This is a genomic window from Actinoplanes sp. GCM10030250 (assembly GCF_042666575.1).
Taxonomy (GTDB): Bacteria; Actinomycetota; Actinomycetes; order Mycobacteriales; family Micromonosporaceae; genus Actinoplanes.
In genome coordinates, this window is record NZ_JBHTDO010000021.1 from 1 (window position 1) to 56,254 (window position 56,254).

Annotated in this window: 49 protein-coding genes (1 of these 49 cut by a window edge); 22 read left to right on the forward strand and 27 right to left on the reverse strand. The window is 69.9% G+C overall.

What is annotated here, in order from left to right; all coding sequences use genetic code 11:
- Positions 1–42 precede the first annotated feature (42 nt).
- From ACFQV6_RS24945 to ACFQV6_RS24955, 3 genes are all read right to left on the reverse strand, one after another.
- Entirely contained in the window at positions 43–2,799 is a 2,757-nt protein-coding gene (locus ACFQV6_RS24945) for an alpha-amylase family glycosyl hydrolase (RefSeq protein WP_378030000.1), read from the reverse strand.
- A gap of 49 nt (positions 2,800–2,848) precedes the next feature.
- A complete protein-coding gene (locus tag ACFQV6_RS24950) occupies positions 2,849–3,409 on the reverse strand; it encodes a pyridoxamine 5'-phosphate oxidase family protein (protein WP_378030001.1) in 561 nt (186 codons plus the stop codon).
- Positions 3,410–3,655: 246 nt separating this feature from the next.
- A complete protein-coding gene (locus ACFQV6_RS24955; RefSeq protein WP_378030002.1) occupies positions 3,656–4,765 on the reverse strand; it encodes an epoxide hydrolase family protein in 1,110 nt (369 codons plus the stop codon).
- A 261-nt stretch (positions 4,766–5,026) separates the two neighbouring features.
- Here ACFQV6_RS24955 and ACFQV6_RS24960 point away from each other — a divergent pair, with 261 nt between their 5' ends.
- The 6 genes from ACFQV6_RS24960 to ACFQV6_RS24985 all read left to right on the forward strand — a co-directional run bounded on the left by ACFQV6_RS24960 (position 5,027) and on the right by ACFQV6_RS24985 (position 9,536).
- Positions 5,027–5,398, forward strand: coding sequence for a YciI family protein (locus tag ACFQV6_RS24960; RefSeq protein WP_378030003.1), 372 nt, complete (start codon positions 5,027–5,029; stop codon positions 5,396–5,398).
- Positions 5,395–6,606 carry an RNA polymerase sigma factor gene (locus ACFQV6_RS24965; protein ID WP_378030004.1) on the forward strand — a complete coding sequence of 404 codons (1,212 nt, stop codon included), beginning with the start codon at positions 5,395–5,397 and terminating at the stop codon, positions 6,604–6,606. Before ACFQV6_RS24960 ends, ACFQV6_RS24965 begins: the two co-directional genes overlap by 4 nt.
- Before the next feature lie 27 nt (positions 6,607–6,633).
- Positions 6,634–7,302, forward strand: a complete 669-nt coding sequence (locus ACFQV6_RS24970) for a cyclase family protein (RefSeq protein WP_378030005.1) — start codon at positions 6,634–6,636, stop codon at positions 7,300–7,302.
- A gap of 100 nt (positions 7,303–7,402) precedes the next feature.
- A complete protein-coding gene (locus ACFQV6_RS24975; protein ID WP_378030006.1) occupies positions 7,403–8,101 on the forward strand; it encodes a PilZ domain-containing protein in 699 nt (232 codons plus the stop codon).
- 101 nt (positions 8,102–8,202) lie between these two features.
- Positions 8,203–9,150 (forward strand): RNA polymerase sigma-70 factor, encoded by a 948-nt coding sequence (locus ACFQV6_RS24980; protein WP_378030133.1) that lies wholly within the window; start codon positions 8,203–8,205, stop codon positions 9,148–9,150.
- Positions 9,147–9,536: a DoxX family protein gene (locus tag ACFQV6_RS24985; RefSeq protein ID WP_378030007.1), complete on the forward strand. Its 390-nt coding sequence runs from the start codon at positions 9,147–9,149 to the stop codon at positions 9,534–9,536. Before ACFQV6_RS24980 ends, ACFQV6_RS24985 begins: the two co-directional genes overlap by 4 nt.
- Positions 9,537–9,646: 110 nt before the next feature.
- On the opposite strand, the gene ACFQV6_RS24990 is transcribed toward ACFQV6_RS24985, so the two are convergent.
- The 3 genes from ACFQV6_RS24990 to ACFQV6_RS25000 all read right to left on the reverse strand — a co-directional run bounded on the left by ACFQV6_RS24990 (position 9,647) and on the right by ACFQV6_RS25000 (position 13,421).
- Entirely contained in the window at positions 9,647–11,113 is a 1,467-nt protein-coding gene (locus tag ACFQV6_RS24990) for an MFS transporter (protein ID WP_378030008.1), read from the reverse strand.
- A 72-nt stretch (positions 11,114–11,185) separates the two neighbouring features.
- Positions 11,186–11,674: a MarR family winged helix-turn-helix transcriptional regulator gene (locus tag ACFQV6_RS24995; protein WP_378030009.1), complete on the reverse strand. Its 489-nt coding sequence runs from the start codon at positions 11,672–11,674 to the stop codon at positions 11,186–11,188.
- Positions 11,675–11,792: 118 nt separating this feature from the next.
- Positions 11,793–13,421, reverse strand: coding sequence for a methyl-accepting chemotaxis protein (locus tag ACFQV6_RS25000; protein WP_378030010.1), 1,629 nt, complete (start codon positions 13,419–13,421; stop codon positions 11,793–11,795).
- 156 nt (positions 13,422–13,577) lie between these two features.
- On the opposite strand from ACFQV6_RS25000, the gene ACFQV6_RS25005 reads away from it, so the two are divergent.
- The 3 genes from ACFQV6_RS25005 to ACFQV6_RS25015 all read left to right on the forward strand — a co-directional run bounded on the left by ACFQV6_RS25005 (position 13,578) and on the right by ACFQV6_RS25015 (position 17,807).
- Positions 13,578–15,257, forward strand: coding sequence for a Na+/H+ antiporter (locus ACFQV6_RS25005; RefSeq protein WP_378030011.1), 1,680 nt, complete (start codon positions 13,578–13,580; stop codon positions 15,255–15,257).
- Between the two features lie 134 nt (positions 15,258–15,391).
- Positions 15,392–17,452 (forward strand): transglycosylase domain-containing protein, encoded by a 2,061-nt coding sequence (locus ACFQV6_RS25010; RefSeq protein ID WP_378030134.1) that lies wholly within the window; start codon positions 15,392–15,394, stop codon positions 17,450–17,452.
- Positions 17,453–17,474: 22 nt separating this feature from the next.
- Positions 17,475–17,807 (forward strand): TfoX/Sxy family protein, encoded by a 333-nt coding sequence (locus ACFQV6_RS25015; protein ID WP_378030012.1) that lies wholly within the window; start codon positions 17,475–17,477, stop codon positions 17,805–17,807.
- A gap of 15 nt (positions 17,808–17,822) precedes the next feature.
- On the opposite strand, the gene ACFQV6_RS25020 is transcribed toward ACFQV6_RS25015, so the two are convergent.
- From ACFQV6_RS25020 to ACFQV6_RS25030, 3 genes are read right to left on the reverse strand one after another with little or no spacing between them, the layout of a single operon-like run.
- The gene (locus tag ACFQV6_RS25020; RefSeq protein ID WP_378030013.1) at positions 17,823–19,331 is read right to left on the reverse strand and encodes a tripartite tricarboxylate transporter permease; all 1,509 of its coding nucleotides are present in this window, start codon (positions 19,329–19,331) and stop codon (positions 17,823–17,825) included.
- Positions 19,328–19,849: a tripartite tricarboxylate transporter TctB family protein gene (locus tag ACFQV6_RS25025; RefSeq protein WP_378030014.1), complete on the reverse strand. Its 522-nt coding sequence runs from the start codon at positions 19,847–19,849 to the stop codon at positions 19,328–19,330. Before ACFQV6_RS25025 ends, ACFQV6_RS25020 begins: the two co-directional genes overlap by 4 nt.
- Complete coding sequence (locus tag ACFQV6_RS25030) at positions 19,846–20,847, reverse strand: Bug family tripartite tricarboxylate transporter substrate binding protein (protein WP_378030015.1); 1,002 nt, start codon at positions 20,845–20,847, stop codon at positions 19,846–19,848. Before ACFQV6_RS25030 ends, ACFQV6_RS25025 begins: the two co-directional genes overlap by 4 nt.
- A 106-nt stretch (positions 20,848–20,953) precedes the next feature.
- On the opposite strand from ACFQV6_RS25030, the gene ACFQV6_RS25035 reads away from it, so the two are divergent.
- A complete protein-coding gene (locus ACFQV6_RS25035) occupies positions 20,954–22,594 on the forward strand; it encodes an ATP-binding protein (RefSeq protein ID WP_378030016.1) in 1,641 nt (546 codons plus the stop codon).
- The gene (locus tag ACFQV6_RS25040; protein ID WP_378030017.1) at positions 22,591–23,268 is read left to right on the forward strand and encodes a response regulator; all 678 of its coding nucleotides are present in this window, start codon (positions 22,591–22,593) and stop codon (positions 23,266–23,268) included. The genes ACFQV6_RS25035 and ACFQV6_RS25040 overlap by 4 nt, the downstream gene beginning before the upstream one ends.
- Positions 23,269–23,372: 104 nt before the next feature.
- Here the strand turns inward: ACFQV6_RS25040 and ACFQV6_RS25045 are convergent, their stop codons facing one another.
- Positions 23,373–25,136, reverse strand: a complete 1,764-nt coding sequence (locus ACFQV6_RS25045; RefSeq protein ID WP_378030018.1) for a serine/threonine-protein kinase — start codon at positions 25,134–25,136, stop codon at positions 23,373–23,375.
- A gap of 281 nt (positions 25,137–25,417) precedes the next feature.
- Here ACFQV6_RS25045 and ACFQV6_RS25050 point away from each other — a divergent pair, with 281 nt between their 5' ends.
- Positions 25,418–26,251: a formate/nitrite transporter family protein gene (locus ACFQV6_RS25050; protein ID WP_378030019.1), complete on the forward strand. Its 834-nt coding sequence runs from the start codon at positions 25,418–25,420 to the stop codon at positions 26,249–26,251.
- Here ACFQV6_RS25050 and ACFQV6_RS25055 read toward each other — a convergent pair.
- From ACFQV6_RS25055 to ACFQV6_RS25085, 7 genes are all read right to left on the reverse strand, one after another.
- A complete protein-coding gene (locus tag ACFQV6_RS25055; RefSeq protein ID WP_378030020.1) occupies positions 26,228–29,287 on the reverse strand; it encodes a diguanylate cyclase domain-containing protein in 3,060 nt (1,019 codons plus the stop codon). The two genes, ACFQV6_RS25050 and ACFQV6_RS25055, sit on opposite strands and share 24 nt — an antisense overlap.
- A 14-nt stretch (positions 29,288–29,301) precedes the next feature.
- Complete coding sequence (locus tag ACFQV6_RS25060) at positions 29,302–31,356, reverse strand: ATP-binding protein (RefSeq protein ID WP_378030135.1); 2,055 nt, start codon at positions 31,354–31,356, stop codon at positions 29,302–29,304.
- Between the two features lie 47 nt (positions 31,357–31,403).
- Positions 31,404–31,802: a response regulator gene (locus ACFQV6_RS25065; RefSeq protein ID WP_378030021.1), complete on the reverse strand. Its 399-nt coding sequence runs from the start codon at positions 31,800–31,802 to the stop codon at positions 31,404–31,406.
- A gap of 349 nt (positions 31,803–32,151) precedes the next feature.
- Positions 32,152–33,291 (reverse strand): cellulose binding domain-containing protein, encoded by a 1,140-nt coding sequence (locus ACFQV6_RS25070; protein ID WP_378030022.1) that lies wholly within the window; start codon positions 33,289–33,291, stop codon positions 32,152–32,154.
- 96 nt (positions 33,292–33,387) lie between these two features.
- Positions 33,388–33,588 (reverse strand): hypothetical protein, encoded by a 201-nt coding sequence (locus ACFQV6_RS25075; RefSeq protein ID WP_378030023.1) that lies wholly within the window; start codon positions 33,586–33,588, stop codon positions 33,388–33,390.
- Positions 33,589–33,658: 70 nt separating this feature from the next.
- The gene (locus ACFQV6_RS25080; protein WP_378030024.1) at positions 33,659–33,862 is read right to left on the reverse strand and encodes a cold-shock protein; all 204 of its coding nucleotides are present in this window, start codon (positions 33,860–33,862) and stop codon (positions 33,659–33,661) included.
- 237 nt (positions 33,863–34,099) lie between these two features.
- Entirely contained in the window at positions 34,100–34,282 is a 183-nt protein-coding gene (locus tag ACFQV6_RS25085) for an antitoxin (RefSeq protein WP_378030025.1), read from the reverse strand.
- A 115-nt stretch (positions 34,283–34,397) separates the two neighbouring features.
- Here ACFQV6_RS25085 and ACFQV6_RS25090 point away from each other — a divergent pair, with 115 nt between their 5' ends.
- Positions 34,398–35,237 (forward strand): patatin-like phospholipase family protein, encoded by an 840-nt coding sequence (locus tag ACFQV6_RS25090; protein ID WP_378030026.1) that lies wholly within the window; start codon positions 34,398–34,400, stop codon positions 35,235–35,237.
- A 204-nt stretch (positions 35,238–35,441) separates the two neighbouring features.
- On the opposite strand, the gene ACFQV6_RS25095 is transcribed toward ACFQV6_RS25090, so the two are convergent.
- On the reverse strand, positions 35,442–36,206 hold the full coding sequence (locus ACFQV6_RS25095; protein WP_378030027.1) for a class I SAM-dependent methyltransferase: 765 nt from the start codon (positions 36,204–36,206) through the stop codon (positions 35,442–35,444).
- 34 nt (positions 36,207–36,240) lie between these two features.
- A complete protein-coding gene (locus ACFQV6_RS25100; protein WP_378030028.1) occupies positions 36,241–37,449 on the reverse strand; it encodes an MFS transporter in 1,209 nt (402 codons plus the stop codon).
- Between the two features lie 212 nt (positions 37,450–37,661).
- Here ACFQV6_RS25100 and ACFQV6_RS25105 point away from each other — a divergent pair, with 212 nt between their 5' ends.
- Positions 37,662–38,849, forward strand: coding sequence for an endonuclease (locus tag ACFQV6_RS25105; protein ID WP_378030029.1), 1,188 nt, complete (start codon positions 37,662–37,664; stop codon positions 38,847–38,849).
- 66 nt (positions 38,850–38,915) lie between these two features.
- Positions 38,916–39,995, forward strand: coding sequence for a DUF2855 family protein (locus tag ACFQV6_RS25110; protein WP_378030030.1), 1,080 nt, complete (start codon positions 38,916–38,918; stop codon positions 39,993–39,995).
- 1,012 nt (positions 39,996–41,007) lie between these two features.
- Here the strand turns inward: ACFQV6_RS25110 and ACFQV6_RS25115 are convergent.
- The gene (locus ACFQV6_RS25115) at positions 41,008–41,730 is read right to left on the reverse strand and encodes an FKBP-type peptidyl-prolyl cis-trans isomerase (protein WP_378030031.1); all 723 of its coding nucleotides are present in this window, start codon (positions 41,728–41,730) and stop codon (positions 41,008–41,010) included.
- A gap of 194 nt (positions 41,731–41,924) precedes the next feature.
- Positions 41,925–42,728, reverse strand: coding sequence for an MBL fold metallo-hydrolase (locus tag ACFQV6_RS25120; RefSeq protein WP_378030032.1), 804 nt, complete (start codon positions 42,726–42,728; stop codon positions 41,925–41,927).
- Positions 42,729–43,044: 316 nt separating this feature from the next.
- Here ACFQV6_RS25120 and ACFQV6_RS25125 point away from each other — a divergent pair, with 316 nt between their 5' ends.
- From ACFQV6_RS25125 to ACFQV6_RS25135, 3 genes are read left to right on the forward strand one after another with little or no spacing between them, the layout of a single operon-like run.
- Positions 43,045–44,400 carry an ABC transporter substrate-binding protein gene (locus ACFQV6_RS25125; RefSeq protein WP_378030033.1) on the forward strand — a complete coding sequence of 452 codons (1,356 nt, stop codon included), beginning with the start codon at positions 43,045–43,047 and terminating at the stop codon, positions 44,398–44,400.
- Positions 44,397–45,293 (forward strand): carbohydrate ABC transporter permease, encoded by an 897-nt coding sequence (locus ACFQV6_RS25130; protein ID WP_378030034.1) that lies wholly within the window; start codon positions 44,397–44,399, stop codon positions 45,291–45,293. The genes ACFQV6_RS25125 and ACFQV6_RS25130 overlap by 4 nt, the downstream gene beginning before the upstream one ends.
- Positions 45,290–46,108, forward strand: a complete 819-nt coding sequence (locus ACFQV6_RS25135; RefSeq protein ID WP_378030035.1) for a carbohydrate ABC transporter permease — start codon at positions 45,290–45,292, stop codon at positions 46,106–46,108. The genes ACFQV6_RS25130 and ACFQV6_RS25135 overlap by 4 nt, the downstream gene beginning before the upstream one ends.
- A gap of 10 nt (positions 46,109–46,118) precedes the next feature.
- Here ACFQV6_RS25135 and ACFQV6_RS25140 read toward each other — a convergent pair whose 3' ends face one another.
- Positions 46,119–47,639, reverse strand: a complete 1,521-nt coding sequence (locus ACFQV6_RS25140) for an FAD-dependent oxidoreductase (RefSeq protein WP_378030036.1) — start codon at positions 47,637–47,639, stop codon at positions 46,119–46,121.
- Between the two features lie 64 nt (positions 47,640–47,703).
- Between ACFQV6_RS25140 and ACFQV6_RS25145 the strand changes: the two genes are divergently transcribed.
- On the forward strand, positions 47,704–48,219 hold the full coding sequence (locus ACFQV6_RS25145) for a DUF1932 domain-containing protein (RefSeq protein WP_378030037.1): 516 nt from the start codon (positions 47,704–47,706) through the stop codon (positions 48,217–48,219).
- Here ACFQV6_RS25145 and ACFQV6_RS25150 read toward each other — a convergent pair.
- From ACFQV6_RS25150 to ACFQV6_RS25170, 5 genes are all read right to left on the reverse strand, one after another.
- Positions 48,209–48,604 carry an STAS domain-containing protein gene (locus ACFQV6_RS25150; RefSeq protein WP_378030038.1) on the reverse strand — a complete coding sequence of 132 codons (396 nt, stop codon included), beginning with the start codon at positions 48,602–48,604 and terminating at the stop codon, positions 48,209–48,211. The two genes, ACFQV6_RS25145 and ACFQV6_RS25150, sit on opposite strands and share 11 nt — an antisense overlap.
- 94 nt (positions 48,605–48,698) lie before the next feature.
- A complete protein-coding gene (locus tag ACFQV6_RS25155; protein ID WP_378030039.1) occupies positions 48,699–48,875 on the reverse strand; it encodes a hypothetical protein in 177 nt (58 codons plus the stop codon).
- A 342-nt stretch (positions 48,876–49,217) separates the two neighbouring features.
- Complete coding sequence (locus ACFQV6_RS25160; RefSeq protein ID WP_378030040.1) at positions 49,218–49,610, reverse strand: hypothetical protein; 393 nt, start codon at positions 49,608–49,610, stop codon at positions 49,218–49,220.
- A gap of 85 nt (positions 49,611–49,695) precedes the next feature.
- On the reverse strand, positions 49,696–51,708 hold the full coding sequence (locus ACFQV6_RS25165) for a glycerophosphodiester phosphodiesterase family protein (RefSeq protein ID WP_378030041.1): 2,013 nt from the start codon (positions 51,706–51,708) through the stop codon (positions 49,696–49,698).
- A 204-nt stretch (positions 51,709–51,912) separates the two neighbouring features.
- Positions 51,913–53,400 (reverse strand): MFS transporter, encoded by a 1,488-nt coding sequence (locus ACFQV6_RS25170; RefSeq protein WP_378030042.1) that lies wholly within the window; start codon positions 53,398–53,400, stop codon positions 51,913–51,915.
- A 131-nt stretch (positions 53,401–53,531) separates the two neighbouring features.
- Between ACFQV6_RS25170 and ACFQV6_RS25175 the strand changes: the two genes are divergently transcribed.
- The 3 genes from ACFQV6_RS25175 to ACFQV6_RS25185 form a co-directional block, all read left to right on the forward strand.
- Positions 53,532–54,125 (forward strand): TetR family transcriptional regulator, encoded by a 594-nt coding sequence (locus ACFQV6_RS25175; RefSeq protein ID WP_378030043.1) that lies wholly within the window; start codon positions 53,532–53,534, stop codon positions 54,123–54,125.
- 45 nt (positions 54,126–54,170) lie between these two features.
- Positions 54,171–55,265: a glycosyltransferase gene (locus tag ACFQV6_RS25180; protein ID WP_378030044.1), complete on the forward strand. Its 1,095-nt coding sequence runs from the start codon at positions 54,171–54,173 to the stop codon at positions 55,263–55,265.
- Positions 55,266–55,378: 113 nt separating this feature from the next.
- Positions 55,379–56,254: the 5' portion of an RCC1 domain-containing protein gene (locus tag ACFQV6_RS25185; RefSeq protein WP_378030045.1), read on the forward strand. 288 nt of this gene lie beyond the right edge of the window; the window shows 876 of its 1,164 coding nt (coding positions 1–876); the start codon lies at positions 55,379–55,381; its stop codon lies off the right edge, out of view.

Genomic DNA, 56,254 nt, shown 5'->3' on the forward strand with positions numbered 1-56,254 from the left:
CGGCTGGCTCTGAGGGGTGCTTTTCGGCCCGGGGGCGGGGCTTCAGGGGGTGGGTGGGGTGGTGTGGACGGTGGGGTCGCCCTGATTCAGCCAGATTTCTGGGGTGTTTATGGGGAGGAAGGAGCGGTCGCCGCCTGGTTCGCGGGTGGTGGGGACGGTGTCGCCGCTGGGGAGGTGGACGATGAAGTTGACCGGCTTGGTGTCGTCGGTGAGGGCTATGTCGAACTCGGCCCAGCCGTTCGCGATGCGGGTGGGCGGCAAGGGCTTGTCCCAGGCGATCGTGGCGAGCTGGGCCGGGTCGATGCCGTCGCCCCACAGGTGCAGGCCCCAGCCGGTGTAGTCGCCGGCCGGGCGCTGGTAGCGCACGGTGGCGGAGGTGCGCGGCGGGCCGGCGTAGTGGACGGTTCGGACGGCGCTGGTCGCGGTGGTGCCGCCGGGGCCGGTCAGGACGGCGCGGTAGCGGATCTCGGTGCCGGGGGCCGGGTTCAGCGCCGTGAGGTCGTCGAAGGCGGTGTAGGCGGGTGACGAACTGTCCGAGCCGATCGGGGTCCAGGCGCCGCCGGCGAGGCTGCGCTCGAAGCGGACCACGTGCGTGGCGCGTTCGGGGTCGGCGACGGCCCGGACCTCCAGGCGGCCACGGACGTTGCTGCCCTCGGCGGGGGTCTCGATGGTGAGCTGCGGCGCGGGGACCCGGGCGCTGCGCGACGGGCTCGTGGCGGTGTGCCGGGCGTTGTCGAGCACCACCGCGCGGTACTGCACCGGGGTGCCGGCCCGCTGTGAGCTGACGTCGTGGAACACCCGGTAGGGAGCGGTGTCGTCGGTGCCGATCGGGGTCCAGGCGCCGTTGCCGGTGCGGGCGTAGAAGGTGACCTCGTAGAACGAGGAGCCGGCCACGGTGGCTTCGACCCGCATGCGGCCGCGTGACTCGGTGGCGGGAGCGGGCGCCGCGAGCGTGACGGCCGGGGCCGCCTTCGAGGGGGGAATGCGGCCGTCCGAGGCGTACACGATGGCGGAGAGTGGGGGAACGCTCAGGGTGAGACGGCGGTCGGTGCCGGTGGTGACGCGGCCCTGGCCGCTGCCGTAGACGCGCTCGAAGGTGCGTTTGGCGGCGTAGGTGGGGATGGCTGCGGTCTGCGGTTGTTCGCTGTTGTTGAGTGCTACCACGTATTCGCGCTGCTGACCGCGGTCGATGCGGGAGAACGCGTAGACGCCCGCGCTGTCGGCGGCGTAACGATGCTGGTGGGCGCCGTCGCGCAGGGCCGGGTGCTGCCGGGTGATGGCGGCCAGTCCGCTGATGCTGCGGTAGAGCGGGTGGGAGGACACGAAGTTGCTCTGCGCGTGGGTGGCGCCGGTGCCGAGGAGATCGTCGTCGAGATATTCCGGTACGCGGCTGGCGAACATCGTCTGCCGGGCGTCCTGGTCGCCGCCGGGGCCGGTGAAGCCCTGCTCGTCGCCGTAGTAGACGACCGGGTTGCCGCGGGAGAAGTACATCAGCTCGTGGGCGAGACGGTCGCGGGCCAGCCACTCGGTGTCGCCGGCGCCCGGGTTGTCGGTCACCACGAAGTTGCCGATCCGGCCCATGTCGTGGTTACCGAGGAACGTCGGCAGCTGGTAGACGTTCGAGTCGGCGTCGGTGTACCAGTCGTCGCCGGCGAAGAACTGGCCGAGCTCACCCGCCGGGCGGCCGCGGGAGGCGAAGTTGCGGGCCGCGTCCTGGAACGGGAAGTCGATGACCGCCTGCATCCGGTTGCGGGTGGTGTACTGCGAGGTGAAGCTGCGGCTGGTGTCGAAGACCTCGCCGAACATGAAGAACTCGCGCTTGCCGTGCGCCCGGGCGAAGCTGAGCACCTCGGGGCCGAACCGCTGCCAGAACTGGTCGTCGACGTGCTTCATCGTGTCGATCCGGAAGCCGTCGACGCCGAAGTCGGCGATCCAGGTCTTGTAGATGTCGATCATGCCGCGGACGACGCGGGGGTGCTCGGTGAACAGGTCGTCGAGACCGAAGAAGTCGCCGTAGTACGAGTTCTCGCCGGTGAACGTCGTGTCGCCGCGGTTGTGGTAGAGCGTGACGTCGTTGAGCCAGGCCGGCACCTTCAGGTCGCGCTCGGCGGGGTCCAGCACCGGCGTGTACGGGAAGGAGACGGCCGGGTCGAGAGCCGGGAAGCGGCCGGTGCCCGCGTAGTCACGATCGTCGAAAGGCGCGCCGGCAGCCGTACGATAAGGAGCTTGATCTTTGCTGATGTAGGGCTGCCGGGCTCCCTCGGCGTAACCCACGACGTCGGCCGTGTGGTTGGTGATGATGTCGAAGTAGACCTTCATGCCGCGGGCGTGCGCGGCGTCGACGAGCGCACGCAGATCGTCGTTGCTGCCCAGGTGCGGGTCGATGCGGGTGAAGTCGGTGATCCAGTAACCGTGGTAGCCGGCGGACGGGCCGTCCTCCGGCTGCACCGGCTTGTTCTTGAAGCTGGGCGTCAGCCAGATCGACGTCGTGCCCAGCCCCTGGACGTAATCCATGCGCTGCAACAGCCCGCGCAGGTCACCCCCGTTGTAGAAGCCCTTGCGCGTGGGATCGAAACCGGACACGAGCGGGTCGGCGGGCAGCCCGCCGGTGTCGTTGCCGGTGTCGCCGTTCTCGAAGCGGTCGGCCATGACGAAGTAGAAGTTCTCGTCGGTGACCGGCGAGCGCAGCGCATGCCGGCCCGGTAGAGCGCCGCCCGAGGTGGCCTGAGCGGGCGTGACGGACAGGGCCCCCGCGAGAACCGAGGTCAGGACAACCGCGATCGAGCGACGCATCGACATGCGTACCGATGGTAATCACGCGCCGATCACCCGGTGGGCGCATGTCGGATTAGCCGCGAACCTCGGATTCGGCAGGTACGAAGTAATCGCTCTTCTTCAACTGGGTCTCGCCGGCCGGCCGCTGGCGCGGGGTCCTCACCATGCGCGGGATGTGCTTCGCGCAGTGGATGTACGCCTCGTGCACCCGGGCGACGACCCAGAGCCGGGCGCGCTGACCCGGCGGGGTGTCGGGCCCCTCGTCGGGGTCTTCCACGATTTCGGCCGTACCGTTGACGTGCAGCCCGATGACCTCGCCGAAGTCGACGAAGAGCAGCCCGACGCCGGCGTTCTCGGTGATGTTGCCGAGGCTCGCCATGACGCCGTTGCCGCGATATTCCGGCCAGCTGATGTGCTCGGTGTCGAGCACCCGGACGAACCCGGGCGGACCGGCCCGGAAGGTGTTGTCGCAGGAACCGGTCCCGTCCGCGGTGGCGAGGAACATCATCTGCTGGCGACCGATGAAGTGGCGCATCGCGTCGTTGAGGTGGTGCAGGGTCTGTCGCGATTCGAAGGCGTCGGCCCGTTCCCGGGTGCCGAGCCGATCCTGCAGTTCCCGTTCACCGTGGTTCATGATGACCCTTCTTGCCGGCGGACTGGTCCTCCCCGCTGGGCCACAGTTTCGTACCGTAGTCGGTTGATTGCACAGAGTTGCAAGTTGCAGGGTTTGGTTTGGTGGGAGCGTCTTTGCAGGCCGGCGGGCTCGTGTTGATCCAGGAGGCTTGTCAAGGTCGGCACCGCAGGGCCAGATATCACTCGATGTGTGCGCCTGTACACGCTGGTTCGGCGGTCACGGCGGCGTTTGTGTCGGTGGTGAGGGCTAGCGTTCGGCGTGAGGTAGGACTTCGGAAGGCCGCCGGTTCAGGAAGAAGGTGCGGATGTCGGCGGCCAGCAGGTCGGGGACCTCCATCGCGGCGAAGTGGCCGCCGCGGTCGAACTCGGACCAGTGGCGGATGTCGTAGAGGCGTTCGGCGAGGGGGCGGACGGACTGGGTGATGTCGTGGGCGAACACCGCCACGCCGAGCGGCACCGGGCACGGTGCGGTGCCGCGCGGGGTCTCGCGGTGCAGGCGGGCGGAGGAGGCCGCGGTGGCGGTCAGCCAGTACAGGGAGACGTCGGTGAGCATGCGGTCGTCGCTGATCGGGGAGCGCGGGTCGGTCCACTGGGCGAACCGTTCGGCGATCCAGGCGAGCTGGCCGACCGGGGAGTCGGTCAGCGCGTACCCGATGGTCTGTGGTGTCTGGGCCTGGAGGGCCTGGTAGGGCGGGCGGTTGGCGATCAGTTGGCGGATCTTGGCGAGGCGGGCCTCGTCGGTGGCGGAGAGCTCGATGTCGGCGTCCGGTGCGGGGCGGGTGGGCAGGTAGTTGACGTGGACGCCGACCACTCGCTCGGGTGCCACCGAGCCGAGGGCGATCGAGATGCCGGAGCCGAAGTCGCCGCCGTGGGCGCCGTAGCGGTCGTAGCCGAGGCGGTCCATCAGCTCGGCCCAGGCCCGGGCGACGCGGACGATGTCCCAGCCGCGCTCGGAGGTGGGGCCGGAGAAGCCGTAGCCGGGGATGGACGGGATGACCAGGTGGAAGTCGCGGGAAAGGGGCTCGATCACGTCGAGGAACTCGAGGAACGAGCCGGGCCAGCCGTGGGTCAGCACCAGGGGGAGTGCGTCCGGCTTCGTCGACCGTACGGAAATGAAGTGGATCTTTTGGTTGTCGATCTCGGTGGTGAAGTGGGGGAGTTTGTTGAGCTCGGTCTCGTGGGTGCGCCAGTCGTAGCCGGTGCGCCAGTGTTCGGCCAGTTCCCTGAGCCTTGCGAGCGGGAAGCCGTAGTCCCAGCCGGCGTCGGTGATCTCGTTGGGCCAGCGGGTGCGGGAGAGGCGGTCGGACAGGTCGTCGAGGTCGGCTTGCGGGATGGTGATGCGGAACGGTGCGATCACTGTCGGCTCCTGGTGTTAGCGTGACTAACGTTTGGAACACTAACGGTATCGCGTTTGTTGGTGGTGCTAACGGTTCGTAAGGCTTGTCACAAAGGACCCTGGGCGGAACCGCCACGGGCCTCCACCCTGACGGGTGCCTGGAGCAGCAGGCGCGCGGGACGTTCATGACACGGGATCCGGTGGAAGAATTTTCGGCGGCGATGTCAAGACGGCGGCGGTGGCTCCGACCAACCGGCGAAACGTCGAGCAGAGGAGCACATCATGCAGTTTTTGATCAGCTTGCACATCAACCCGGCCGTGCTGGAAGCGCTCACCGCCGAGGAGCAGGCGGCGATCGGCGAGGGCCACGGCAAGTTGATGGAGGCGATCAAGGAGTCCGGCGAGCTGATCACCACGCTGGCGCTCGCGGACCCCTCCCAGGCTGCGGTCGTGTCGGTGCGCAACAGCCAGCCGGTCGTCACGGACGGCCCGTTCCTGGAGGCCAAGGAGTTCCTCGGCGGCTTCTACCTGATCGACTGCGAGAGCCGGGAGCGGGCGATCGAGCTGGCCGCGCAGATCCCGGACGCGGCCATTGAGGGCCTGGGCGTCGAGATCCGGCCGGTGATGTTCTCCGACGGAAACCTCGAAGCGTGACCGATCCGGCCATCGAGGACCTGCTGCGTGAGTGCACGCCGCAGGTCCTCGGCGCGCTGGTGCGCCGGCACGGCCAGTTCGACGGGTGTGAGGACGCCGTGCAGGAGGCGGTTCTCGCCGCGACCGTGCAATGGCCGGCCGAGGGAGTGCCCGCCAACCCCCGTGGCTGGCTGACGGCCGTCGCCTCCCGGCGCCTGATCGACCACATGCGCAGCGACCTGGCCCGCCGCGAACGCGAGACGGCGCTGGCCGCCGAGGTCGGGCCGGCCGGCGTGCCGGACACGGACGACACCCTCGTGCTGCTGTTCCTGTGCTGTCACCCCACGCTGACCCCGGCCTCGCAGACGGCGCTGACGCTGCGGGCCGTCGGTGGGCTGACCACCGCGGAGATCGCGCGAGCGTTCCTGGTGCCGGAAGCCACGATGGCGGCCCGGATCAGCCGCGCCAAGCAGCGGATCAGGGCGGCCGGCAGCTCGTTCCGCCTGCCGGCCGGTGCCGAGCTCGAGGAACGGCTGCGGGTGGTGCTCCAGGTGCTCTATCTGATCTTCAACGAGGGGTATACGGCGTCGTCCGGCGACTCGCTGCATCGCGCTGACCTGGCGCGGGAGGCGATCCGGCTGGTCCGGATGGTGCACGCGCAGCTGCCCGAGGACAGCGAGGTGGCGGGACTTCTCGCGCTGATGCTGCTGACCGATGCCCGGCGCGGGACCCGGACCACGGCCGCGGGGGACCTGGTGCCGCTCGAGGAGCAGGACCGTTCGCTGTGGGATCGGCGGCTGATCGACGAGGGCATGGAACTGGCGAAGGCGTCGCTGGGCGGGACCTCGCTGGGGCCGTACCAGCTGCAGGCGGCGATCGCGGCGACACACGCGGACGCCGCCACGGCAGGGGAGACGAACTGGCGGCAGGTGCACGCGCTGTACCTGATCCTGGAGCGGGTCGCGCCCAATCCGATGGTGACGCTGAACCGGGCCATCGCGCTGGCGGAGATCGAGGGGCCGGCCGCCGGGCTGGATCTGCTGTCGGCGCTGGACGGTGACGAGCGGATGGCGGACCACTACCGGCTGGTGTCGGTGCGGGCCCACCTGCTGGAGAAGGCGGGTGACACCGCGGCGGCGTACGAGAGTTACCGGCGGGCGGCGAGGATGACGGCGAGCCTCGCCGAGCGGCGCTACCTGGAGACACGGGCTCGTTTGGTCTCACCCTGAGTGAGCACCATCCAGGAGGATAAGGGCATGCGTGTACGCAGAATCGTGGACCTTTCCGTACCGATCGGCCCCGGGACCCAGGTCTATCCGGGCGACCCGGTTCCGCGGTTCACCGAGCACTCGACTGTGCGCCGCGACGGGTTCAACCTGCTCCACCTGGAACTCGGCTCGCAGACCGGGACGCACGTCGACGCGCCCTACCACTTCCGGGACGGCGCACCCCGCATCAACGAACTCGACCTCGGTCTGTTCGCGGGGCCCGCGGTGCTCATCGACGTGCGTGGTGCCGGTTCCCGCGTACCCGTCACCTGGGACCGCATCGCCCCCGCCGCCTCCCGCCTCGGCCCCGGTGTCATCGCCCTGATCTGCACCGGCTGGTCCGCCCACTACGGCACACCGGCCTACTTCGACCACCCCTACCTCGCCGCCGACGCCTGCCGGCGGATGCTCGACCTGGGCGTGCGGACCTTCTGCGTCGACACCATCAGCCTCGACGAGACTCCCGGCGAACAGCACCCGGGCGACGGCTATCCGGTGCACCACCTGATCGCGGCGGCCGGCGGGGTGATCGGCGAGAACTTCCGCAACCTGGAGCTCGTCGACTTCCCGGACCCGCTGGTGACCTGCCTGCCGATCGCCCTGGAGGACGCGGACGGAGCGCCGGTCCGCGCGGTCGCCCTGCAACTGGACGTGTGACCGGCGAAACCGGCCCGCTCCGAAGGCTCACCTGCGCGCGGCCGGTGCCGAACTGAGGGTCACTGGAACTCCGGCCACAGAATTCGCGCAAGGGTGAATGATGATCAACGCAACAATTGCTCCGGAACCGGCGACCGCTCTCGAGCTGCCCGAGACCGGCACCGCGATCTTCCTGGTGCTGGGTGAGGGCGTGAACGTCCGATCGCGGCTGGAGTCCATCGGCGACGGCGTCTTCGAGGTGGCCGCCCCGCTGGAGACGACCGGCCCGTCGGTGCTCAAGACCGGTGACGAGTTCGAGGTGTTCTGGGCGCCGCCGCGTACCCGCGTGGTCGTGCCCTGCCGGCTGGTCGCCATCTCGGACAGCACCCCGTTCCGGTGGACGCTCGAGCCCCTGGCGAAGCCGCAGCAGAGCAACCGGCGCGAGTTCGTCCGCGGCGGCGGCGGCGCGGCGGTCCGGCTCGGCGTCGGCTTCGAGCCTGACGGTGACGGCGCTGACGGCGCTGACGGCGTGACGGTCGAGGGCGCTCTCCTGGACATCAGTGAGGGCGGGTTGCGCTGCTGGATCGACGAGCCGGTGTCGCTGGCGCCCGGCGACCAGACGCGGGCCACGGTGTGGCTCGGTGACGAGCAGGTGGAGCTGACCGGCACGGTCCATACGGTGCGTGAGGCTCCCCACGGCGACCCCGGCCGCCACGTCATCCTCACCTTCGAGACCATGGAGGACACGGCCCGGATGATCCGCCTCCACATCCTCGCCTGGGAGATCAACGAACGCCGTTTGAGCCGCCAGAACGACTGACACGCCGATCGCGCCGCTCACCCGTGTCACAGACGGCCGCGCTGTCTTGACTCAGGTCCTGGAATCACACTTCGGATTCAGGATGTGATGCGGTGACGGTCATGGGAGTGGACAGGGTGAGCCGGGCTGAGGACTTCGAGGAACTGCGGCCGCTGCTGTTCTCGATCGCCTATCGGATCCTGGGCAGCGTCAGCGAGGCTGAGGACGCTGTCCAGGAGACGTGGCTGGGGTACGAGGGGTACCGCGAGCGGCCGGATTCGCCCAAGGCGTTCCTGTCGACGGTGGTCACCCGGATTTCGATAAACGTGCTGCGCTCGGCTCGGGTGCGGCGCGAGGCGTACGTCGGGCCGTGGTTTCCGGAACCGTTGCTCGCCGACCCGTACGAGGATCCGGAGCGGTCGGCGGAACTGGCAGACTCGGTCTCGATGGCGGCCCTGCTGCTGCTGGAGCGGCTCAGCCCGCTCGAGCGCGCGGTCTTCGTGCTGCGGGAGGTGTTCGGGTTCGGCTTCACCGAGATCGCCTCAGCGGTGGGCCGGTCCGAGGCCGCGTGCCGGCAGCTGGCCGTCCGGGCGCGCCGGCACATGGACGCCGGCCGGCCCCGCTTCGAGGCCGACCGGCGGGAGCGGGAGCAGCTCGCCGACCGGTTCTTCGAGGCGTTCCGGGAGGGTGATCTCGACGCGCTGCGGCACCTGCTCGCCGCCGACGTGCAGATGACCGGCGACGGCGGTGGCAAGGCCCCGCAACTGCCGAAGCCCCTTCTCGGACCCGAGAACGTGGCCCGAGTGCTTGCCGCGGTCGCCGCGCCGCTGGCCGGGATCGGTGTCTTCGTGGAGGCGCGCCCGGTGAACGGGCAGCCGGGTGCGATCCTGCGTGACCGGGACGCCAAGGCCCTGAACGCTCTGACGCTCGACATCCTCGACGGCCGGATCCAGACGATCCGCATCGTGTCCAACCCCGACAAACTGGCGCACCTGGGGCCGGTGGCGGATGCGTGGGCGCTGTCCCGTGAGTTCAACCGGCTCCGCCGGGGCGAGGGGGGACGACGATGAACCTCGACGTCTGGCTCTGGATCGCCGCCGGCCTGCTGGCCGCTGTACTGCTCGTCAGCACCTCCAAGATGTTCGTGCCGCGGGAGAGGATCGCCGCCCTGGGTCACGCGGGGGAGTGGGTGATGGACTTCAGCCCGCGTGCCCTCCGGATCATCGGATCCCTCGAGATCCTGGCGGCGGCGGGGCTGATCCTGCCCGCTCTGCTGGACATCGCCCCTGTTCTGGTGCCGGTGACGGCGGTCTGTGTGGCGCTGCTGTTCGCCTGCGCGGCCACCATGCGCCTGCGCCGCGGCGAGCGCGCGACCATCACGGCCGACCTGATCTACCTCGCCATAGCCGTTTTCGTGGCCTGGGGCCGCTTCGGCCCACAACCCTTCCCCACGTAAAGCCCCAGCCCGATCCCGCGCCCCCGCCCCCGCCCCCGCCCGTCAGGCTCGCCCGCGACGGTGCAAGCCAGCTGGCTCTGAGGGGTGCGTTACGCGCGAGTAGCCCCCGCTCACGGCCAGCTGGTTGGTTCGGCTGGCTTTGAGGGGTGCGTTACGGGTGAGTAACCCCCGCTGGCGGCCAGCTGGGTGGGGGTGGGGCGGCGGAGGACGGTTACGCCGATCAGGAAGGCGGTCAGAAGGAGGGCGGCGGAGAGGGTGAAGGCGAGGCGGTAACCGCTGGTCAGGGCGGTGGCCTGGTCGGCGCCTGCGGTTAGGAGACCGTCGGTGCGGGAGGCGGCGAGGGTGGAGAGGACCGCTACGCCGAGGGCCATGCCTACCTGCTGGGTGGTGTTGAACAGGCCGGACGCCAGGCCGGCGTCGCTCTCCCGGGCGCCGGACATGCCCAGCGTGGCGAGGGCGGGGAGGACAAGGCCGCCGCCGGAGATCAGGAGCATGGGCGGGAGGAGGTGGGTGACGTAGTCGGCGCGTACCGGGATCTGGCTCAGGAGGGCCATCGCTGAGATCAGCATGGTCAGGCCGGCCAGCAGGACGGTGCGGGCGCCGAAGCGGGAGGTCAGGCGGGCGGAGGCGAACAGGGAGATCGCGCCGATGCCGACGGCCGCGGGGAGCATGGCCAGGCCGGTCTGCAGGGCGGTGTAGCCGAGGACCTTCTGCATGTGGAGCGCCACCAGGACCTGGAAGGCGAACATGCCGGAGAGTGCCAGCATCTGGGCGAGGTTGGCGCCGGTGACGTTGCGGGAGCGCAGGATGCGCAGCGGCATGAGCGGGGTTCGGGCGGTGGCCTGGCGGGCGGCGAAACCGGCGAGCAGGGCCAGCGACACGGCGCCCAGGCCGAGGGTGTGTGTGGCCGTCCAGCCGTACTGCTCGACCTTGACCACGGTGTAGATGCCGAGCATCAGTCCGGAAGTGACCAGCACGGCGCCCAGCACGTCGGCGCCGGCGGCCAGGCCGGCTCCGCGGTCGCGGGGGAGGGTGATCGCGCCCAGGGTGATGGTGGCGATCCCGATCGGCACGTTGATGAAGAAGATCCAGGGCCAGCTGAGGGTATCGGTGAGGACGCCGCCGAGTACCTGGCCGATGGAGGCGCCGGCGGCTCCGGTGAAGCTGAAGACCGCGATGGCTGTGGCGCGTCCGGCCGGGTCGGTGAAGAGGGTGACCAGGATGCCGAGGACGACGGCTGCTGCCATGGCGCTGCCGGCGCCCTGCAGGAAGCGGGCGGCGATCAGCGTCCCGGGGCTGGAGGCGGCTCCGGCGAGCAGGGACGCGAGGGTGAAGACGGCGTTGCCGGTGAGGAACATGGTGCGGCGGCCGAGGAGGTCGCCGAGCCGGCCGGCCAGCAGGAGCAGGCCGCCGAAGGGGATCAGGTAGGCGTTGACCATCCAGCTGAGGCCGGCTGGTGAGAAGCCGACGTCGTGCTGGATGGCGGGCATCGCGACGGTGACGATGCTGCCGTCGAGCACGGTCATCAGGCCGGCGGCCGAGAGCACGGCGAGCGCGGTCCAGCGGGAGTGCGGCATGGTTCCTCCTCAGGAATGTACCCAAGGAAGGACGCTAGCAGATAGTCCCGTTGAAGACGATCCTCGACGGACCTACTTTGCCCGCTCCCGTGCCCGGCGGGCCGGTTGTGCGGTCTCCCCGGCAGTGGCCAGATGGCCGGTGGCCAGGCGGTTCAGGGCGCGCACCAGTACGTCACGTTCGTCGCCGGGTAGTGAGGCCAGCGCGTCGCGGTGCACGCCGTCGACGATCTCCTGGCTGCGCCTTGCGATCTCGGCGCCGGGAGCGGTCACCGCGATGATCCGGGCACGGCGATCGGTGCTGGATTGGCGCCGTTCCGCGTACCCCGCCTTCTCGAGGGCATCCACGGTGACCACCATCGTGGTCTTGTCCATGTCGCCCAGCTCGGCCAGCTGGATCTGGGTGCGCTCGGCCTCCAGGGCGTGCACGAGCACGCAGTGCATGCGCGAGGTGAGGCCGATCTCGGCGAGGGCGGCCGTCATCCTCGAGCGCAGGACGTGGCTGGTGTGATCCAGCAGGAACGACAGGTCGGACTCGGTGCGAGCGGGTGCCATCGCGGTCATGGGTCCAGCGTAGTTCCGCTGCGGATGATCTGCGATCGACTGTGTTGCAAACGGAAAGGCCGCCGCCCGGCGGTTGCGGATCACCACAACCGGGCCGGACGGCGGCCGGTCTGTTCGCTCAGACGCGGAAGCGGGCGACAACCGACTGCAGATCGGAGGACATGCGGGCGAGTTCCTGGGCCGACTGCTGTGTCTGACCCACCGTGACCGTGGTCGTCTTCGCGGCCGCGGCGACGCTGGCGATGTTGTCGGTGATGCTGCTGCTGCCCTGGGACGCCTCGATGATCGACCGGCTCATCTCGGCGGTGGTCGCGGTCTGCTCCTCGACGGCGGAGGCGATCGTCATCTGGTAGTCGTTGATCTGCGAGATGATCGTCGAGATCTCGGTGATGGCGGCGACCGCGTTGTTGGTGTCCGCCTGGATGGCCTCCACCCGGCGGGAGATGTCCTCAGTGGCCTTCGCGGTCTCCTGAGCCAGTTCCTTCACCTCGCCCGCGACAACGGCGAAGCCCTTACCGGTCTCACCCGCGCGGGCCGCCTCGATCGTGGCGTTGAGAGCGAGCAGGTTCGTCTGCTCGGCGATCGACGTGATCACCTTGACCACGTTGCCGATCTCGGCCGACGAGTCGCCCAGTTTGGACACGGTGGTCTGCGCCGTGGCGGCCGCGGTCACCGCCTGCGAGGCAACCCCCGCGGCGTCACTGGCCGACTGGGAGATCTCCCGGATCGCGGAACCCATCTCCTCGGCGCCGGCAGCGACGGCCTGCACGCTGTGTGAGACGTCCTCCGAGGCCGAGGCGAGCAGGGTCGTCTGGTTGGAGGTGTCGTTGGCGGTGCCGGCGATCGCCTCGGCGGAGGCGGAGAATTGATGCGACGAGTCGGCCAGCATCCGCGACGAGTCGGCGAGCGCGCTCACGGTCACCCGGATCGAGTCGGTGGCCCGGTTGACCGCCTGCGCCATCTGGCCGACCTCGTCGGCGCCGGTGGCCCGGGCGGTCTGGGTGAGGTCACCGTCGGCGACGGCGTCGAGCACCGTGCGTACGCTCGCGAGGCGCCGCGAGACGCTGCGGCCGATCACCAGGGCCAGGGCGATGGAGAGCAGCACGCCCACCGTGACGAGCACGATGATCAGGGTCCGCGCGTTGCTGACCTGCTGGTGTGCGTCGGTGCCGGCCTGTGCGGTCTGTGCGCGCTCGAGGGTCATGAGCTCGTCGACCGCCGTGTTCATGGTGTTCTCGGCCTCGCCCCAGAGGGCGTACTGGTCGGGGAGAGCGGTGGGCAGTTCGACACCGGCGGGTACGGGGTCGCGGAACAGCAGAAGGTTGACCAGCGCCCGATACTGCTTCCAGGCCCCGTCAAACGCCTTGACCTGCGTCGACCAGGTTGCCGAGTCCTCGGGGACGGAGGCGTACTGGGCGCTCGCGGTGTCCACGGCCTGCTGCGCGTCCTTGACCTCCTTCTCGAAGTTCGTCTTCTCCGCCTCGCTCTGGGCGCCTTGATGCAGGAACAGGCCGCGATACATGTCGGCCATGCCGTTCTGGAGGACGACCAGGGAGTCCAGCCTGGTGATGTTGCCGGCCTGCAGCCGTTGCACCCCGGAGTCCAGTGATCCCATCCGGGACCAGGCGACCCCAGCGGTCACCACGGCGACGATCGCGACAACCGCCACCGCCACCACGATCTTCGTACCCACCCGCAGGTTGTTGAGCCTGCTCCACGGTGTTCGCGGCGAACCGGCCTGCTCCATCAGCGCTCCCAGTGAGAGGATCCCCGCCCGGTCCGGGCAGAGCACACATTCCTGATCGGCCGGGACGCGACCACCCTGAGGCGACATTTATGGCGCGGCGGACAGCAGCCGCCCGCAGTCGCCCGCCCGGACGGCACGATCCGGGAGGATGGAGTGGTGACCGTCGAATCGTCCCTGGCTTTTGTCCTCGCCGCTGTCGCGGTGATCGTCGTGGTGCGGTGGGTGGCCGATCGAACCGGGCTTCCGGCGGCTGCGCTGCTGCCGATCGTCGGCATCGCCTATGCGCTGCTTCCCGGCCCCAACATCCAGCTCGAGCCGGAGATCGTCCTGACGCTCGTGCTGCCGCCGTTGTTGTACAGCGCGGCCCTGGACTCGTCCCTGCTGGCGATCCGCCGCAATCTGCGTACCGTTGTCAGCCTTTCTGTGGTCCTTGTCCTGCTCACCGCGGTGCTGATCGGCCTCGGCTTCGCCTGGTTCGTCGCGGGTGCGACGCTTGCCGCCGGCATCGCTGTCGGCGCGGCAGTCGCGCCTCCCGACCCGGTGGCCGCGCTGGCAGTCGGGCGCAAGGTCGGCCTGCCTCCCCGGATCGTCACGCTCATCCAGGGTGAGGGCCTGCTCAACGACGCCACCGCGCTCACCATCCTGAGCGTCGCCGTCGCGGCGGCCAAGGGCGGCAACTTCTCGGCGACCTCCGCGCTCGGCCAGTTCGTGATCGCCGCGGTGGGCGGGGTGGCCGTCGGCATGACAGTCGCCTATGTCAACCGGGTGCTGTCCCGGCCGCTGGGCCGCGACCCGTTGATGGCCAACGCCATCTCGCTGGCCACCCCGTTCGGCGCCTACCTGCTCGCCGAGCAGATCCACGTCTCCGGCGTGCTCGCCGTGGTCGTCGCCGGGCTGATCGTCGGGCACGACACGCCGCGGTCGGCCTCGGGCGCCGGCCGGCTCCAGACGAGCGCGGTCTGGCGGCTCATCGACTTCCTGCTCGAGGGCCTGGTGTTCCTGCTGATCGGCCAGCAACTGCCCGCGGTCATCCGAGGGCTCGCCGCCTACGAGACCTCGACCATCGTCATCGCTGTCGCGATCACGGTCGGTGTCGTCCTGCTGCTGCGGCCGCTGTGGCTGGTGCTGACCCAGTCGCTGCCGCGTTCACTGCACACCCGGCTGGGCGTCGACAAGGCGGAGGACGAGGACGACGATCCGGAGATGACGGCGCCGTCAGCGCGGGACGAGCGGCTGACCGGCCGCGAGGTCATCGCATTGAGCTGGTCGGGTACGCGAGGCGTGATCAGCCTGGCGGCGATCTTCACCCTGCCGGTGGTCCTCGACAACGGCGAGCCGTTCCCCGACCGTGACCTGCTGCTCTTCTGCACCTTCGTCGTCGTCCTGGTCACCCTGGTGGGCCAGGGGCTCACCTTCGCGCCGATGGTCCGGGCGCTCGGCCTCAGCGCGAACGAAAATGATCAGGCCCGCCTGCGCAACGAGGCCCGGTCCGCGTCCGTGGAGGCGGCCCTCGCCTCGCTCGACGACCTGGAGGCCCAGGAGCACGACGACATCCATTCGCACGTCATCGAGAACATGCGCGGGCAGTTGCGCACCCGGCTGCGCCGCTATCGGGGCCGGCTCGTCCTGCTGCGGGAGAGCGACTCGGACAGCGTGCCGGTGTCACCGCATTACGAGGCCGCGCTGCACGTCCGCCGGGTGGCCATCGACGCCCAGCGCGACGAGTTGCTGCGCTGGCGCGACGCCGGCCGCCTGTCCGACGAGGGTCTGCGCGTTCTGGAGCGCGAACTCGATTTCGAGGAACGGCTCCTGCCGGACCGCCCGGCACGGCGATGACGCGTTGTGTGTGACGTATTTCCCTCTCCCTTCGCGACACAGATCTTCTCGTTAATCTGGATCGGGTGAAAGCCCGCAAGCCTTCCCAGGAACGCCGGTTTCTCCGCGGCACAGCGGTTCTCGCCGCCTGCGGCATGATCGCCGGAGTCGTCGTCGCGGCCGCCGCTTTCCCGGCGGTCGCGATGTCCGGGCTGGCCGCCAAGGCCGGCTCGCAGGAGCTCGGCGAGCTGCCCGCCGAGCTCGTCGAGCAGTCGTCGCCGCAGGTCTCGCGCATCTACGCGTCCGACGGCAAGACGCAGATCGCCGTCATGTATGACGAGTTCCGCAGCGACGTGCCGCTGTCCAAGGTCTCGCAGAACATGCAGGACGCCATCATCGCTGCCGAGGACCACAAGTTCTACGAGCACAACGGCGTCGATCTGCAGGGTGTGGCGCGCGCTTTCGTGAACAACAATCAGGGCGGTGCGCGGCAGGGCGCCTCCACGCTCACCATGCAATATGTGCGCATGGCGCTCGCCTATTCGGCGACCGACCCGCAGGAGGTCGTGAACGCCACGCGGGACACCGCGGAGCGCAAGGTCACCGAAATGAAGTACGCGCTGCAGGTCGAGAAGGAACTGACCAAGCAGCAGATCCTGGAGCGCTATCTCAACATGGCGCCGTTCGGCAACGGCGCCTACGGCATCAACGCCGCGAGCCAGGTCTACTTCAGCAAGAAGCCGGCCGACCTGACCGTGGCCGAGTCGGCTCTGCTGGCCGGCATGGTCAAGGCGCCGACCGCTTTTGATCCCACCACCGACAGCGGATATCCGCAGGCGGTGGAGCGGCGTGATTACATCATCGGCAACATGCTCGAGCTCGGGCAGATCACCGCCGGGGAGGCCGCCACCGCCAGAAAAGCCAAGGTCGTCCGCACCACCGAGCGGCCCAGCAGCGGCTGCGTCTCGGTCGCGAAGAACCAGTGGGGCTTCTTCTGCGACTATCTCTACCGCTGGTGGCTGGAGCAGGAAGCCTTCGGCCAGACGTCGTACGACCGTGAGCAACAGCTGAAGAACGGCGGCTACCGGATCGTCACCACGCTCGACGTGGACGCCCAGGCCTCCGCCCGCAAGGAGATCACCGACCGCCAGAAGGACAGCAACCCGAACGCGTTGATGCTGGCCGCCGTCGAGCCCGGCACCGGCGCCGTCCGCGCCCTCGCCGCCAACCGCAAGTACAAGATCGACGACGCGGACGACCCGCAGAACAAGCTCTCGTCGAACCCGGCCGACGCCCGCAAGGGCATCCGCGGCACCTATCCGAACACCACCAACCCGATCATCACCGGCAGCTCCGGCATCCCCGGTTACCAGGCCGGTTCGGTGTTCAAGGTGTTCACCATGGTCGCCGCCCTGGAGAACGGCATGGGCCTGGACACCTCGATCTACTCGCCCCAGCGCTACCAGTCCCGCTACCTCGACTCGGCTGCCCCGGCCGGGTGCGGCGGCTACTACTGCCCCGCCAACGCCTCGGCGAACGAGTCCGGGACGTTCAACATGTGGACCGCGTTCGGCCGCTCGGTGAACACCTACTTCGTACCGCTGCAGGAGCGGGTCGGCGCCGAGAAGGTGGTCGACGTGGCGAAACGGTTCGGTGTGCGGTTCCGGGCGAGCGAGGACGCCGAACGGGCGAACGACCCGGACCAGGCCCACGAGTGGGGCGCGTTCACGCTCGGCGTCTCGGCGTCCACGCCGCTCGACATCGCGAACGCGTACGCGACCCTGGCCGCCGACGGGAAGTACTGCAAGCCCACCCCGATCGCGAGCATCACCACCCAGGACGGCACCGAGATCGACACCGGCAAGCCGGACTGCACCCAGGCGACCACCTCCGGCGTCGCCCGCCGGGCACTCGACGCGGCCCGCTGCCCGGTCGGCGACCAGGCGCAGCTCGGCTCCTGCGGCGGCGCCACCGCGCGCCAGGTGCGCGACGTGGTGGGGCATCCGGTGTTCGGCAAGACCGGCACCACCGACCAGGACAAGACCGCAGCCCTGGTGGTCGGCACCCGGTCGCTCGTCGTCGCCGGATACCTCGCCAACCCCGACTGGGCCGCGCACACCGACCGCATGTCGCACGACATCGTCAACCCCGCGGTGTACGAGACCCTCGCCGATTACATGCGCGACAAACCGGTCGAGGAGTTCCCGGCACCGTGACGCGGCGTGCGACCATCACGCGATGGCGCTCGACGAGGACCTGGCCGGCCGGGTGCGGGAGCTGCTCGAACCCCGGGACGGCACGACCAGCGTCCGGATGTTCGGCGGGCTCGCCTGGCTGGTGCACGGCAACATGGCGGTGGTCGTCCGGGGTAAGGGCGGCCTGATGATCCGGGCCGACCCCGCCGACGTCGACGACCTGCTCGCCGAGGAGGGCACCGCGCCGACGATCATGCGCGGCCGGCCGATGCGGGGCTGGCTCACGGTGACCTCCGAGGCCTGCAGCACACCGCCGGTGCTGGCCGCGTGGGTGGAGCGGGGCGTGGGGTATGCCTCCTCGCTGCCGCCCAAATAGGTGGAAAATCCTTGTCTAACCCACTGTGTGCTCCGAGCGCGCGCCGCGAGGCAGGACGCGCCGCAGCAGGGGCCAGACCAGGATGAGCACGACAACGGCATAGATCAGGTACGACAGAGCACCCCCCAGCAGCCCGGACAGTTCCCCACCGGAGAGCTGGAGCGCCATCCGCGCCTGGCGTTCGGCGATCGGCCCGAGGATCACGCCGACGATGAGCGGCAGCACGGGCAGGCCGAACCGGCGCATCGCGAAGCCGAGCAGACCGAGGGTGAGCAGCAGGAACAGGTCGAAGGGCTGGGCGTTCACGGCGTAGGCGCCCATCGAGGCGAAGAACACGATCCCCGCGTACAGATAGGGCCGGGGGATGCGCAGCAGCTTGGCCCAGACCGGCGCCAGCGGCAGGTTGAGCACCAGCAGCATCAGGTTCCCGACGAACAGGCTGGCGATCAGCGTCCAGACCAGGGCCGACTCGCGTTCCAGCAGCAGCGGCCCGGGCTGGATCCCGTAGGTCTGGAACGCCGCCAGCATCACCGCCGCCGTCGCGTTGGTGGGAAGACCAAGAGCCAGCATGGGTACGAGAGTTCCCGCCGCCGACGCGTTGTTGGCCGCCTCCGGCCCTGCCACCCCTTCGATGGCACCCTTGCCGAACTCCTCCGGACGGCGGCTGAGCTTCTTCTCCAGCGTGTACGACAGGAAGGTCGGTATCTCCGCCCCACCGGCCGGCATGACACCGAACGGAAAGCCCAGGGCGGTACCGCGCAGCCACGGCTTCCAGGAGCGGCGCCAATCCTCACGCCCGAGCCACGGCTGACCGACAGGGATCACCTCGGTGCTGCGCCGGCGCAGATGGGCGGCCACCCACAGGGTCTCGCCGACGGCGAAGATGCCGACCGCCACCACGATCACGTCGATGCCGTCGGCCAGCTGGGGGAGGTCCAGGGTGAGCCGCTGCTGGCCGGTCACCTTGTCGATGCCGATCAGCCCGATGACCAGGCCGAGCAGCAGGGCGGCGAACCCGCGGACCCGGGACGGGCCGAGCACCGCGCTGACCGCGATGAAGCCGAGCACCATGATGGCCAGGTAGTCGGGGGCGCCGAGGTCGATGGCGAACGCCACCATCAACGGGGTGATGAGCACCAGAAGCGTGGTGCCGATCAGGCCGGCGACGAACGAGCCGATGGCGGCGGTGGCCAGGGCCTGCGCGGCCCGTCCGGCCCGGGCCATCTTGTTGCCCTCGATCGCGGTCACCACCGACGACGATTCGCCGGGTGTGTTGAGCAGGATCGAGGTGGTGGAGCCGCCGTACATGCCGCCGTAGAAGATGCCGGCGAACATGATGAACGCCTGGACGGGTTCCAGGCCGTAGGTGAGCGGGAGCAGGAGCGCGACGGTCATCGCCGAGCCGATGCCGGGCAGCACCCCCACGGCGGTGCCGACCGTGACGCCGATGAGGGCGAGGAGCAGGTTCATCGGCGTCAGGACGGCGGCGAGCCCGTCGAGCAGCTGGGTCAGGTCGTCGATCACAGGATTCCTTGCAGTACTCCGGCGGGCAGGCTCACACCGAGCCCGATCGCGAACCCGTAGAAGGTGATCAGAGCCAGAGCCACCGCCACGGCGGCGGTGAGCAGGTGGCGGCGGGCGCCGAGCGCGAAGGCGGCCGACCAGAACAGCAGCGATCCGCTGATCACCCAGCCGAGCGGTTCGATGAGCAGGGCGTTCACCGCGAACGCGGCGGACACCAGCAGCACGGTGCGCCAGTCGATCGGCGAGGTCGGGTCGACGTCCTCGCCGCCTTCCGGCTCACCGCGGCCGCCGCGGGCCACGTCGGCGGCGTAGACCGCGGCGACGATCAGCAGCAGGGCGCCGAGCAGGATCGGCACCGGCCGCGGGCCGATCGGGTCGTTGCTGCTGGTGGCCTGTCCGGTGCCCAGGGCGTCGGCGATGACCAGGAGGCCCAGTACGGCGAGGAAGGCGCACATGCCGTACTGGGCGCGGTCGGCGCGGTCCGCGACCGGCGCCGGTGCGGGGGCCGGCTCGGTCACGTCAGGCCGAGACCGGTGAGGATGTCGGCGACGGCCTTGTCCTGCTCGGTGAGGAACGTGCCGAACTGCTCGCCGGTGACGAACGCGTCGGTCCAGCCGTGCTTGGTCAGCTCGGCCTTCCAGGCCTCGGTGGCGTGCATCTTGGTGAGCACGTCGATCCAGGTCTGCCGGTCGGCGGCGGGGATCTCCGGCGGTGCGACGATGCCGCGCCAGTTGGTGAAGATCAGGTCGATGCCGGACTCCTTGAGCGTCGGCACCTCGGTGACTGCCGCGATGCGCTGCTCGCTGGTGACCGCGAGGACCCGTACCTGTCCGGCCTCGACCTGGTCCAGGAACTCGCCGACCCCGCTCGCCCCGAAGGCGATCTTGCCGCCGAGCACGGCCGGCAGCAGTTCGCCGCCACCGTCGTACGAGACGAAGTTGACCTGCCGGGGGTCGATGCCGACGGTCTTGGCGAGTTGCATGGGCAGCAGGTGGTCCGGGCCGCCGGGGGAGGATCCGCCGCCTACGGCGACCTTCTTCGGGTCGGCTTTCCAGGCGGTGACGAGGTCGCCGATCGTCTGATACGGCGATTCCTTCGGTACGACGATCGCGCCGGGCTCCTCGATCACCTTGGCGAGCGGAGTCGTCTGGGTCAGCTTCGCCGGTGACTTCTGGGTGTAGGAGGCACCGACCACGCCGAGCCCCATCTGCATGGCGAGTTTGCCGTTGCCCTTCTCGTTGACCATGCGCTGGAGGCCGACAGTGCCGCCGGCACCGGAGAGGTTGAACACCTCGACCCCGGAGGCGATCCGGTCGTCCTCCATGATCTTGGCGATGCTGCGGGCGGTGGTGTCGTAGCCGCCACCCGGGCTGTTCGGCACCATCAGGCGCAGGTCAGCGACGGGCCCGCCGCCGGCGGTGCCGCTGTTGTCGTCCGCGGTGGCGCCGCACGCGCTCGCCCCCAGTAGCGACGTGGCGGCTGCCACGCCGAGGAGTGCCCTGGTCAGAGATTTCATCGCGGTTTCTCTTTCGTTTCCTCGTTGTCCGGCGCGATGATGGTGGCCCTCCGGCGGGTGCCGGGTCTGCGTTATGACACCAATGGAGGTTGAGTTCATTGTGGTCGTGACCACCCGACGGACCACGCTGGCCGGCCAGCTCCTCGCGCTCCAGGTAACGATCATCGTGATCGTGCTGGTGGCGGTCGCGGCCCTGTCGCTGGCGCAGTCCGCCGCGACGTTCAGCCGGGTCGAGGGGCGGCGGGTGGCCGCGCTGGCCGAGCAGCTCGCCGACAATCCGCTGGTGCGCGCGCAGTTGGGGCAGCCCGCTCCGGGGGAGGCCTTGGCACCGCTGGTGCAGACCACCCGTACCCAATCGGGTGTCACCTCGGTGACCGTCGCCGACGCCCGCGGCGTCGTGATCAGCTCGACCAACCCGACGCTGATCCGTTCCGGACTGCCGCTCGGCGACCCCGGCGTGGCCGAGGGCCGCGGCTGGTCCGGCGAGCTGGCGGTCGACGGCGCGCGGGAACTCGTCGCCCAGGTGCCGGTCCTGAGCGCCGAACCCGGCGACCTCGGCCGGCGGCTCGGCACCGTGATGATCGGTGAGCTGTCGCCGACGATCTGGCAGCGCGCCCGTAACGCCTCCGGCAACCTGGTCATCTATCTCGGCGTCGCCAGCCTGGTCGGGCTGCTCGGCTCGTGGCTGCTGGCGCGCCGGATCAAGCGGCAGACGTTCGGGCTGGAGCCGCGGGAGATCGCCGGGCTGGCCGAGCACCGTGAGGCGATGCTCTACGGCATCGCCGAGGGTGTCATCGCGCTCGATCCGCAGGACCGCGTCACCCTGGTGAACGCGGTCGGCCGCACGCTGCTCGACCTGCCTGAGGACTGTGTCGGGCGGAGCCTGGCCGAGCTGGGCGTCGACGAGGGCCGGCTGCGAGATGTGCTGACCGGCGGCGACCGCGACGAGGTGGTGGTGCGCCGTGGCCGGGTCCTGGTGATGAACCGGATGACGGTCACCAAGGACGGCCGCCGGTTCGGATCGGTCACCACCCTGCGCGACCGTACCGAGCTGGCGCAGCTGGAGCGCGAGATGGGCTCGTTCCGCAGTTCGACGGAGCTGCTGCGGGCGCAGGCGCACGAGTTCGCGAACCAGCTGCACACCATCTCCGGTCTTATTCAGATCCGGGAGTACGACGAGGTCGTCGGTTACGTCGACGCGCTCGCCCGGCACCGCGAGTCCCTCGACCTGACCCTGACCAGCCGGGTGCACGACACGGCCGTGGCGGCGTTGCTTATGGCGAAGTCGGCGCAGGCCGCCGAGCGCCGGGTGCGGCTGCGCATCTCCGGGCGTACCCATCTGGACCGCCTGGCGTCGGTGGACTCGGCGGACATCGCCACGGTGGTCGGCAACCTCGTCGACAACGCGGTCGATGCCGCGGCGGCCACCGTCCCCGGCCGCGAGCCGTGGGTGGAGGTGGAGCTGCGGCAGGACACCACGGCCGTGGAGATCGTGGTCCGCGACTCCGGGCCGGGTGTCGCGCCGGACCTCGCGCAGGAGGTGTTCTCCCACGGCTTCACCACCAAGGCGGCCCAGGGTGGTGAGCGCGGCATCGGGCTGGCGCTGACCCGGCTGGTCTGCAAACGTCACGGTGGCGAGGTCGCTGTGTCGAACACCGCCGACGGCGCCGTGTTCACCGCCCGCCTCACCGTGGGCCGGTCCGTGCCGCAGCCGGCCGCCGCCACCGTCCGAAAGGTACCGTCATGATCGACGTGCTGGTGGTGGACGACGACTTCATGGTGTCCCGGATCCATCGCGGTTTCGTCGAGCAGGTGCCCGGCTTCCGGGTCGTCGGCACCGCGCACACCGGCCAGGAGGCCCTCGACCTGACCCGTGACCTGGCCCCCGGCCTGCTGCTGCTCGACCTCTACCTGCCCGACATGTTCGGGCTCGACGTGATCGCGCGGCTGCGCACCGCCGGGCACGACTGCGACATCCTGGTCATCACCGCCGCCAAGGAGGCCGACGCGGTCCGCGGCGCGGTGCGGCAGGGCGTCGTCAACTACCTGCTGAAACCGTTCGGCGTCGACGACCTGCGGCGGCGCCTGGAGCAGTACGCGGGACGCCGCAGCGGCCTGGACGCCGCCGAGGTCCGCAACCAGGCCGACGTCGACCGGGTCCTCGCCCGGGCGGCGGCGCCCAGCGCGGCTGCCGTCCTGCCCAAGGGCCTGAGCGCTGAGACGGCCCGCCTCGTCGAACAGGCCCTGCGCGCGGCTGCGGAGACCATGTCGGCGGCGGAGTGCGCGGACCGGATCGGGATCTCCCGGGTCAGCGCCCGCCGCTACCTGGAGCACCTGCGCGACACCGGCCAGGCCGAGGTCAGCCTGCGGTACGCGGTCCCCGGCCGCCCGGAGCACCGCTACCGGTGGGTCACGGCCTAGGGCGTGGTTCACAAGGGATGGCCGGGCTGCGGAGAGGCCCAGCGGCCAGACGACACCTGGACCTCGCCTCGCTCCGACCCCCTGGTGAACCACGCCCTAGCGGTTCACCAGTCGAACTCGGGGCCCCGTACCGTCCCGCCGGGTAGCAGCGGCCGGCCGGTGTAGGTCCAGGTCTCGACGACGACGTAGCGCTGCCCGCGCGGTGCCTGCAGCTCGACCGGGCCGCAGCTGTGCCGGAGGCTGAAATCGGTGAACATCAGGCCGTCGCAGTTGTGTGGCCCGGCGACGATCTCGTCGGAGTCGGCGTCGCGCACGGTCAGGGAGATGTCGGCCTGGATGCCTGGCGGCGCCTCCATCTGGCCCATCACCCGGATCCGGGGACCGAGGGCGTGACAGGGCCGGGCCAGCAGCGGGTGGCCGAGGTCCCAGGTGTACTGCTCGCCGCACTTCCAGGCGCTGAACTCCACCGAGCCGCCGGCACCGCCGGGTCCCACGGTGGCACCGACGCCGACCGGTCCGGCGGTGACACCCGCCCGGGTCGGCCGGGGCGTCACTCCGGCCTCGACGCCGGTCGAGGCGGCGGATCGGCCGGCCGGCGGCGGCAGCGGCGGGATGCCGCCGGAGCCACTGCCGATGCCGGCGGCCGTGACCGGCGGGGCGGACAGCGAGCCGGCCGCCGACGGTGCCGGCTGGAGGACGGGGGCGGCGACCGTACCCTCGCCGAGCTGCGGCTGCGTGGTGGCGGTCGAGGGTGCCGTCTCGGCGTCGCGCAGCTGCCAGGCGCCGTAACCACCCGCGGTGGCGGCGAGCGAGCCGGCCAGCAGGGCCACCACAAAACCGTGCCGGCCCCAGAGCCAGCTGCGGGGACCGTTGCGGTGCGGCTTGCGGGCTGAGCGTACGACCGACGGATGCGCCGGCTTCGGAATCTCCGCGAGCAGCCCCTGCGGCTCGGTCACCACGGAGTCCGACGGTGCCGGAAGGGCCGGGACGCCGGCCGTCCGGCGGGCCAGTTCGCGCAGCGTGTCGTGCAGGTCAGCGGCCGTCGGCCGCCGCTGCGGGTCCTTGTCGAGGCACTCCTCGATGACCGTCCACACCTCGTCGGGCATCCCGGCCGGTCGCGGCGCGGGATTGTTGAGATGGCCCTGCAGCACCGCGAACGGCTCACCGACGTACGGCGTGTGGCCGCAGACCAGCTCGTAGAGCGTGATGCCGAGCGCGTAGACGTCGGCCGAGGGCGCCGCGTCACCCCCGCTGACCGTCTCGGGCGCCATGTAGTGCGGCGTACCGATGATCGCGTGCGGGGTGGTGAGACCGGCCGCGTCGAGGACCCGGGCGATGCCGAAGTCGGTCAGGCGTACCTCCGCGTCGTCGCCGGCCCCGCTCAGCAGGATGTTGTCCGGTTTGACGTCGCGGTGCACCACGCCGAGCGCGTGGGTCTCGGCCAGCGCCGACGCGACCTGCGCCAGGAGCCGGGAGACCTCGGCGGCGGGCAGCGTGCCGGCCGCGCGGAGCCGTTCCCGCAGGCTGCCGCCGGCCACGAAGTCCATGACCAGGCCGATGGACTCGCCGACGCTGAACAGGTCCCGTACGCCCACGATGTGCTCGTGCCGCACCATCATCAGGATGGTCCGCTCCTGCACGAAGCGGGTGACCAGCTTGGGTTGCCGCAGCAGGCCCTCGTGCAGCAGCTTGACGGCGACCTGCTCGCCGGTGGACCGGTTGATGCCACGCCACACCGTTCCGGTGGCGCCCTGCCCCACCGGGCAGACCAGGATGTACGAGCTGCCGACGCAGCGGCCGCTGAGATCGACGGTGCCGGGCTGCTCAAGACCGGGTACGGAGCCGTTGAGGGATAGGGGTGGCTGCACGTGTTCGCCGTGTCCTTTCTTCGCCGAGACGACGGGGATCGAAGCGACGCTGATCGTCACGGCACCCGGCGCCGATGGCAACGTCCGAGCGCCCGATCTGCCAGGAACCGTCAGGCTTGTCGGGAACGCGTCACCCTGCGGCATCCGGCTCGTTACTGCCCGCATCCGGCCCCGTGGTGCCATCCGGCGTAGGCGGTCCATCGGCGGGTATCGACATCGCAGGGCCGAGCCGAGAGGCGGGTATCGACATCGGCACGGCCGAGCCGAGACAGGAGACCGCGATGGCCGCCAAGGAGCCGCCGGAGATCGCCCGGGCCGCCGTGGCGGCCGGGGCGAAGAAGACCCAGCTGCGCTGGGACAAGACGCTCGTGGGATCGTTCCTCGCCGGCGCGTACATCGCCTTCGGCGGGCTGGTCGCCATCACCGTGTCGGCCGGGCTCGACCCGGAGATCTGGGGCAGCCTGCCGACGCTGTTCACCGGGGCGGCGTTCACGCTGGGCCTGGTGCTCGTCCTGATCGCCGGGTCCCACCTGCTCACCGGCAACATGCTGCTGGTGCCGATCAGCGCGATGGGCGGCCGGATCTCCTGGGGCGACGTCCTGCGTAACTTTCTGCTGGTGCTGATCGGCAACCTGGCCGGTGCCGTGTTCGTCGCGTTCTTCTTCGCGGTGCAGACCGGCGTCGTCGGCGACGTCGGCAGCGAGGCGGGCACCCCGGGTGCGCTCGCCTACGAACGGCTCGCGGTGATCGCCGAGGCGAAGGGCCTGCACGAGAGCAACTGGCAGATCTTCCTGCGCGCGGTCGGCTGCAACTGGCTGGTGTGCCTCGCGGTGTGGATCGCGCTGGCCTCGGACGCCGTCTCCGGCAAGATCCTCGGCATCTTCTTCCCCATCATGGCGTTCGTGGCGATGGGTTTCGACCACCTGATCGCCAACATGTTCTTCCTGCCCGCGGCGATCTTCGCCGGGGTTCCGGGTATCGGCTGGGACGACACGCTGCGCAACTGGGTCCTGGCGTTCGCCGGCAACCTCGTCGGCGCTGTCGTGTTCGTCGCCACCACGTACTGGTATCTGTACCTGCGGGACGAGCGGTCAGTGGTTGAACGAGCCGGGTGACGCCCCGGCGTGCCGCTGTTCCTTCACCCGGTACATCCTGGCGTCGGCCTCGGCCAGGGCGCCGATCACACCGTGCTGCGGGTCGGCGCAGACCCAGCCGACGGAGGCCGAGACCCCCGCGGCGTCGAGGTGGGCGTGCAGCCGCGCGATGATCGCCTCGGCGTCGACCTGATCGCAGTCGGTCAGCAGCAGCCCGAACTCGTCGCCGCCGAGGCGGGCGACGATGTCGGAGTCGCGCAGCGCGCCCCGCACGGCGTCGGCCGCGGCGCACAGGTACGCGTCGCCGGCGGCACGACCGAGCGTGTCGTTGACGGCCTTGAGCCCGTCGAGGTCGAGAACCGCCATCACTGTGGGATCGGCGAGGCGCTGGTAGGCCGCCTGCGCGCGGTCGACGGCGCGTTGCCAGCCGCGCCGGTTCGGCAGGCCGGTGAGCTCGTCGGTGTCGGCGTTGAGCTGTTCCATCAGCAGCGCGTTGGTGAAGCGGTCCTGGGCGCGGTCGGCTGCCAGGGCCGTGGTGAGGACCCTGCCGAGCAGGACGAGCAGCGGCTCGGCGTCAGCCACCCGCGGGTCACCGGCGTGTGCCTGCGGGTCGAGGCCGCAGATGGCGCCGAACAGCGAGCCGTCGGGTTCGGTGATGGCAGCTCCGGCGTAGGTGCCGATGGGGATGACGGTGTTGATCGCGGCCGCGGCGTAGACCGGCACCGCCTGGGCGTCACCGGCGACGGCCGGTGCGTTTCCGGCCGCCATGTGCACGCAGAAGCTGTCCTCCCAGGCGTGACTCTCGCCCTGCCGGAGGCCGTAGCCGTTGTCGGCGTCGAGATAGAGGTAGGTCTGCCTGCCGTTCTCGACGCGGGTCACGGCCCAGAAGGCCAGGGGTATCTGCTCGTGCAGATGGTTCAGGACGAGCTGGGCGGTGTATTCGAACGCCGCCGCCGGAGGCAGCGGAACCTGCGACGGCGGTGACGGTGGCAGTGGCGGCGGCGATGGCGATGGCGATGGCGATGGCTGTTCCACCACGGACAGGACCGCTGTGGCGTCGGCGGGCAGGGTGAAGGTGAACCGGGAGCCCGTACCGTTCGGGTTGGCGGTGGCGGTGATGCTTCCGCCGTGGCGCTCCACGATGCGTTTGCAGATGCCCAGGCCGAGGCCGGTTCCGGTGTAGCCGGCGCCGGGGTGCGCGCGGTGGAAGTTGTCGAAGATGCCGGACTGCTGGCCGGGCGGGATACCGATGCCGTTGTCGTCGATGATCACCGAGACCAGCCCGCCGGCGGGTTCGGTGCTGATCCGCAGCTCGGGGACGACCCCGGCCGCTGTGTACTTGACGGCGTTGCTGACCAGGTTGTCCAGCAGCTGCCGGACCAGCACGGGATCGGCGTGCACCGGCTGCAGGTCGCCGATGTGGAAGACCGGCACCGGCTTGCCGGCGCTCTGCGCCTGATCGATCCGGGCGATCGCGATGTCGCCGGCCGTCTCGTTGAGGTCGATCATGGTGGGGTGGACCGCGGCGTCACGGGCGGTGGTGTACGCCAGCAGGTCGTTGATCAGATCGTTCATGCGGGTGGCGGCCCGCCGGATCCGCACCAGCCCCGCGGCTGCATCGGCCGCGTCCGGGTGTGACGAGCCGCCCTCGAACGTCTCGGTCAGGGACTCGGTCCACCCCTGGATCGTGGCCAGCGGGTTGAGCAGGTCGTGGGCGACCACTCCGGCGAACGCGGCCAGTTCGTCGCGGTGCCGGCGCTCGGCGGTGACGTCGTGGAAGACGGTGACCGCGCACCGCGGGCCGTCCAGGCCGGCCGGAAGCAGCGTGGAGCTGACGCTCAGGATGCGGCCCTCCGGCAGGCCCGGGTTGCGGACGAGCACATCCATGTTCCGCACGTCGGTGCCGGCGAAAGCCTGACGGTAGGGCATCTCGCCGGGAAGCAGCGGCGAACCGTCGGGGTGGAGCAGGCCGTAGTGATCGGGTTGCGCCATCCGGTCGGTCGAGCTCACCACACCACCGAGCAGATCCCGTACGGCCGGATTGCGCAACAGGAACCGGCCCTGCTCGTCGATCACGGTGAGACCCTCGCTCATCGAATCGACGATGGCGCCCATCATCGCGTTCTGCCGTGCGGTGGCCTGCTGCGCGGCGCGCAACTCGCGGAACAGGTTGATCCGTTCGTCACGGCCCAGGGCGAGAGCCAGCCCGACCACGGCGATCATGCCCACGAACACCTGTGCCACCAGAGCCCTCGCGGCATGGGAGTGGATCTGCGCGAACACGCCGTTGCCGTTGAGCGTGAAGAGCACCGCGACCGAGCCGAAGACCAGATCGTGTACGACGACGAAGACGGTGTGCAGCCGCGAGCCGGCCCAGATGGTCATGCCGATCACCGTGAACGCCAGCGGCAGCGACTCGTTGAGCCGGAACACGGCGGTGTAGGCGGCCGCGGACAGCACCACCACAGCGACGTACTCGAAGGCGCGGCCGTCCGACGGCGCCCGCCACAGCCGGCCGGTCGGGCGCAGGCTGAGGAGGTGCCCGATGCGGATCCCGGCGACGCCGATCAGCAGGATGCTCACCGTGTTGCGGGTCAGCCACACCGCGGTGGCCTGCCACGAGTAGGTGCCGCTCACCGCCCACACGCCGGTCGGGCCGATCAGCGCGCCACCGGCGGTGCTCAGGAACGCCGCCGCGACCAGGTGCCACAGCTCGTTGATCCGGCCCAGGGGCTGGTCACCGCCCGCACCCCACAGCTGCGGCATCCAGCGCCGGAACAGGTGGGCGAACATCCACGCCTGCGCCACGTTGGCCACCACGAACCAGCCCGCGAGAAGGGCGGGCGTGCCGGTCACCATGTTGACGGCGACGGTCACGGCGGTCAGCGCGACGACGTCCAGTGCCCGCCACGGCGAGGTGTACTGGAGCAGGAACCACACGGCGGACACACCCGCCGCGGGCCAGACCAGGCTCAGGTTGGTCTGGTCCATCACCGTCAACCGGCCCGCATACGTCGCGACCAGGTACAGGGCGGTGAACAGAAGGGTTCGTGCCACCGACGCGCGAAAGCTCACGACACCCTCTGCGCGGGCCGCTGCCGCCGTTCGGTGGGTACCCGGACGGTGAAGGTGGTGACCTCGCCCGGCTCGTCGACGGTGATGGTGCCGGCGTGCTGATCGACGATCGCCCGAGCCAGGGTGAGTCCCAGGCCAGTTCCGGGGATGCCCCGGTGACGGGCGTCGTCCCCGCGGAAGAACAGGTCGAACAGCCGGTCGCGTTCGTCGGCGCGGATCCGCGGGCCGGTGTTCGACACCGTCAGGAGCGTGTCGCTGTCGTCGGTGCCCAGCCGGACGTCCACGACCGAACCGTCGGCGGCCCATGCCAGCGCGTTGGCGAGCAGTTCGTCAGCGACCTGCCGCAGCCGGTGCGGGTCGCCCTCGATCATCGCGCTGTCCGGAGCGTGAACATCGATCCGGTGCGCACCGTCGCTGTCGCGCGCGGCGTCCGCGGCGGTGCGCACCACCGGCACCAGATCCATCGGCTGACGGCGCACGTCGAGGTGCCCGGCCCGCATGCTCGCCACGTCGAGGAGCTTGGCGATGACCGCGCGCAGGCCCGCCGCGTTGCGCTGGATGGCCGCGAGCATGTGGCACTGGTCCTCGGTCAGGCCGGCCTCGTCGAGCAGCAGGTCGGTGTACGACTGGATGCTCGTCAGCGGTGTGCGCAGCTCATGGCCGACGAGGGCCAGATACTGGTCGTGGGCGCGGTCGAGCTCGGCGGACAGCGCCTCGGCGCGGCGGCGCACGAGGAACTCGCCCAGCTGGGGCGCGATCCCAGTGACGATCTCGTTGCGCACGTCCTCGGGCATCTCGATCGTCTCGCTGTAGCAGACCAGTACCCCGAGCACGTGCGGGCCGCTCGGCACCGGAACCGCCAGAGCGGTGTGCAGCGGCCCCCAGTCGCCGTCGCGGCAGGCGTCGTCGGCCCGCAGGTCCGGCACCCAGACCGGCTGCCTGTCGCGGCAGGCACGTTCCGGCAGCCCGGCGGCGGGGGCCGGGTCGGCCAGGTCACGGACGGGATCCGCCCAGCGACTGACGCGGCGCAGCATCCGGGCGTCGTCGTCGTAGCGCCAGAACTCGACGGCCTCCCATCCGATCAGAGAGCCGATCAACGCGCCCGCGGTGCCGAGGAACTCATCGCCGGGCAGCGAGTCGGCGATCAGCCGGGCGATTGCCAGCTCGCACTCCTGGAAGCCGGCCGCCCGGCGGTGCGCGGTGATGTCGTGGATGGCCACCACTGCCGCCATGCCGTGCTGACCGGAGACGGGACGGCCGTTGACCCGGTAGATCCGTTGCGGCCGCCCCGGAACACGCCGGACGACCTCGGCGTCGCGGACACGTTCCCCGCGCAGGGCACGCAGCAGCGGCAGATCCTCGCCGATCGGACGGCCGTCAGCATGGTGCAGGTGCAGCCGTGACCCCCACTCGGCCGCCGTCATCTCCTCGATGTGCGGGCCGATCAGCTCGCGTGCCACGTCGTTGAACACGACCGGCCGCCCGTCCTCGTCGCTGCCGACGACGGCGGCCTCCAGGCTGTCGACGACCGCCTGCAATGTCTCCTTGCGCCGTTGCAGCCGGCGCCGGGCGAAGAGTTCCGCCTCCATCTGCTTCGTACGCAGGCGCAGTTCGCTGGCGAGCTGCTCGGTCTCGGTGCCGGCCTCGCGGGCGCGCACATACGAGGTGACGTCCTCGCTGCGGTGCACGATCCAGCACAGCGTCCCGTCCGGGCCGAAGACCGGCGCGTTGACCGGTGCCCAGTAGCGCACGTCGAAGCCGCCGCCCGGCTGGGGGATGTCGTACCTCTGGATCTCCATCACGTCGGTGACCCGGTCGTGGAGGACCCGGCGCAGCGAGGCGTTCCACATCCGCACACCGCTTGCGCGCGGGTCGTCCGGATTGTCGGGGAAGGCGGCGAAGACCGGCTTGCCCACGAGTTCCTGGCGGGCACGCATGGTGGCCGCCAGGTAGGCGTCGTTCGCCTCGACGATCACCAGTTCCGGGTCGAGGACCACGAAAGCGGTCGGTGCACCACGGAACAAAGCCTGATAATCGACCGTGCCGGACATATCGGCCACCGCACCAGACTAGCCCGGCGGGCGCGCACCTCAGGGGGTTACGGGCAAGCCGCCGGTTCCCGCCCGTCGCCGTACTCGCCCGCCAGCACCTTCTCCACGCAGGCGAGCAACTCCTTCGGCGTGAACGGCTTGAGCAGCACCGCGGTGACCTGGCCCTGAACGGGGCGCGGGTCACCGGGAGTCAGGCTGCCGCTCACGAAGATCACCGGCAGCTTCCCGGACTCCGGATCCCGGCGGATCGCCTGCGACATCTCGACCCCGGACATGACCGGCATGTCGATGTCGCTGATCACCAGGTCGGGCTGGTGCTTCCGGACGGCTTGCAGCCCCGCTGCCCCGTCGGCCGCTTCGACCACGGTGTGCCCGGCGCGTTTCAGGACCCGCACCAGGATGTCCCGGATGTCGACCTGGTCCTCGACCGCCACGATCAGTGCCACCGGCTCACCACTTCCCTCGTCAGCTTCGCGAGGGACGCTATTGGTCAGCGGCCCTCACCCCTGGCGGGTAGGCCGTTCGGCTCGGTGAGTTCCACCGATCGGGTCACAGAACTTGGTGCGTTCCCGATCGGGTCACAGAAGCAGGTTCAGGACGACGGTGCCCACGACCGAGAGAAGCACCGACACGAGCAGCATGATCAGGCAGCCGGCCGAGCCCCCGAGAAACCGGACTTCAGTGTTTCCCATACGCATGGGGCCCGGTTACCCGGAAACGCGCCGACGATGTACGCCGATGTGCCCGTGCGGCGGCGAGGGCACCTCTCGGTGCCCTCGCCGCTGACTCCCGGGCTCACCCCCGGGTGCAGGTGGCCCCGTTCAACGTGAATGTGGACGGTGCGGTGAAGCTGCCGCTGTAGGTGCCCTGGAACCCGAAGGTGGCGCTGCTGCCGGCCGCGACGCTGCCGTTGTAGGCGACGTTGCGGGCGGTGACGGCTCCGGACGTACCGGTCAGGGTGGCGCCCCAGGAGTTGGTCACCGATTGGCCGGAGGGCAGCGTGAACCCGAGGTTCCAGCCGTTGATCGCCGCGGTGCCGGTGTTGGCCACCGTGACGTTGGCGGTGAACCCGCTGCTCCAGACGTTGGTCGCGTAGCTGACGCGGCAGGAGGCGGTACCGGCCGGCGGGTTCGACGGCGGGTTCGACGGAGAGGTGGGCGGTGTCGTGGTGGTGCCGCCGCCGTTGACCGTCGCGCTGAAGCTGTTCAGCGCGAGGCCGGCGCCGCCGATCCACGGCTCGAACCCGGCCTGGATGCTGGTGAGATACCAGGAGTCGGTGATCGCGCCGCGGTTCTTCACGTCGTTGACGAAGTCCAGGACGCTGAAGCTCCAGCTGGAGATCGGTGACGGGGCCACATAGGAGATCACCGCGTTGGCGCCGTTGCTGCCGCGCCACACCTCCCAGGTGCGCCCGCCGATCGTGGCGGTGCCCACCGCGGAGCCGATCGGCTGGATCGAGCCCTGCCGGTTGAACCAGATCATGATCTCCTGCGCGTTGACCCCGTCGGTGCGCGGTGAGGGGTCGAGCCAGATGTCGAACGACGCGTTGTAGGTGGCACCCGCCACGTACGAGTAGCTGACGCTGCTGGTGGCACTGCTGATCGAGCTCACGCGGATCGGCAGGTTGGTGCCGGGCGAACACCTCGTGTAGTGGCAGCCGTAGTAGACGGCCGGGTACGACACGGGGGCGCCGCTGGTGTTGCCGACGCTCTGCTGGCTGGTGATGGTGAAACCGGTGTTCGTGACGTTGATGCACTGCTCGGCGCTGCCGCCCCACCGGTTGTTCATCGCGACGTAGCGGCCGCCGATGGTGGTGGCGCCGAACGGCTCGCAGATCAGGGTGTCGGCTCGGGCCGGGCCGGCGACGGCGAACGCGGTGAAACCCGCGACGGCGAAGAGAGCGGCGGCGATCAGGGAACGGAGGACACGTCTCATGGAAAGCTCCTCGGGGCCGGGAACCCAGGGGGATGTGGGAGCGCTCCCAAGGGAGGCTACCGCATATAGACAGCCATGAGAAGAAGGGGGCTGGTGTCAGACCGCCGCAATGGTGAACGGGTGGCGCAGCCGGTGCATCGCGACCTCGCCACAGTCCGATGAGGGAGCCGAGGAGCTCTCCTCGGTGATCGGGGGCGCGAGGAACAGGGTCGCGGGCGCCGGAGTGCTCAGCCGCCAGAACCGCAGCGGTCCGAACTCGTCGCCGGCCGCGGGTGCCGCGTGCGGGTTGGTGATCAAGTGATGCCTTCCTGAAAATGAAAAGACGGCCCGCTGAAACCAGTCGGGCCGCCGTGGCAAAGCGCGTGGATCAGATGGGGCGGATGTTCTCCGCCTGCAGGCCCTTGGGTCCCTGGGCGATGTCGAACTCGACCTGCTGGTTCTCCTCGAGGTTACGGAAACCACTCGAGGCGATGTTGGAGTAGTGGGCGAAAACGTCGGCGCCGCCGCCGTCCTGGCTGATGAAGCCGAAGCCCTTTTCGCCGTTGAACCATTTCACGGTACCAGTAGCCATGTCTGCTCCCTCGCAGGCTGACAGAGATCCGCACTGTGCGTTTCCCTCACGCCGCCGCGTTGATGACCCGCGTCGAACCGACACGACAAACGAAAAAAGCGCCTTGATGGGTTTCAGAGAACCATCAGGCGCCGAAAACGTCCACGGAAATCAAAACTGCAACGAGATCACCGTAGCACAGCTGTCCGTGGCCGGCGCGCACGGGAAACGTCGCCCTGCACGCCGGCCGCGACGGAGCTAGTTCGGGACGGTGTCGCCGCCGCCGGTGCGGGCCTGCGCCTGGTCGACACCCTTGTCGATCTGATCGGAGTGCTTGCTACCGGTGCGCTTGTCGGCCTCGTCGCCGGCCTTCTCCAGGCCCTGGTCGACCTGCTTGTCGTGGTCGTCGGCGAAGTCCTTGGCCTTGTCCATGAAACCCATGATTTGTTTCTCCCGTCGTCGACTGTGCGGATTTCCGGGATGGCGGCCGGTAAACCTCCGCGCACGGTGAAAAGGCCTCTGGTGATCCGGGCGGCGGGATGTTTGGATCCGGTGCATGGGTGTTGAAGGCAAGGCTCTGGTGCTGGGTGGCGGTGGCGTCACCGGTGTCGCCTGGGAGATCGGACTACTGCACGGCCTGGCCGAACACGGAGTCGATCTCACCGAGGCCGGGCTGTTCGTCGGCACGTCGGCCGGGTCCTCGGTTGCTGCCCAGGTGCTGTCCGGCGTACCCCTGAAAGATCTTTTCGAAGCGCAGCTGGCCGGTGCCGGCCGGGAGGTGACCGCCCGGATGACCGCCGGCGGCCTGCTGAAGTTCGTGATCGCCGGTGCCTGGCCGGGCGATCCGGCGAAGGGCCGCGCCTGGCTGGGACGTCAGGCAGTGCGGGCCCGCACGATGCCGGAGGCGGAACGGCGCGCGGTGATCGCCGCCCGGATCGGCGACGGCTCCTGGCCGGCGACCCGCCTGCTGATCACGGCGGTCGAGGCCGAGACCGGCGAGGTACGCGTTTTCGACGCCGACAGCGGTGTCTCACTGATCGACGCGGTCGCCGCCAGCTGTGCGGTGCCGCTGACCTGGCCGCCGGTGACGATCAACGGGGTGCGGCACATCGACGGCGGTATCCGTTCGGTCGCGAACGCCGATCTGGCCGCCGGCAACGGTCAGGTCGTGGTGCTCGCTCCGGTCACGCAGTCGGTGCGGCCCTCCGGTCGGCCGGCGGCTCAGGCCGCGGCGCTCGGGCCCGGGGTGCGCAGCGCTGTGGTGTCGCCGGATGCTGCGGCACGCGCTGCCATCGGCCGCAATCCGCTCGATCCGGCGCGACGCCGGCCGGCAGCCGAGGCGGGGCGGGCGCAAGCCGCGACCGAGGCGGAGCGGCTCCGAGCGATCTGGAACTAGAACGCCGCACTCGAAGCCCTCCACCGCTCACGCCCAGCCGGTGGTCCGGCTGGCGCTCAGCGGTGCCTCGCGGCGCAAAAGGCACCGCTCACGGCCAGCCGGGCAGACCGGCTGGCGCTCAGCGGTGCCTTGTGGCCCGAAAGGCACCGCTCACGGCCAGCCGAGTGGTCCGGCTGGGGCTCAGGGGTGACTCGCGACCCCGGGTCAGGGGCGGCCCACGATCAGGCGCAGCGAGCCGAGGAATTCCGGCTGGGTGCGGAGGTGACCGTAGCGGGCATCCCAGGCGCCGGAGTCGAGGTCGGCGCGCAGCCGGTCGACGGCCCGGGTGGCGGCGTCGTCGTCGACGAAACCCCAGGCGGACTGGGCAGCCCGGACCCGCGGGTCGAGGAACCGCTCGGGGCGGGCGTAGTAGGCCTCGGTGAAGCCGTCGACGCAGTCGATCGCGATCGGCACCTCGACGATCTCGGTGTCCGATCCGATCGCGGCCGCGATGCCGGCGATCGGCGGGAACCGGCGGCGTTCGGCGGCGATCAGCTCGGGTACGTACTCGGCGAGCCAGAGCCGGTCGAGGGCGTCACCGTCGAACGTCAGCACCACCACCGGGCCACGGGCGACCCGGCGCAGTTCGGCGAGGCCCCGGGCGGTGTCCGACCACTGGTGCACGGTCACGGTCGCCATCACCGCGTCGAAGGCGTCATCGTCGAACGGCAGGTGCTCGGCGGTGGCGTCCAGGGCGGGTACCGCGGTGGCGGGTCGCTGGGCGCGCATCCGGGCGGAGGGTTCGACGGCCACCACGTAGCGGTCCGCGGGCTCGTAGGAGCCGGCACCGGCCCCGACGTTGAGGACGGTCCGGGCGTCACCCAGCGCATTGTGGATCATTGCGGCTATCCGGGAATCCGGGCGGCGCTGAACTGCGTACCCATGGCCCTTGGTCTCGTAGTCGAAGTCGCCGCCGGCTGTCTTGATCATGCGTCGACGCTAAACCCGCACCCGAGGGTCCGAGTCAACCAACTTGTTGCCTGATGTCCCGCGCGCCTCGCAGCAGCAGAGCACCCACCGTCGCGCTGAGCAGCTGACACGCGCCGATGGCGATCAACAGCACTGCGGCACCGTGTGGCGCCGCAAGCCCGCTGGCCGCCGCACCGGCCGCCGCAGCCGTCACCTTGATCCCCGCGCCGAGCGTGAACACCTGCGTCCGGGCCTCCGGCGGCGCCTCCCGGTTGCGTACGGCGAACAGCGCTACCGTCACCGGCGAGGCGAACAGCCCGGCCAGCGCGAACAGGACAGCCAGCACCCACATGCCCGGCAGGAGCGAGGTCAGCAGGAACGGCACCGTCATCGCCGCCGAGCAGACCACCAGCACCGCCTCCGGCCGGCGGTGAACGATCTCCAGCCGGGTGCAGAGCAGCGAACCCGCCACCCCGCCGGCTGCGGTGATCGACAGAATCAGACCGGTCAGGGCCGGCTGATCCTTGTCGGCCGCGACCAGCGCCGCCGCCAGCGGCAGCGCCCCGAAGCCGATCTGGCTCAGCCCGGAGGCCACCGTGACGGCTCCGAGCCGGCGCCGCCGCACCATCGCGGTCAGCCCGCCGAACAGCGCCACCCGCCACGGCCTGCGCTCCCGTCGCTCGGCCGCGGGCACCGGCAGCGTGAGGAAAAGGGCGGCGCCGACGACGACGAAACCGCCGAGCGCGACCATCGACCAGGCCGGCCCGGCGACTCCGGCAACCAGCGCGGCCAGCGCCGGGCCGGTGATGCCGGCGATGCCGTAGGTGGTCGCGTCCATGGCCAGGGCGCGCGACAGGGTGTTCGGAACCAGTTCGCTCAGCAGGCTGCTCAGGCCGCCGAGCAGCAACGGCGCCAGACATCCGGCGAGGATCAGGGTGGCGGTCGCGGCGAGGGTGTTACGGCCGATCAGAGCCGCGGAGCCGGCCATCGCCACGGCATAGGTCAGGAAGGCGATCACGTACAGCGGCTTGCGGCGGCGGGCGGCGTCCGCGGCGGCGCCCGCGAGCGGCCCGACGACCACGTGCGGGACCATCAGCGCGGCTACGAGCAGGCCGCCGAGAGCGGCGTCTCCCGTACGCTCGAGTGCCAGCAACACGATCGACACCCGGGCGCCCTCGTCGGCGAGCCGGGCGCCGGTCGCGGCCGCCAGATAGCGGGCCAGAACCCGTCCCTCGGATGCCGTTGCTACTGCGGTCACACTCATCCGTGGCGCCCCCGGGAGATCTGCCGCGGCCTTGGCGGCGCGCAGTCAGGATCCGCACAAGACCAATGCATGGGTACGGGGCGCCTGGCCGGTGCCGCTCGAACCGGCCGAGCGCGAGCGCCACGTATGACCGAAGTGGTATGAACTCGGCAGGGACCCCTTCGCCCACACTGAAGCCTGTCTATATAGCCGGCCTGCGAGCGGAGCCCTACATGTCCGGTCCGATACGTCACCGGCGTGCCGTCGCACTCGCGATGCCCGCCCTCGCCGGCCTGCTGGCCGCGACCCTCACCGTCCTCCAGGCGCCGGTAACGCCGGCCGCAGCCGCGGCGACCCTCACTGTGGCGCAGGCGATCAGCAGCCAGAGCGGCACCGGCACCGTCCTCGGCTATGTCGTCGGCGAGCCCACCGCGACCAACACGGTCCGGTTCAGCGGGTTCACCGGCGACACCGCGCTGGCGATCGCCGACAGCCGGACCGAGACCAGCACCGCCAGGATGCTGTACGTGCAGATCACCAGCTCGTACCGGTCGTCCTTCGGCCTGCTGAGCAACCCGTCGCTGGTCGGTAAGGCGCTCACCGTGACCGGAACGCTCACCGCCTACTTCTCGCATCCCGGCCTCAAATCGCCGACCGCGATGACCGCCGGCGCGACCGGCACCACGAGCCCCACCACCAGCCCCACCGCGGGTCCGACGTCGTCCGGCGGTACGGACGCCTACTATGCCGCCGCGACCGGTAAGACCGGTTCGGCGCTGAAGACCGCACTGCACGGGATCGTCTCCCGCGGCGTGACCACGCTGTCCTACGACGCCGTCTGGAACGCCCTCAAGGTCACCGACCAGGACCCGGCCAACTCGGCGAACGTGAAGTTGCTCTACTCCGGGATCAGCCGGTCCAAGTCCCTGAACGGCGGCAACAGCGGCAACTGGAACCGCGAGCACGTCTGGGCCCAGTCGCACGGCGATTTCGGCACCAGCGCCGGCCCCGGCACCGACCTGCACCACCTCCGCCCCGAAGACGTCACGATCAACGCCCTGCGCGGCAACAAGGACTTCGACGACGGCGGCAGCGCCGTCTCCGGAGCGGCCGGCAACTACACCGACGCCGACTCCTGGGAGCCCCGCGACGCGGTCAAGGGCGACGTGGCCCGCATGATCCTCTACATGGACGTCCGTTACGAGGGCGACGACGCCTGGCCGGACCTCGAGGTCAACAACTCGGTGAACAACGGCGGCAACCCGTACCTCGGGCGCCTCTCCGCCCTGCTCGACTGGAACCGGCAGGACCCGCCGGACGCCTCCGAGCGGAACCGCAACCAGGTCATCTACGCCACCTACCAGCGCAACCGCAACCCGTTCGTCGACCACCCGGAGTGGGCGAGTTCGATCTACAGCTGACCGGGTGTGGGATTTTGCACTCACAGTGCAATTGTGTCGTCCCGCCGCGGAACCTAGCGTCAGTCCATGGCTGATTCCTGGACCTTCGCCGTCGCGCGCGACAACCTCCAACGCACCACCGTCGTCCACACGGCCACCCCCGTGCCGGGCGACGGTGAGGTGCTCCTGCGGGTGGACCGGGTCGGCCTGACCGCCAACAACGTGACCTACGCCGTCCTCGGCGACGCCATGCGCTACTGGGAATTCTTCCCGAACAGCCCCGGCCCCGACTGGGGACTCCCGCCACTGTGGGGCTTCGCCGAGGTAACCGAGTCCAACGTCGAAACCGTCCCCGTCGGCCAGCGCGTATACGGCTACCTCCCACCCGCCGGCCACCTCGTGGTACGCCCCGACCGGGTAGACGCCACCGGCTTCCGCGACGCCAGCCCCCACCGCGCGGACCTGCCCTCCCCGTACAACGCCTACCGGTCCACGACGGCCGACCCCGCCTACCGCCCGGACCAGGAGGACCTGCTCGTCCTGTTCCGCCCCCTCTTCTTCACCTCGTTCATGCTCGCCGACCAGGTAGCCGACAACGATTACTACGGCGCCCACTCCCTGATCCTCTCCTCCGCGTCGAGCAAAACCGCCTACGCCGCCGCCTTCGAACTGCACGGCCACGCCCCTCGCCTGATCGGCCTGACTTCCCCCGGCAACGTAGCTTTCACCCAATCCCTGGGCTGCTACGACGAAGTCCTCTCCTACGACCAGATCACCACCCTGGCCCAAGAGCCAACCGCCTACCTGGACCTGTCCGGTTCTCCCACAACCCGCGCCACACTGCGAACCCACCTGGGCGACCATCTGATCCGCGACGTAGCAGTAGGCCTCACCACCCAAATCCCCAACGCCGAAGCCGCCGGCGAGGTCTTCTTCGCCCCCACCCAGATGCGCAAACGCCGCCTAGACTGGGGCCGCGACGGCCTGGACCAGCGCTTCGCCACAGCCTGGCAACGCTTCGCCACCGCGGTCACCCAATGGCTGGACGTAAGAACAGGCACCGGCCCCCAAGCCTTGCAACAGGCGTGGCTCGAGGTCCTAGCCGGCCGCACCCCACCCCGAGCAGGCCACATAATCCAACTGAACAACCACCAGACCCAACAGTGACAAGTAATACGTGACAAATGACAAGTGACAAATGACAAGTGACAAGTCACAAACGATGGACGAAGCGCAAACCAACAACTCCTTCTTGCCTATTTACACCTCTGCCACAACACGGTGACCCACGCGGACCCGCCCCCATCCGACAACGCCGACTGAAACCTCGACCACAATCCTGCGGCGCCCACCTGAATTCAAGAAAAGCCCAGAGCAAGCCAATCCCGACAGCGCCCACTAACCGCGCTCCGCGAGGCGCCTGCCGTGGCACGAATGCCGCCCGCCCCGCAACCGAACCCGCCACAGGCGCCACAGATGCCGAAACCGCCGCGGGGACTGCGGGCAGCGTGGATGCCACGGGTGGTGCCGGCTTCGTGGGTGCCGCCGCCGGGGTGGGCGGCGCGGGTGGCGTAGGTAGCGCCGGTGCCGCAGGCGGGGTGGGCGGCGCGGGTGGCGTAGGTGGCGCGGGTGCCGCAGGCGGGGTGGGCGGGGTGGGTGGCGTAGGTGGCGCGGGTGCTGCCGGCGTCGCCAATGGCGCTGCCTGTGGTGAGGGTGACGCCGGAGTACATGTGTCAGGGGGCGCCGTCACAACCCCGGACCTGCTCTGCGCGATGCGTCGAAGCTTCTCGGCATGACGCTGCCGCAAACCCCACGCTCGATGCCTTTCGTGCTCACGACGAAATGCGTCACGTGAGGCAGAATAATTGCGAGAAGCGGTCCGGTCGCGCATCACTGCAATCTCTGCCCGACTGAAGAACGACGCCTGCCCCATGCCAAGAATTCTTCCGCACCCGCGCTTCAAGCGGTAAGCATTGGATCATGCCATCCTGCATTTCTGGCATGTCCCGTCCGCGCATCGCGGTAACGATTGGGGAATGGTTCCAGAAAGGGCCTTGACAATGGGACCCGGCTACACTTGACGCTCCCCGTCAAGAGAGAGCGCGCACCGGAACCTCCAGGAGTGAGCCAGGTGCGTGGGCCGACGCTGATCCGGCCCACGCGCCCGCGGTAGGTGTGATCAGGCTGCAGACAGGACGTCCACGACGAATCGCAGCGTGCCGGCCGGTTGGCCGCCGCTGGGATTCTCGCCGTAGGCCAGGTCGGCCGGGATGTCGAGTTGGACGCGGCTGCCCACCTTGACCCCGATCAGCCCCTGGTCCCAGCCCTGGATGACGTTGCCGGAACCGATCTGGAAGCTGAACGGCTCCGAGCGGCTCCAGGACGAGTCGAACTCCTTGCCGTCGGCGTAGGTTACGCCGACGTAGTTCACGTTGATCGTCTGACCCGATTGGACCGCCGCGCCCTTGCCCTGCAGGAGCGTCGTCGTCTTGAGTTTGGTGACAGTGCCGGTGCCCGCGGTCGCGGCCGGCTTCTTGCTCAGGGCCGGGTCGGCGCCCGCCGGAAGCGGCGGGAACGCCGCGCTCGGCTCGGCCTGGGCCGCGGGTGCGCTGGGGACGGCATCGGCGCTCGTGCTCGTGGCGGCAGGGCTCTGCGGCGCCGACGAGGTGCTGATCCAGATGATCAGACCGACGACGAGAGCCAGTACGGCCGCCGCGGCGCCGGCCACGGTCAACGCTTGGCGGCGCTTCTGCATCGCCCGGTTTCGCGCCTTGGTGGCCTTGGCCTCGGCCCGCTTCTCAGCCTTGGTCTTGAGCGGCGGTCCGCCGGCATTCCTGAGCGGCGGACGGGCGGCAGTACGTTTGGCAGCCGCAGTACCGCGGCTCACAGTGGGATCGGGCACCGCCCGACAATACGACACTCGACTGAAAGCCGACGCCCGCCGCGAGGCCACCACCGTCAGCCCGGGCTACTCCGGGCGAAGGCTGGGCGAAGCGCTACTCCGGGCGAAGCGCTACTCCGGGCGAGGCTGGGCGAAGCGCTACGCCGGGCGAAGGCCGGGCGAAGTGCTACTCCTGGCGAAGGCGGGGCGAAGCGCTAAGCGAGGCGCTGCGCCTGCCCGCTGTGCACATCGCTCACCCATTCCCACCCGGGCTCGGCCGAGGGCCCGATCCGCGGATCACTGGGTTCAGCGCCGTCACGCAGGGCAAGCACGTAAGCCCGATCCAGCTCGATCCGCGCCTTGACCCGGTCATCCTCGCCAACCGACCCGTGCCCGGGAACAACGGCACTGACGTCGCCCGCCACCGCCTCCAGCAACCGCAGCGCCTCCAGGTAGTCCTCGATCGGGTCAGCGGTGCTCATGTCGAGCATCGGGATCAGGACGTCGGAGAGCATGTCCCCGGCAACAAGAACGCCGCTGTCCTCGACGAGCAGCGCCGCATGCCCCGGGGCGTGCGCCTGATGTTCGATGATCCGTACTTCGGGGCCGTCCCACGGAACCCGCGCAGTCCCGTCCGGCAGGGCCGTGATGAGGCCCAGCAGATCCAGCGGAACCTGGTCGGCGATGCCGGTAGGGGCCAGGTGTTCGGCGATGTCAGCCTTCGCGTTCGGGTCGGACAGCTGATCCCGGACAGATTCCGCGCAGCGGGCCGTGCCGTAACGAGGGACATCGCCGAACCGGGCGTCCCAGAGCAGGTGATCCCAGTGCGGATGCGTCGAGAAGCCCGCCACCACGGTGTGGCCCGCTGTGGACAGGTCGTTCGCGAGGCAGGCCATCTCGTGGCCCTGCACCCCGGGGTCGATGAGCAGCACGCCGTCCCGCCCACGCACGACAACGGCGTTGCTCAGGAGGAACTCGCTGACGTGGATCAGCACACCCTCCGCGATCTGCCTCAGCACGCGGGCCCCTTCCGATTGTGGATTGCAACCGCTTATCCGACCGTAATGCCTGCTGCAACGGCCCGCAAACCGCGTGCGGGCGACCCGCAAACCGCGTGCGGGCGGCCAGCGAACCGCGTGCGGGCGGCCAGCGAACCGCGTGCGGGCGGCCAGCGAACCGCGTGCCGGCGGCCCGCAAACCGCGTGCGGGCGGCCCGCCAACCGAGTGCAGGCGGTGCGCTTTCGACCGTACGAAAAAGTGGTGTTTCCCGAGATGCGAAGATATCTACGCAGATTTATGTTGCGGTAGGGGCGAACCGCATACAGGAGAACAATGATGTTCATCCGTTTGATTCGGGCAGTGGTGGGTGCCGTGCTGGTCATGGCGCTGGTGGTGGCGTGCGGCGGAGTCGGTGACTCGGGCGGGAAGTCCGGGGACGGCGCGGCGGTGACGCTGACCATGATGGGGTTCGGCACCGGTGACGAGGTGGCGAAGACGCGATTCGACGCGGCCAATGCGGCGATCGCGCCGAGTACGGCGAAGGCGTCCGAGGGCAGTTTCGACGCGCAGGCGTTTCTGTCGGCGGTGGCTTCGGGGAGCCCGCCGGATCTGGTCTACATGGAGCGGCGGCTGCTCGGAACGTATGCGGCGAAGAAGGCGCTGACGCCGCTCGCCGATTGTGTCGGGCGCGAAAAGATCGACATGGGGCAGTTCCGGGAGGCGGCGGTGGCTGAGGCGACTCTCGGCGGGCTCCTTCACGGAGTGCCGGACTTCTACAACAACCGCGTGCTGATGATCAACGATGCGGCGTTCGCCGAGGTCAGCCTGGATCCGGCGTCGCTGAACACCGGTGACTGGCAGGCGTTGTCGACGGCCGCGGCGCGGCTCACCAAGATGAGCGGCGGCAAGATCCAGCGGATCGGCTTCGACCCGAAGCTGCCGGAGTTCCTGCCGCTGTGGGCCCGCGCGAACGGTGCCGCCCTGGTCAGTGACGACGGCCGGACCGCACAGCTCGACGACCCGAAGGTGATCGCGGTCCTGGAGTACACGGTCGGGCTGATCAACGAGCAGGGCGGGTGGCCGGCGTTCAAGTCGTTCCGGGACTCGTTCGACTTCTTCGGTGCGAAGAACCAGTTCGCGAGCAACCAGCTCGGTGCCTTCCCGATGGAGGACTTCTACCTCAACGTACTGGCCGAGAACTCGCCGCAGGCGCAGGTCAGCGTCCAGCCGTTCCGCGGCGTCGACGGGCAGCCGGTGGACTGGATCACCGGTAACGCGTGGGCGATCCCGGCGGGGAGTCCGCACGCGGACAAGGCCTGCAAGTGGATCAAGACCATGACCGAAAGCGACACGTGGATCGCTGCGGCAAAAGCACGGGCAGAGGTACGCGAGAAGACCGGCAAACCGTTCGCCGGAGTCTTCACCGGCAACAGGAAAGCCGACGAGGTGATCTTCCGCGACGTGGTGAAGCCGAGCGGCAACGCGCGGTTCGACGCGGCCGTGAAGACCATCCTGCAGACGCAGCAGTCCGGAGTCGCCGAGCCCGCCATGGCCGCCGGTGAGGAGTTCAAAGCTGCCTGGCAGGACGCCGTCAACCGGGTCCTCGACGGCAAGCAGCAGCCCGCACAGGCTCTGGCCGCGGCACAGAAGCAGGCGCAGGCAGCACTCGACAAAGCCAACAGCGGATCGTGAAGTACGAGACCCGGGCGGCGTTCGGGTTCCTGTCGCCGTGGCTGATCGGCTTCACCGTCTTCATGGCTGGGCCGATGGTGGCCAGCCTGGTGCTGTCGTTCACCGACTACGACGTGCTGACCAGCACCGACTTCGTGGGCGGAGACAACTACCGGGAGCTGCTCGCGGATCCGAAGGTTCGCACCGCCATCGCGAACACCCTGATCTACACGGCGCTGCACGTGCCGGTGACCATGGCGGTGTCGCTGGCGCTGGCCCTGCTGCTCCTGCGGGTGGGGCGCCGGTCGGCCGGGTTCTTCCGGACCGTCTTCTACCTGCCGACCATCACGCCGAAGGTGGCCGTCGGCGTGCTGTTCCTGATGCTGTTCAACGGGCAGGCGGGGCTGGTCAACCAAGCGCTTGGTGTGCTGGGAATCAACGGACCGGACTGGACCGTCGACGGCCCGTGGATCAAACCGGGACTGGTTCTGATCGGCGCGTGGAGCCTGGGCAGCACCGTGATCATCTATCTGGCGGCGCTGCAGGACGTGCCGCGCGACCTCTACGAGGCGGCCGAGATGGACGGCGCGTCACCGTGGGCGCGGTTCCGGGCGGTCACCGTACCGATGATCAGCGGTGCCCTGTTCTTCACCTTGATCATCAACACCATCAGCGCGCTGCAGACGTTCGACGAGGTCTACACCGCCTTCTACGGAAGCAGCAACCAGCAGACGTACGGGAACGACGCGGCCCTGTTCTACGTCGTCTACCTGTTCCAGCAGGCGTTCCAGTTCCTGCACATGGGCTACGCGTCGGCCCTCGCCTGGCTGCTGTTCCTGATCATCGTGGTCATCACGCTGATACAGGTACGGCTCAGCAGGCGCTTCGTCCACTACGAGGGTGGTGCGCGATGAGAGCCTGGATGTGGTGGACCGCCCTGGCCGCGGCCGCCGTGATCTTCCTATACCCGTTCGCCTGGCTGGTCAGCGCCTCCCTCAAACCCCGGCCCGAGGTGTTCGACAACCGGCTGATCCCGTCGAACTGGGCACCGGAGAACTACAGCACCATCTGGACCGCGGCCCCGGTGCTGACCTGGCTCGGCAACAGCGTCGTGGTCGCCCTCGCGGCCGCGGTGGCGGTCACCATCTCCAGTGCGATCGTCGCCTTCGGATTCGCGTACTTCCGGTTCCCCGGCCGCAACGCCCTGTTCGCCCTGGTCGTCGGCACGATGATGCTGCCCGGCGCGGTGACGATGATCCCTACCTACTTGATCTGGAACCAGCTCGGCCTGGCCGCCACGCAGGTGCCACTGTGGGCGGGCAACCTGTTCGGCAGCGCCTTCTACATCTTCCTGATCCGGCAGTTCTTCCTCAGCGTGCCCCGGGAACTGTTCGAGGCGGCCCGGGTCGACGGCGCCGGGTACTGGCGGCTGTTCTGGCGGATCGCCGTGCCGCTGTGCCGTCCCGCCCTGATCGTGGCGTTCGTCTTCGAGCTGCGGGCCAGCTGGTCGGACCTGCTGAAGCCGCTGATCTACCTGCGGGATCCGGCGCTGTTCACGATGCCGCGCGGGATGAAAGCGATCCTCGACCAGTTCGGGCAGGCGGGGGAGTCGGCGTGGGAGGTGGTTCTGGCGGGGGCGGTGCTCACGACCGTACCGATGATCATCGCCTTCTTCCTCTGCCAGCGCTACTTCGTCGAAGGGGTGGCTACGCAGGGGCGTAAGGGCTGAGCCGGGGTGGTTACTCGGTGACCGACTCGGGGGCGAGGGGGCTGTTGGCCGGGCCCTGGAGGACTGCGCCGTCGACGGTGAAGCGTGAGCCGTGGCAGGGGCACTCCCAGGCGGTCTCGGCCTCGTTGAAGTCGACGATGCAGCCGGCGTGCGTACAGCGCGCTGACACCGCATGGACCTGGCCGGCCTCGTCGCGATACACGGCACACTGGCGCCCGCCGACGCGTACGACAGAGCCCGCACCGGCTGCGACGTCGTCAACCGACCCGGCGGGTGACGGCTTGAGGCGGTCACCGACGAAGTGACCGGCGACCTTGGCGCCCAGCTTGAGCATGTTGCCCGCCTCCCGCAGGGGGTTGAGGCGGCGCGGGTCGTACAGCGAGGCCCAGGCCGGCGCCGCCCCGGTGATGGTCGCGGCGAGCAGCCGGCCCGCCATCACGCCGGTGCTCATGCCCCAGCCGCCGAACCCGGTGGCGACGAAGACGTTCTCGGCGCCGGGGTAGAAGGGGCCGACGAACGGCACCCGGTCGCTGGACGTGTTGTCCTGGGTGGCCCAGCGGTAGGCGATCTCGGTGCCGGGGAAGCGCTCGTGCGTCCAGGCGATCAGCCGTTGCCACTGCTCGGCGGGCGCGCCCTCGCCCGGCGTGAAGTGCTCGCCGGTGACGATGAGCAGCCGCTGCCCGTCGCTGTACGGGGCGGTCCGCACCGACCGCGTGTTCTGCTCGGGCGTGATGTAGACGCCGCCGGGGTCGCTCGCGGCCGGGACGGGCGCGGCGACGACCAGTTCGCGGCGGGGTTCGAGCCGGGTGAACATCAGAGCCCGGTCGAAGACGGGATAGTGGGTGGCGACCACCACCCGGCGCGCGGTGACCGAGTGCCCGGCCGCCGTGGTGACGGTGCACGGGTCACCCTCGTCGAGGCCGGTCACCCGGGTGTCCTCGAAGATCTGCCCGCCGCGCCGGGTCAGGTCGCCGGCCAGCCCGAGCAGGTAGCGGCGGGGATGGAACTGGGCCTGGTTCTCCACCCGTACCGCACCGGCGACCGGAAACGGCAGCCCGGTGCCGATGACGAACGACGCGGCCAGTCCGGCCTCGGCGGCGGCGTCGGCCTCGGCGCGGATCTCGTCGAGACGGTCCGGCGATTCGACGTACGTGTAGGCGGGCACCCGCTCCAACTCGCAGTCGATGCCGAGCCGGCCGGCGACGACGGCGACGTGCTCGACGGCTTGCTGCTGCGACTCGGCATAGAGGCGGGCGGCGTCGGCGCCGAACGACTTGCGAACCTTCGTGTAGACGAGTGTGTGCAGCGCGGACAGCTTCGCCGTGGTGTAACCGGTCACGCCGGCCACGATCCGGTCCGCCTCCAGCAGGGCGACCCGCTGCCCGGCCTCCATGAGCTCCCAGGCGGTGCACAGCCCCGCGATGCCACCGCCGACCACCACCACGTCGACCTCGAGATCACCGGTCAGTGCCGGGAAGGCGGTCGCCGGTGCGGATTCCATCCAGTACGACCCGTCAACGCCTGCAAGCATGCTCCTCGACTGCCCCCGATCGAGGTCGCCAAACGACCGCGGCGGATCGGGCAGGATGGGATTCATGACGGTGATCATAGGTATCGTGAGCCCGGGCTTCATGGGTGCCGGACTGGGCTCGGCGTTGCTCACGGGTGGCGCGCGGGTGGTGACGACGCTGGAGGGGCGCTCCGGGCGGACCGGGCGGCTTGCTACCGAGGCGGGCCTGGAAGTGCTGCCGGGCCTCATCGATGTGGTCGCCGCAGCGGACGTGGTGCTGTCGGTGACGCCGCCGGGGCGGGCGCTCGCCGCGGCCTCGAGCATCGCGGCAGGCGTACTGAATGAGGTGGTGACGGACCTGGCGCGCGACGGCCTGGACCGGTCCGCGGGGGTGGCCCGGGCTGCGACGAAGGCGCACCGGTTCGTGGACGAGATGCGTGAGATCGCCGCGACGCAGGCAGCGGCAGGGTTGACGCCGGCGCTGTTCGCGGCGATCGCTGAGGTCTATGCGGAGATCGCGGAGACCGCGCTGGCGCAGGGTGATCCGGAGGCGGTGGGCGATCTGCCGGCGGCTGAGCTGGTGGCGCGTCTCACGGCGTGAGCGCCGGCGCGGGCTCGGCCCAGGTGGTCAGCGCCGGCTCGGCCCGGGTGATGGCCGATGTGGTGCCGACGTGCCGCAGGCGGTGGGCCGGAACGCCGGCCGCGGTGAGCCGGTCGGCGATCTCGGTGCGGGGCCGGTCGAGGAAGACGGCCACCTGGTGGTCGTCGCCGAGGTGGCAGGCGGCCACGAGAGTGCCGAGGTTGATCGGGTCGAGTTCGCCGACGTCGCCGAGGTCGAGGATCAGGCGCAGCGGGCGGGTGTGACGGATGGCCTGCACCAGGGTGCGCCTCAGGTCGACCGCGTCGTCGGCGCCGAGGCTGCCCTGGGGGTGGATGACGAGAGTGCCGTCGGGGTGATTGCCGATGTCGACCGTGGTGTCGGTCATCGCGTTACCTTCCGTTACCCGACACTTCTTCGGGTGGTCAACGGTAGGGCCTGCCGCGGTGACCGTCGAGATTCAGGCCGGAAAGTTCACCTGATCACAGCGCGATAACGACTGCCCCGGCGAGGGTGGCGATGGCGATCATCAGGCACAACACCAGCCCGGCCGAGGCCAGCCGATGGTTGAGGGCGGGGTCGGTGGCGGTCGCCTGCTGAAGAACGAGCCAGGTAGTCGTGCCGAGCAGCACCAGCCCGGCCACGAGTAGAACAATCACGATGACCTCCTCTTTCGCTGTGGAAGCTTCGAAAGAGGAGGTCTCCGCCAGGGCAGCGCCCACCCGAATCGCAGGTGAACGACGCACCAACCCCGGCGTGCGATTGGCTTTCTGCGATCATCGCCGCGCTGAGGATGGGCAGGAGTTCTGCGCCGGGTCGCCGGTGCGGACCGGCATGACGAGCTGCACGTGGCCGGGTTCGTCGGAGGCAGTGAGCAATTTTCAACCTGACATCGGGCCCGAAGCCGCCGGGCCGTTGTCCGGCGCCGGCAGCCGAGGCCCTCGCCACGTTGAAAAAGGCTCAGTATTCAGCGGAGGCGACGAAGAGCGCCCTCTTCTCGGTCAGTTCCGGGAGTCGCGCGACTGGTCCGGGCCATCGACGGCTGCTGCTGCTGACAACCAAGCCTCCATCGCAGCCCGTTGCCCGCTTGCTGACGCCGCAGTCACCTCAATGCGATTACCCTGAACCTCCAGGACCACGGTCCGGCTTCGCTGGCGGCCGATCCAGGCGATGACGATGTTCGAGATCACTTTGACAGTCGCGAAGGATATGGTGATCGCCAGACCCAGGGTTTGCGGATCGACGGCTTTCGTGTTGGTCGTTCCGCTGCGGCGAGAAGCCTCCATCTCCAGACCGACTGACACAGGAACCCGGGCCTGACGAAGGTCGTCGGTGAGGCTTTCCAGCGCCGTCTCCGAGGACGTGCGAATCATCAACCGAGGGTCGCTGCTCATGTCGAGTGAGGATATCCTCCCGGTTTTCCGGCGAAAACCGCCAAAAGCGTGGTGGCGGCGAGAAATGCCGCCACCACGTCGCCGGTCAGCGCAGGCCGTTGCGGATTGCGATGGTGATCAAAAGGGCTGGATCGTCGCTGATGATGCCGTCGACGCCGAGGTCGATGACGCGCTGCATGATTGCGGCGTCGTTGACGGTGTAGGGGACCACCTTCAGGCCGTACCGGTGCTGCAGCACCGAGACCCGCGGGCCGTGGAAGTAGGCGGGGTGCTGCCGCAGGTACCAGTCGGCGTCCGGTGCGGCCGGCTGCCGCGGGTCGTGGACCTGCCAGTTGGCCGAGACGGTGCCGGCGCCGGCGGCGCGGACCAGGGCGCCGACGTCGCGGGTACGCCACCAGTCGAGGCCGCCGGTCCATGGGCTCTTCACCGACGGGTCGTCGTAGACGGCCCGCAGCGAGCACTCGTCGGCCAGGCTGGTGCACTCGGCGGGGCCGTACTGCCAGATCAGCGCGACCGTCTCGATGTGCCGGTCCAGGGTGCGGGCGTAGCGGATGGTGCGCCAGTCGAACGACTGGATCGTGCTGCGGCCGGTGAACCCGGTGCGCTGGAGTTCCCGGACCAGCTTGCGGGTGAACACCCGATACGGCGCCGTGTCATCGACCAGTGGGCTGATCTTGGTCTCGATGTTCAGGCGTACGTCATCGCGGCCACTGCCACGGACCAGCGCGATCACCTCGCCGAGGGTGGGAATGCGGGCGCCGGGTGCGGCGGCCTGCTGCGGGAACTCGGGGAGCGTCTTGGAGCCGCAGTCGATGGTCTTCAGCTGGGCGAGGGTCAGGTCGTGGACGACCTTTCCGACGTACGGGAACTCCGGATCACCCGGCCGCACCGGTGCGGTGTCGGAGCAGTGGGAGCCGTTGACCGTACGGTCGTGCAGCACCACCAGATGCCCGTCGGCGGTGACACCGGTGTCGAGTTCCAGCGTCGAGATGTCGGGGTTCTTCAGCGAGGCGGTGAACGCGGGGAGCGTGTTCTCCGGCAGGGTGGCCCGGCCGCCACGGTGCGCCTGCACGTCGAACGGCGACGCGTACGCCCGGGGGAGCCGGAGGCCACGCTGGGCGAGCAGGGTGCGCAGCCGGTCCGGGTAGTCGGTGATGATCCCGTCCACGCCGTCGCCGATCAGCTTGCTCATGGTCGGCAGGTCGTCGATCGTCCACGGCACGACCTTGATGCCGTTGGCGTGCGCGTGCCGGACCATCGCGGCGGTGACGTACGGGCGGTAACCGGGGTCGTCGACCGTGCCGTTCTGCGGGAAGCCGTGCACCGGGGAGTAGGTGGTGGCGCCGAAGCTGCGGATGGCCCGGATCGGGTCGCCGCCGAACGTGTCGATGTCGATCCCGCCCAGCCACGGTGAGGCGCCGGGCAGGCCGACCTGGAGGAAGTCGTAGTTGGAGAGCGCCACGAGCGGCAGGCGCGGCTCCACCGTCCGCATGAGCTTCAGCGCACCCCAGTCGAAGCTCTGGATGGTGACCTGGCGCAGCAGCCCGGCCCTGCGGACCTCAGCGGCGGTGATCCGGGCGAACTGCTCGCGGGGCGCGGTCTCGGCCGGTGCGCCCGCCTCCACCTTCGTCTCCACGTTGAGCTTGACGCCTGTCGCGCCGTACCGGTTGACCAGGGCGAAGACCTCGCGTAGCAGCGGCATCCGGGCGCCCGGGACGGCGAGCTGGCCGGGCTTGTCGGCGAGGGGCTTCGAGCCGCAGTCGAGGGTGCGGACCTGGGCCAGGGTCAGCGTGTTGACGTACTTGCCGACGTAGGGGAACTCCGGGTCGCCGGGCGCGGCCGGCGCGGTGTCGGTGCATTTGGTGCCGGTGACCCGGCGGTCGTGGGTGACCACCGCCTGCTGGTCCTCGGTGATCTGCACGTCGAGCTCCAGCGTCGTCACGCCGAGCTGGAGGGCGTTGCCGAACGACGCGAGCGTGTTCTCCACCCGCAGGCCGAGACCCCCGCGGTGCGCTTGTAGATCAAAGCCGGTCTTCCCGGTGGCCGTTGCCGGTGCGGTCACGGTGCCGGCGACGGTCGCGGCCGCCAGAAGAACCACGGCACCTCGGCGAATTCCCCACACGGACGTCTCCCTTCACGGGCGGGACCCCACCCGCCTCCGGCGGACAGCCTGTGAGCCGCGCACGGCGGCGGGAGAAGCGCAGGAATACACCATGATGAATGAAAGGCGACGGAAGAAAGCCGTGGCTGCCAGAAGTGGCAGCCACGGCTTCTTCGGGTGCGGGGCTTGAGGGTACGGCCGTCAGGCGTTGGTGCGGTGCAGGACGTGGATCTCCTCGGGCTCCGGCGGGACGTCGGTCACGCCCGCCTCGACAGCCAGCTCGTGGCGCTTGTGAGCCGACGGCAGGGCGAGCGAGGCCAGGACCGCGAGGACGGCGACTCCGGCGCAGACCCAGAAGCCGTCGGTGAACGCGGCGTCGGTGGGCAGACCCTGCGGGGTGGTGTGCGAGGTGATGACCGCCGCGACCACCGCTGTGCCGATGCTGCTGCCGATGGTCCGGGCGATGGCGTTGACGCTGGTGGCCTCACCGGTCTGACCCGGCGGGACGCTCTCGATGATGGCGTTGGACATCGCCGCGAAGGCGAAGCCGATGCCCGCGCCGGTGAGGACGCCGGAGGCCAGAACCTGCCAGACCGCGCCGTGACCGAGGGCGGGCAGGACGAACGCGCCGACGACCAGGACGGAGCCGATGAACATCGGGAGCTTCGGCCCGTACTTGCGGTTCAGGATACCGGCGATCGGGCCGAAGACGACCATCATGATCACGGTGGGCAGCAGGAACAGCCCGGCCTGGGAGACCGACTTGCCGAAGCCGTAACCGGTGGCCTCGGGAAGCAGCAGCAGCGTCGGTACCAGCAGGAAGGTGCCGAACATCGCGAAGCCGAGGATCAGGGCGACCAGGTCGGTGGCCCACACGCCGCGGATGCGCATCAGCTTCATGTCGATGAGCGGCTCGTTGACGCGCAGCTCGACGCGGACGAACACGATCAGGCCGACCACGCCGAGAGCCAGCAGGCCGATGGTCTTGGCGTCGCCCCAGCCCCACGCCTGGCCCTTGCTGATCGCCAGCAGCAGTGCCACCAGCGCGATCGACAGGATGCTCGCGCCGAGCACGTCGAGCTTGCCGGGCTTGCGGACCGGGGACTCCTTCATGCCGAAGATGGCGCCGGCCAGCGCGATGACGACCAGGACCAGCGGCAGCCAGAACAGCCAGTGCCAGGAGAGGTGCTCGACGATCGGGCCGGCGGCCACGATGCCGATACCGGCGCCGACACCGAAGATCGCCGAGATGAGGCCGACGGTGGTGGCGACCTTCTCGCGGGGCAGCTCGTCACGGATCATGCCGATCGACAGCGGCATGATGGCACCCGCGGCACCCTGGAGGACCCGGCCGACGATCAGCACGATCAGGTTGGGGGCGAGCGCGGCGACCACGGTTCCGGCGGCCAGGATCGCCAGTACGCCGATCAGGACCTTGCGCTTGCCGACCATGTCGCCGAGCCGGCCGAGGATGGGGGTGAGGACCGAGGCCGACAGCAGGTACGCCGTGACGACCCAGCTGACGTCGGCGGTCGACACCTTGAGTTCGTGGCCGATGGTGGCCAGCGCGGGCGAGACCAGCGACTGGAGCACCGCGAACGCCAGGCCGCCCAGTGCCAGGTAGAACACCAGCAGGTTGCCGCCGGTCTTCCGCGGTGCGGATCCGGCCTCTGCGATCGTTTCGGTCATGGCGTCCCCGTGGGTAGAAGTAAACGCTTGCTGACTTAGTATCGGCAGGTAGCCCGCGAAGTAAACGGTTGCTTACCTCACACTCGTACGGGTAGCCGTACATTTGCCGGAAAGACCGAGGAGCGCTGAGAGTGACCGACGACATCGCCGTGCCGCGACGGCGCCGCGACGCGGCGCAGACACGCCAGGTCCTGCTCGACGTGGCGCGGCACCGGTTCGCGCGCGACGGCTACACGGCCACGACGGTGCGGGACATCGCCGACGAGGCCGGCGTCAACGTGGCGCTGATCAGCCGGTACTTCACCTCCAAGGAGGGGCTGTTCGAGGCGTGCCTGACCAGCGCGATCTCCGATGTGCGCCGCGACGCCGACGATGTCGGGCCCGGTGACGTCGCGCACCTGCTGGCCCGGCGCCTCAGCGGCTCACCGGACGACGACCGGCTGCGCGACGCGATGCTGCTGCTGGTGCGGTCGTCGGGGGACGAGCGCATCGAGGGCCTGCGGCGCTCGATGCTGCGCTCGATGAGCGAGAAGCTGGCGGCCAGGGCGGGCCACGGCACGCCCGACGAGGCCACCGTGCTGCGCGCTCAGATCCTGCTGGCCAGCACGCTGGGCATCATCCTGATGAAGTCAACGCTGAGCCTCCAGCCGCTGAGCGCGGCGGAGGAGGACGATCTGCGCAAGCCGCTGTCGGACATGGTCCAGGCGTTGCTCCCCAGGGGCTGATCGGGGCTCAGCCACGCCTCAGGAACGGCGTGATAAAACCCCGCCATGCGCATCGTGTTCGTCGCCGCCCCGCTCCAGGGCCATCTACTGCCGTTGATCCCGCTCGCCGCGGCCTGCCGTGATGCCGGGCACGACGTGATCCTGGCCGGTGGCGGCTTCCCGCCCGATGTGCTGGGCCTGCGTACCGCTGACATCGGTGCCGGCTTCAGCCTGACGCGCAGTGCGCTGCGGGCGGTCCTGCGCAACCCGCGCCTGGCTCGTGCCGAGATGCGCGGCCTCGCCGGGCACGCCATGGTCGGCGAGATCTTCGGCCGGGCCAATCAGTCCCTGGTCGGCCCGCTGCTGGCGCTGGCCGAGCGGGAGCGCCCCGATCTGATCGTCTACGAGCCGCTGACCGGGGCCGGGGCGATCGTGGCGGGGCGGCTGTCGATCCCGTCGGTTCTGCAGGAGAACACCCTGTGGCCGGCCACTGATCTCTTCCGGGCGGTGACGACCAGCTCGGTGCTGTCCGGGCAGGACATTCCGGCGCCCGAGCTGACGATCACCGTCGTGCCGCCGAGCCTGCGGGGTGCGCCCCTGGAGGGTGCGGTGCCGATGCGGCCGGTGCCGTACTCCGGTGGCGGGCCCGTCCCGGAGTGGCTGCTGACCGAGAGCGGCCGGCCCCGGGTCCTGGTCAGCCACAGCACCCTCAACGGACCGGACACGGGTGACCCGAGCCGGGCCGTCATCGCGGCGGCCGTCGACGTGGACGCCGAGTTCGTGCTGTTCCGCAAGGACGCCACCCGGGGACTGCCTCCGAACGTGCGGGCTGTCGGCCGCGTACCCCTGAACGAGGTCCTCCCGCACGCCTCGGCCTTCATCCACCACGCCGGTGCGGGCAGCGTGTTCGGTGGTCTGGCCGCGGGGGTGCCGCAGCTGGTGACGCCGGGGGCGGGCGATCGCCGGCACAACGCCGAACTGCTGGCCAAGCGCGGGGCCGGGCTGGCTGTGGACGCGAAAGCGATCTCCGCGGCTGACCTGACCCGGCTGCTGACCGACGACGGGTTGCGCATCGCCGCACGGGAGGTGGCGGCGGAGATCGCGGCGATGCCGGCGCCCGCTTCGGTGGTTCCGGCGCTGGAGAAGGTCGTCGGGGACTGAGGACTTTCCGAAGTATTGCTTCTGGTCAATGTGCGACGCCGATGATATGAACTTATGAACACTTGTGGGAGCGCTCCCACAACGTAGGTGTCGACGTCCTCGGGAGAGCACACATGAGTGACAAGCACAACCGCCGCCGACGAGCGGCGAGAGCCGTCATCGGCCTCGTCGCGCTCGTCGTCGGGGTCCTCGGCCTCGCGGCCCCAGCCTCGGCCGCCCCGCCGGCAGCACCAACCGTCTCCGCCGGCTACGGCCACACCTGCGCCATCCCCGCGAACGGCAGCCTGTGGTGCTGGGGCGGCAACTTCAGCGGCGTGCTCGGCGACGGCAGCACGGTCAGCAACCGGAACAGCCCGGTGCGCATCGGTGACGCCACCACCTGGGCGAGCATCGACGCGGGGACCGTGCACAACTGCGCGACCCGTACCGACGGCTCGCTCTGGTGCTGGGGCAGCAACTTCCGCGGCCAGCTCGGCGACGGCAGCACCACCAGCCGCAACGTCCCGGTGCGGGTCGGTACCGCCACCAACTGGGCCAACGTGAGCGCGGCCGACAGCCACACCTGCGCGGTCCGTACCGACGGGACGCTGTGGTGCTGGGGCTTCAACCGGTCGGGGCAGCTGGGCACCGGTCCGGCGTCGTACTACGAGACCGCCCCGGTGCGGGTCGACACGGCGACCAACTGGGCGAGCGTCACCACCGGGTTCGCGCACACCTGCGCCACCCGTACCGACGGGACACTGTGGTGCTGGGGTGACAGCACGCGGGGTCAGCTCGGCGTCGGCATCCTGAGCTACCGGGCCACCCCGACGCAGGTGGGAACCGCCACCACCTGGCAGGACGTGAGTGCCGGGTACGCCTTCGCCTGCGCGACCCGTACCGACGGGACACTGTGGTGCTGGGGTGAGAACGGCTACGGTCAGCTGGGCGCCAACATCACCTACCAGACCACGCCGGCGCAGGTCGGCACCGCCACCACCTGGACCGGG

Excerpts from the sequence above, each read along its gene's own strand:
- ACFQV6_RS24990 (WP_378030008.1), bottom strand. The coding sequence starts at position 11,113 with ATGCCGCACTCCCGCTGGACCGCGCTCGCCGTGCTCTCGGCCGCCGGC.
- ACFQV6_RS25030 (WP_378030015.1), bottom strand. The coding sequence starts at position 20,847 with ATGAAATCTCTGACCAGGGCACTCCTCGGCGTGGCAGCCGCCACGTCG.
- ACFQV6_RS24945 (WP_378030000.1), bottom strand. The coding sequence starts at position 2,799 with ATGTCGATGCGTCGCTCGATCGCGGTTGTCCTGACCTCGGTTCTCGCG.
- ACFQV6_RS25085 (WP_378030025.1), bottom strand. The coding sequence starts at position 34,282 with ATGGGTTTCATGGACAAGGCCAAGGACTTCGCCGACGACCACGACAAG.
- ACFQV6_RS25095 (WP_378030027.1), bottom strand. The coding sequence starts at position 36,206 with ATGATCAAGACAGCCGGCGGCGACTTCGACTACGAGACCAAGGGCCAT.
- ACFQV6_RS25140 (WP_378030036.1), bottom strand. The coding sequence starts at position 47,639 with ATGCTTGCAGGCGTTGACGGGTCGTACTGGATGGAATCCGCACCGGCG.
- ACFQV6_RS24970 (WP_378030005.1), top strand. The coding sequence starts at position 6,634 with ATGCGTGTACGCAGAATCGTGGACCTTTCCGTACCGATCGGCCCCGGG.
- ACFQV6_RS25180 (WP_378030044.1), top strand. The coding sequence starts at position 54,171 with ATGCGCATCGTGTTCGTCGCCGCCCCGCTCCAGGGCCATCTACTGCCG.
- ACFQV6_RS25070 (WP_378030022.1), bottom strand. The coding sequence starts at position 33,291 with ATGAGACGTGTCCTCCGTTCCCTGATCGCCGCCGCTCTCTTCGCCGTC.
- ACFQV6_RS25145 (WP_378030037.1), top strand. The coding sequence starts at position 47,704 with ATGACGGTGATCATAGGTATCGTGAGCCCGGGCTTCATGGGTGCCGGA.
- ACFQV6_RS24995 (WP_378030009.1), bottom strand. The coding sequence starts at position 11,674 with ATGACCGCGATGGCACCCGCTCGCACCGAGTCCGACCTGTCGTTCCTG.
- ACFQV6_RS25050 (WP_378030019.1), top strand. The coding sequence starts at position 25,418 with ATGGCCGCCAAGGAGCCGCCGGAGATCGCCCGGGCCGCCGTGGCGGCC.
- ACFQV6_RS25080 (WP_378030024.1), bottom strand. The coding sequence starts at position 33,862 with ATGGCTACTGGTACCGTGAAATGGTTCAACGGCGAAAAGGGCTTCGGC.
- ACFQV6_RS25170 (WP_378030042.1), bottom strand. The coding sequence starts at position 53,400 with ATGACCGAAACGATCGCAGAGGCCGGATCCGCACCGCGGAAGACCGGC.
- ACFQV6_RS25000 (WP_378030010.1), bottom strand. The coding sequence starts at position 13,421 with ATGGAGCAGGCCGGTTCGCCGCGAACACCGTGGAGCAGGCTCAACAAC.
- ACFQV6_RS25060 (WP_378030135.1), bottom strand. The coding sequence starts at position 31,356 with ATGTCCGGCACGGTCGATTATCAGGCTTTGTTCCGTGGTGCACCGACC.
- ACFQV6_RS24975 (WP_378030006.1), top strand. The coding sequence starts at position 7,403 with ATGATCAACGCAACAATTGCTCCGGAACCGGCGACCGCTCTCGAGCTG.
- ACFQV6_RS25100 (WP_378030028.1), bottom strand. The coding sequence starts at position 37,449 with ATGAGTGTGACCGCAGTAGCAACGGCATCCGAGGGACGGGTTCTGGCC.
- ACFQV6_RS25135 (WP_378030035.1), top strand. The coding sequence starts at position 45,290 with ATGAGAGCCTGGATGTGGTGGACCGCCCTGGCCGCGGCCGCCGTGATC.
- ACFQV6_RS25160 (WP_378030040.1), bottom strand. The coding sequence starts at position 49,610 with ATGAGCAGCGACCCTCGGTTGATGATTCGCACGTCCTCGGAGACGGCG.
- ACFQV6_RS25105 (WP_378030029.1), top strand. The coding sequence starts at position 37,662 with ATGTCCGGTCCGATACGTCACCGGCGTGCCGTCGCACTCGCGATGCCC.
- ACFQV6_RS25110 (WP_378030030.1), top strand. The coding sequence starts at position 38,916 with ATGGCTGATTCCTGGACCTTCGCCGTCGCGCGCGACAACCTCCAACGC.
- ACFQV6_RS25150 (WP_378030038.1), bottom strand. The coding sequence starts at position 48,604 with ATGACCGACACCACGGTCGACATCGGCAATCACCCCGACGGCACTCTC.
- ACFQV6_RS25040 (WP_378030017.1), top strand. The coding sequence starts at position 22,591 with ATGATCGACGTGCTGGTGGTGGACGACGACTTCATGGTGTCCCGGATC.
- ACFQV6_RS24950 (WP_378030001.1), bottom strand. The coding sequence starts at position 3,409 with ATGAACCACGGTGAACGGGAACTGCAGGATCGGCTCGGCACCCGGGAA.
- ACFQV6_RS24960 (WP_378030003.1), top strand. The coding sequence starts at position 5,027 with ATGCAGTTTTTGATCAGCTTGCACATCAACCCGGCCGTGCTGGAAGCG.
- ACFQV6_RS25125 (WP_378030033.1), top strand. The coding sequence starts at position 43,045 with ATGTTCATCCGTTTGATTCGGGCAGTGGTGGGTGCCGTGCTGGTCATG.
- ACFQV6_RS24980 (WP_378030133.1), top strand. The coding sequence starts at position 8,203 with ATGGGAGTGGACAGGGTGAGCCGGGCTGAGGACTTCGAGGAACTGCGG.
- ACFQV6_RS25010 (WP_378030134.1), top strand. The coding sequence starts at position 15,392 with ATGATCGCCGGAGTCGTCGTCGCGGCCGCCGCTTTCCCGGCGGTCGCG.
- ACFQV6_RS25090 (WP_378030026.1), top strand. The coding sequence starts at position 34,398 with ATGGGTGTTGAAGGCAAGGCTCTGGTGCTGGGTGGCGGTGGCGTCACC.
- ACFQV6_RS25015 (WP_378030012.1), top strand. The coding sequence starts at position 17,475 with ATGGCGCTCGACGAGGACCTGGCCGGCCGGGTGCGGGAGCTGCTCGAA.
- ACFQV6_RS24985 (WP_378030007.1), top strand. The coding sequence starts at position 9,147 with ATGAACCTCGACGTCTGGCTCTGGATCGCCGCCGGCCTGCTGGCCGCT.